This window comes from Tannerella forsythia (assembly GCF_003860135.1).
Classification (GTDB): domain Bacteria; phylum Bacteroidota; class Bacteroidia; order Bacteroidales; family Tannerellaceae; genus Tannerella; species Tannerella forsythia_A.
In genome coordinates this window covers 1-49,797 of the sequence record NZ_RQYN01000018.1, presented here as the reverse complement: position 1 = coordinate 49,797, position 49,797 = coordinate 1, and the positions used below count along the sequence as shown (strand labels likewise).

37 protein-coding genes and 1 pseudogene are annotated in these 49,797 nt (G+C 47.7%); 29 read left to right on the top strand and 9 right to left on the bottom strand.

Going from position 1 to position 49,797, the window contains the following annotated elements:
- A partial coding sequence (locus tag EII41_RS06335) for a hypothetical protein (protein WP_148091740.1) occupies positions 1-468 on the bottom strand: 468 nt, incomplete at its 3' end.
- An 846-nt stretch (positions 469-1,314) separates the two neighbouring features.
- Here EII41_RS06335 and EII41_RS06330 point away from each other — a divergent pair.
- From EII41_RS06330 to EII41_RS06285, 10 genes are all read left to right on the top strand, one after another.
- Complete coding sequence (locus EII41_RS06330) at positions 1,315-2,028, top strand: hypothetical protein (protein WP_124789891.1); 714 nt, start codon at positions 1,315-1,317, stop codon at positions 2,026-2,028.
- Between the two features lie 251 nt (positions 2,029-2,279).
- Entirely contained in the window at positions 2,280-2,756 is a 477-nt protein-coding gene (locus EII41_RS06325; RefSeq protein WP_260425504.1) for an RNA polymerase sigma-70 factor, read from the top strand.
- A 66-nt stretch (positions 2,757-2,822) separates the two neighbouring features.
- On the top strand, positions 2,823-3,800 hold the full coding sequence (locus tag EII41_RS06320) for a FecR family protein (protein WP_124789889.1): 978 nt from the start codon (positions 2,823-2,825) through the stop codon (positions 3,798-3,800).
- Positions 3,801-3,968: 168 nt separating this feature from the next.
- Positions 3,969-7,334, top strand: a complete 3,366-nt coding sequence (locus EII41_RS06315; RefSeq protein ID WP_185711851.1) for a SusC/RagA family TonB-linked outer membrane protein — start codon at positions 3,969-3,971, stop codon at positions 7,332-7,334.
- Between the two features lie 14 nt (positions 7,335-7,348).
- Entirely contained in the window at positions 7,349-8,881 is a 1,533-nt protein-coding gene (locus EII41_RS06310) for a SusD/RagB family nutrient-binding outer membrane lipoprotein (protein ID WP_185711850.1), read from the top strand.
- A gap of 83 nt (positions 8,882-8,964) precedes the next feature.
- Positions 8,965-9,840, top strand: a complete 876-nt coding sequence (locus EII41_RS06305; protein WP_317615867.1) for a glycoside hydrolase family 16 protein — start codon at positions 8,965-8,967, stop codon at positions 9,838-9,840.
- 305 nt (positions 9,841-10,145) lie between these two features.
- Positions 10,146-12,227, top strand: a complete 2,082-nt coding sequence (locus EII41_RS06300) for a TonB-dependent receptor plug domain-containing protein (RefSeq protein ID WP_185711849.1) — start codon at positions 10,146-10,148, stop codon at positions 12,225-12,227.
- A gap of 78 nt (positions 12,228-12,305) precedes the next feature.
- Positions 12,306-13,082 (top strand): class I SAM-dependent methyltransferase, encoded by a 777-nt coding sequence (locus tag EII41_RS06295; protein WP_124789885.1) that lies wholly within the window; start codon positions 12,306-12,308, stop codon positions 13,080-13,082.
- Positions 13,083-13,129: 47 nt separating this feature from the next.
- Positions 13,130-13,774: an HmuY family protein gene (locus EII41_RS06290; RefSeq protein ID WP_124789884.1), complete on the top strand. Its 645-nt coding sequence runs from the start codon at positions 13,130-13,132 to the stop codon at positions 13,772-13,774.
- A gap of 17 nt (positions 13,775-13,791) precedes the next feature.
- Positions 13,792-15,324 carry a PepSY-associated TM helix domain-containing protein gene (locus EII41_RS06285; RefSeq protein ID WP_124789883.1) on the top strand — a complete coding sequence of 511 codons (1,533 nt, stop codon included), beginning with the start codon at positions 13,792-13,794 and terminating at the stop codon, positions 15,322-15,324.
- Positions 15,325-15,343: 19 nt separating this feature from the next.
- Here the strand turns inward: EII41_RS06285 and EII41_RS06280 are convergent, their stop codons facing one another.
- On the bottom strand, positions 15,344-16,213 hold the full coding sequence (locus EII41_RS06280; protein WP_185711848.1) for a CPBP family intramembrane glutamic endopeptidase: 870 nt from the start codon (positions 16,211-16,213) through the stop codon (positions 15,344-15,346).
- Between the two features lie 240 nt (positions 16,214-16,453).
- Here EII41_RS06280 and EII41_RS06275 point away from each other — a divergent pair, with 240 nt between their 5' ends.
- The 12 genes and pseudogenes from EII41_RS06275 (at position 16,454) to EII41_RS06220 (ending at position 30,714) form a co-directional block, all read left to right on the top strand.
- Complete coding sequence (locus tag EII41_RS06275) at positions 16,454-17,494, top strand: asparaginase (RefSeq protein WP_124789881.1); 1,041 nt, start codon at positions 16,454-16,456, stop codon at positions 17,492-17,494.
- A gap of 82 nt (positions 17,495-17,576) precedes the next feature.
- The gene (locus EII41_RS06270) at positions 17,577-19,244 is read left to right on the top strand and encodes a formate--tetrahydrofolate ligase (RefSeq protein WP_124789880.1); all 1,668 of its coding nucleotides are present in this window, start codon (positions 17,577-17,579) and stop codon (positions 19,242-19,244) included.
- 190 nt (positions 19,245-19,434) lie between these two features.
- Positions 19,435-20,361, top strand: coding sequence for a transcription antitermination factor NusB (gene nusB, locus EII41_RS06265; protein ID WP_124789879.1), 927 nt, complete (start codon positions 19,435-19,437; stop codon positions 20,359-20,361).
- 78 nt (positions 20,362-20,439) lie between these two features.
- Positions 20,440-20,775 (top strand): preprotein translocase subunit YajC, encoded by a 336-nt coding sequence (gene yajC / locus EII41_RS06260; protein WP_124789878.1) that lies wholly within the window; start codon positions 20,440-20,442, stop codon positions 20,773-20,775.
- 10 nt (positions 20,776-20,785) lie between these two features.
- Positions 20,786-21,790, top strand: coding sequence for a CdaR family protein (locus EII41_RS06255; RefSeq protein WP_185711847.1), 1,005 nt, complete (start codon positions 20,786-20,788; stop codon positions 21,788-21,790).
- Positions 21,787-22,362 (top strand): dephospho-CoA kinase, encoded by a 576-nt coding sequence (gene coaE / locus EII41_RS06250; protein WP_124789876.1) that lies wholly within the window; start codon positions 21,787-21,789, stop codon positions 22,360-22,362. Before EII41_RS06255 ends, coaE begins: the two co-directional genes overlap by 4 nt.
- Positions 22,363-22,479: 117 nt before the next feature.
- Positions 22,480-22,914: pseudogene (locus EII41_RS06245) on the top strand (DUF5606 domain-containing protein); the annotation flags it as partial.
- Between the two features lie 304 nt (positions 22,915-23,218).
- On the top strand, positions 23,219-23,773 hold the full coding sequence (locus tag EII41_RS06240; protein WP_124789874.1) for a helix-turn-helix domain-containing protein: 555 nt from the start codon (positions 23,219-23,221) through the stop codon (positions 23,771-23,773).
- Between the two features lie 46 nt (positions 23,774-23,819).
- Positions 23,820-25,493 carry an AMP-binding protein gene (locus EII41_RS06235; protein ID WP_124789873.1) on the top strand — a complete coding sequence of 558 codons (1,674 nt, stop codon included), beginning with the start codon at positions 23,820-23,822 and terminating at the stop codon, positions 25,491-25,493.
- Between the two features lie 664 nt (positions 25,494-26,157).
- On the top strand, positions 26,158-28,092 hold the full coding sequence (locus EII41_RS06230) for a glycogen debranching enzyme N-terminal domain-containing protein (protein ID WP_124751361.1): 1,935 nt from the start codon (positions 26,158-26,160) through the stop codon (positions 28,090-28,092).
- Between the two features lie 17 nt (positions 28,093-28,109).
- Entirely contained in the window at positions 28,110-29,378 is a 1,269-nt protein-coding gene (locus EII41_RS06225) for a glycosyltransferase (protein ID WP_124751362.1), read from the top strand.
- A gap of 13 nt (positions 29,379-29,391) precedes the next feature.
- Entirely contained in the window at positions 29,392-30,714 is a 1,323-nt protein-coding gene (locus tag EII41_RS06220; protein WP_124751363.1) for a glycoside hydrolase family 57 protein, read from the top strand.
- A 98-nt stretch (positions 30,715-30,812) separates the two neighbouring features.
- Here the strand turns inward: EII41_RS06220 and EII41_RS06215 are convergent, their stop codons facing one another.
- The 7 genes from EII41_RS06215 to EII41_RS06185 all read right to left on the bottom strand — a co-directional run bounded on the left by EII41_RS06215 (position 30,813) and on the right by EII41_RS06185 (position 38,066).
- A complete protein-coding gene (locus EII41_RS06215; protein WP_124751364.1) occupies positions 30,813-31,100 on the bottom strand; it encodes a winged helix-turn-helix domain-containing protein in 288 nt (95 codons plus the stop codon).
- On the bottom strand, positions 31,085-31,696 hold the full coding sequence (locus tag EII41_RS06210) for a hypothetical protein (protein WP_260425502.1): 612 nt from the start codon (positions 31,694-31,696) through the stop codon (positions 31,085-31,087). Before EII41_RS06210 ends, EII41_RS06215 begins: the two co-directional genes overlap by 16 nt.
- 42 nt (positions 31,697-31,738) lie before the next feature.
- The gene (locus EII41_RS06205) at positions 31,739-34,126 is read right to left on the bottom strand and encodes an outer membrane beta-barrel family protein (protein WP_124789871.1); all 2,388 of its coding nucleotides are present in this window, start codon (positions 34,124-34,126) and stop codon (positions 31,739-31,741) included.
- A gap of 28 nt (positions 34,127-34,154) precedes the next feature.
- On the bottom strand, positions 34,155-34,556 hold the full coding sequence (locus EII41_RS06200) for a DUF2141 domain-containing protein (RefSeq protein WP_124789870.1): 402 nt from the start codon (positions 34,554-34,556) through the stop codon (positions 34,155-34,157).
- Positions 34,557-34,843: 287 nt separating this feature from the next.
- Positions 34,844-35,338 carry a methylated-DNA--[protein]-cysteine S-methyltransferase gene (locus EII41_RS06195; protein ID WP_124789869.1) on the bottom strand — a complete coding sequence of 165 codons (495 nt, stop codon included), beginning with the start codon at positions 35,336-35,338 and terminating at the stop codon, positions 34,844-34,846.
- A gap of 50 nt (positions 35,339-35,388) precedes the next feature.
- Entirely contained in the window at positions 35,389-36,705 is a 1,317-nt protein-coding gene (locus tag EII41_RS06190; protein ID WP_124789868.1) for a sensor histidine kinase, read from the bottom strand.
- Positions 36,706-36,710: 5 nt separating this feature from the next.
- On the bottom strand, positions 36,711-38,066 hold the full coding sequence (locus EII41_RS06185) for a sigma-54-dependent transcriptional regulator (protein ID WP_124751369.1): 1,356 nt from the start codon (positions 38,064-38,066) through the stop codon (positions 36,711-36,713).
- 261 nt (positions 38,067-38,327) lie between these two features.
- On the opposite strand from EII41_RS06185, the gene EII41_RS06180 reads away from it, so the two are divergent.
- The 7 genes from EII41_RS06180 to EII41_RS06150 form a co-directional block, all read left to right on the top strand.
- Positions 38,328-39,671: a TolC family protein gene (locus EII41_RS06180; protein WP_124789892.1), complete on the top strand. Its 1,344-nt coding sequence runs from the start codon at positions 38,328-38,330 to the stop codon at positions 39,669-39,671.
- Positions 39,672-39,779: 108 nt separating this feature from the next.
- Positions 39,780-39,962, top strand: coding sequence for a hypothetical protein (locus tag EII41_RS06175; protein WP_124789867.1), 183 nt, complete (start codon positions 39,780-39,782; stop codon positions 39,960-39,962).
- Positions 39,963-40,044: 82 nt separating this feature from the next.
- Positions 40,045-41,298: an efflux RND transporter periplasmic adaptor subunit gene (locus EII41_RS06170; RefSeq protein WP_124789866.1), complete on the top strand. Its 1,254-nt coding sequence runs from the start codon at positions 40,045-40,047 to the stop codon at positions 41,296-41,298.
- Positions 41,299-41,457: 159 nt separating this feature from the next.
- On the top strand, positions 41,458-43,833 hold the full coding sequence (locus EII41_RS06165; protein WP_124789865.1) for an ABC transporter permease: 2,376 nt from the start codon (positions 41,458-41,460) through the stop codon (positions 43,831-43,833).
- Positions 43,834-44,142: 309 nt separating this feature from the next.
- Positions 44,143-46,476, top strand: a complete 2,334-nt coding sequence (locus EII41_RS06160) for an ABC transporter permease (protein WP_124789864.1) — start codon at positions 44,143-44,145, stop codon at positions 46,474-46,476.
- A 472-nt stretch (positions 46,477-46,948) separates the two neighbouring features.
- A complete protein-coding gene (locus EII41_RS06155; RefSeq protein WP_124751374.1) occupies positions 46,949-47,623 on the top strand; it encodes an ABC transporter ATP-binding protein in 675 nt (224 codons plus the stop codon).
- A gap of 245 nt (positions 47,624-47,868) precedes the next feature.
- The coding region (locus EII41_RS06150) for an ABC transporter permease (RefSeq protein WP_148091739.1) at positions 47,869-49,797 on the top strand (1,929 nt) is incomplete at its 3' end.

Here is a 49,797-nt window from a genome sequence, read left to right as displayed (position 1 = left end):
ACCAAATATTGTTTTAAAATGTTCATAATCAAATTCTATTTTAATTTTTGTGTCACTAAGTTTTACTTCTATATCCACATTACCAAGTATTATATTGACATTTTTATATAGTTTGTGAGATGCTTCATTACTAGAATCTCTTATTGCACAAAGGATGATATCGCATTCTTTTTCTTTGAATTTTTCTAAACTGCTAAGAAGTTTTTCTTTATTATTATCATCAGGGTCTCCTTTACTTTCAATTCCAATTCTAATTCTATTATCACCAATATTAAGATGAATAATAAGACTGATATCATAAGGTTCTAAAGCCTTTTTTATATCAACTTTTTCTAATGAATTGTCTTCCTTGATTTTTTCAATTAAGGCTATATTATTCTTATTGTTAATTATTTCCACAACCTCTTTGATAGTTGAAGTTTTTCCTTTATTTGCTTTTCCTTCAAGTATAAATGCAATTTTTTCCATGTTTGTTTTATTTTTAAATTTATAACTTATCTCTGCAAAGATGGTGTGTTTTTTTGAAATAAAAAATATTTCTTTATTGAAATTTAAAAAGTACATTGCTTAATACTATACTTGTGCACAAACCAACCTCTTTTCCGGATAAAATACCCTTACTTTTTCTATCCTTGTTTTCTTTTCTCAAACGATAGATTGCTATTTTTATCTGTTTAGAGAGACTTTGAAGGAGATAAAGGAAGGAGGAGATTTGATTGAGAGCTATTTTCCTTTAATTAATTCGTGTATGGGCATGATTGAACAGATTATGGATAAGATAAAGTATATTGTTTATCTAATCAGAGAGATTGTTTGCTTCATAAAGTATATTGTTTGTATTCTTATTAACAAATTTCCTCTTATCATTTATTGTTTTTTACAAATCAGGGGCATTGTTTGCTTCATAAAGTGTATTGTTTGTATTCTTATTAACAAGTCTCCTCTTATCATTTATTGTTTTTTACAAATCAGAGGCATTGTTTGCTTCATAAAGTGTATTGTTGAATAATTTATTTACATTGTTCTGAAACTTGTTGAGCATATTTTAGAATTATACTTCTGTAAAGAGAAATAAAGCCGGTAGGAATAAATTCGTATATCGAAATATGACAAATAATTGAAAAGTATAGATAAACAATTGTTTAAAGGGGTAAAAAGGCAGATGTAGGCTCTCTTTATATAAATATAAATGGATATGAAATGGTTAAATATAATTAAATATTGGGGTTTGGTGATTTTTTCTGATAATAATGTATTATATTTGAAGCGGAAAAGATAATTCATTATTTGTTAAACATTTAAATTTAAGTGACGATGGCAAACTATTCAGAAGTAGGTTTTGGCGCAAAGTTGCGCAAGGCACAAGATTTAGTACATTACATCGGGCAATTCGACGGATATAATCCGCCCAGACCCGAGGAGTCAATCGGCGGAATGAATGATTTACTAAACCAGATCATCGCATCGAATGCTGAAGTCGTTCATATGCAGCAACTCTACAAAGGAGCAGTAACAAAACGGATACAAATGTATCATGATGCGGATTTGTCTATAATGAGACTTCTTCCGTCGATTAGCGGAGCAGTTGAAGCACAGTTCGGAAAAGATTCCCTCGAGTTAGAATCAATTAAGGCATATATAAAGAAAATGCGCAGTATCAGAGTTCCAAAAGCACCGAAAGATCCGACCATAGAGCCGGAGACGAAAACCATCAGCCGTTCGGAACAATCGTTCGGGTCATTGATTCAGAGTTTTAACAATATCATTACGATCTTGAATGAGTTAACCGGCTATAATCCGTCGAATACGAAACTTACAGTCGATTCATTGAAAACGCTTTCGCAAGAGGCTACGAATCTGAACAACTTGGTCGCGAAGTATATCAGCGATCTTAAAACCGTAAAGGCAAAACGTCTGGCGCTTTATGAGAATCTGCACGACCGTGTGCAGCGTATCAAAGCCTATGTAAAAGCACAATATGGTTATTCTTCGGAGCAGTATAAGATGATTAAAGGGCTATTGGTATAAAGCGAAGAGGATAGAAAGCTCCACCGAACTATTGTCAGAGGAGTGGGATATTAAATGATTTCATGTAAAACATTTACCCGAATATGATAGTAGGAATCGACTAAAAAACGGTTGTCATATTCGGGTTATTTTATCATATCTGTTCAATGGCTGGTGATACAGACAGATTGGAAGCTTTAAAAAATGGTTCGAAGGAGGCTTTCGAAGCTATTTATAAACAATACGCGGGAAAACTGTATCATTTTATTATCATGCTTTCGCATGGTAATTCATATATGGCGGAAGAGATTCTACAAGCTACTTTTGTGAAGCTATGGGAAATACATCCGCAGGTAAATCCGCAAAAATCGATTCTTTTCTATCTCTCTTCTATCGCAAAGAATATGCTTTTTAATCGATATCAACGGCAAACGATCGAATTTCTTTATCAAGAAAATTTAGCGCGTGAAAAATCTTTCTGCGACAGCGATATGGAAAAAGAAATCGATCGAAAATGGTTTGAGGAGTATTTACATCAAGTAGCGGAGAAATTACCTCCGGCACGAAAAAAGATTTTTATTCTGAGCCGGTTAAAAGATTTATCAACTAAACAAATTGCCGAGATGATGCAGATCTCGGTCAGTACGGTAGAGACGCAACTTACGTTAGCCACTAAGTTTGTACGGGAACAATGCGAAAAAGATTATGATAAACTGTTTTTCTTTTTCTCGATGTTGTCTTTTTTATAAGATGAGGCGAATCTCTTAGCGGAATATGGCTCTTAAACTGTACTATATAAAAGGAGAAAACGAAAAATGATCGATCGGCATTACATAGATATTTTTGAAAAATTTCTTCGTAACGAAATATCGGATGAAGAAATCGAAGAATTACAGGCTATTATGTATATCAATAAAGATATACAACGTTATTTTGAAGAGCGGCTTGCCGAAACCGAACATGCTATTCATCCTCATTTGCAACAAAAAGTATTTCGCGCGATTGTACAGGATATCGAACAAAAAACAAAACGTTCTTTTTTTCTGTCCTACCGTAAAAAAATACTACAATGGGCAGCTATTCTTTTACTGCCTTTGATTTCGGGAATCACAGTCTATTATTTCATGTCGGAAGACAGTCGGCATACGGCTCCCACCGTTTTTACGACGCAAAAAGGCGAGAAAGCGGAGGCGATACTCCCCGACGGAAGTAAAGTTTGGATCAATTCCGCCTCTACACTCCGTTACAATGATCGGTTCGACCGCAATGAACGGATCGTTTATTTGGAGGGCGAAGGGTATTTTGAGGTCAAATCCGATGCCCGCCGACCTTTTACGGTAAAAACTCCCTCCATTGCTATTCAAGCCTTAGGGACCTCGTTCAATGTGCGCTCATACGAGGCGGATCGAGAAGCTTCGGTCGTTCTGCTCGAAGGAAAAATAAAAGTACTGGCTTCGGGACAGGAAAAAACACTGCAAGTGAATCAGCGTATCCTTTTCGATAAAAAAACACAGCGTTTTGTTACGGACCGCGTGCAGGCATCTCATTTTATCGAATGGAAAAAAGGAAGCCTTTATTTTCATAATCAGACATATTACGACATCGCTGCAACGTTGTCGAGGATTTATAATGTGAACATCCGGGTGGCTTCGGAAGAGCTCCGTCCGATGCGTTTCACAGGAACACTCGGGAGTAACGGAATCAAAAACGCGCTCGATATATTGTCGCTAACTTCGCCGATGAGGTATGACGTAAGAGATTCCGTTATTATACTCTATCATAAAGACGGATAGTTAAATAATATTAAATACAACGATTCGATAGCGTAAAATTTTGAGCAAACTGTATTCTATATACATGTTTTTACAAAGTTTATACGTTTGAAGCGGTTTGTATCATATTAATTTAACTTTTTGTCTATGAATGAGAATCTATTACAAAAGAAAAACAAAACATGGAGTTTGAAAAGGCTTTTTGTTTTTCTTGTACCGTTGTTTTTGGTTTTGCCGGTCTATTCGCAGATTACTGTAAATGTACAGAACGTACCTTTGCGACAAGCGCTTGGCGAAATAGAAAAAGTCAGCGATTATCGTTTTTTCTACAGCGAATCATTAACCGTATTGAATCGCAAATGTTCCGTACAAGTTACGGACGCGAGCATCGACGCCGTAATGCGTGAATTACTTGCCGGTACGAATGTTACCTACGAAAAGAATAATCGGATTATCGCCCTCGTTGAAAAAGAAGTTAGAAATCAAACGAACAAAGTACTTGTACGTGGACATATTACTGACACGCAAGGCGAACCGGTTGTCGGGGCCAATATTATAGAAGAGGACGCATCGGGCAACGGAACGATCAGTAACGCGGACGGGTCGTTTACTTTGGAAGTCAATCAGGGAGCTATTCTGAAAATATCTTACCTCGGATATCGTGATGTGACGCTTCGTACGGCAGAAAAGACCTCATTCGAGGTTGTTTTGGAAGAAGACACCAAGGTGTTGGGCGAAGTGGTTGTAACAGCCTTAGGTATTAAACGCGAAGAGAAAGCCTTGGGATATGCCGTACAAAAGATCGACGGTGAAAGCTTACAAAAAGTATCGGGGGTAGACGTCAGTACTTCACTTACCGGAAAAATCGCGGGACTTCTGGTACAAAATCCGACGGATTTCAACGTCGTTCAGTCTATTACGATTCGTGGCGAAGAACCTCTGCTGGTTATCGACGGAGTGGCGTATGCCAATAAGACGTTGCGCGATATTTCGTCCGAAGATATCGAATCCATCAACGTGCTTAAAGGAGCCACGGCTTCGGCTCTTTACGGTTTCAGAGGCTCGAACGGAGCTATTTTAATTACGACGAAGAACGGAAGTTCGGGGAAGATCGGTGTGACGGTCGATTTCACGACCCATACCCTGTTTTCGGCCGGTTATCTGGCTGTTCCCGAAAAACAAAGCGTATACGGACGCGGAAAGGATAACGCGTACGATAAAAATTCGACCGAATCATGGGGTACGTTTATGGACGGATCGATTCAGAATCAATGGGACCCATTTCTGAAAGAATATCGCGATTATGAATATCTTCCCGTCGGAAAAAATAACTTTAAGAACTTTCTTGAAAAAGGATATATCACGAATAACAACGTAAACGTATCTTTTAAAGGAAAAGAAATCGCCTTGCGAAGCTCTGTTAACTGGACTCAGAATAAAGGCTTATATCCTAATTCCCGACTGAATAAGTATTCCTATACGTTAGGAGGAGATATTCAGCTCGGGAAGTTTCAATTATCTTCCAACATGTCGTATGCGAAAAGAGAATCGCCCAATATGGGCTTCAATTCGTATAAAGGATATGACCCGATGTATTCTTTGCTCATCAATTCTTCGGCCGATTTTAATATTCTGGATTATAAAAACAATTATTGGCTGAAAGAAGGAGAAATACAGAATTATACTTACAGAAATCAGGTCAATAATCCGTATTTCGACAGTTATGAAAAAACAAACGAGGTTTCCAGAGATATATTCAACGCCGATTTGTCCGCAAGCTATCAAATCGCGGAATGGCTCAAGGCTACCGTAAGATCGGGGCTGGATTTTTATATCGACCGCGGGAAACTTCGAGTATCGCGAGGGTCGTTCGTATCGACAGGCGACACCGGTATTCCGGGAAATCCGTACACATGGAACGGAACGAAAACCGGTGCTTATCTGACCGGACGAACACAAGGATTCAGTATGAACAATGATTTCCTGCTTACGGGAAATCGAACGCTTTTCGACCGACTTGAAGTCGATTATCTGGCCGGTGGAACGATATTCTACAGAAGAGACGATAACATCAACGCTCAAACGGATGGAGGAATCTTCGCTCCGGGCTTCTTCTCGCTCAAAGCGTCGGTAAAGCCGCCCAAAATAGGAGAGAGCATGCAGGAACAACAGGTAAACTCCCTCTTCGGCCGGCTTGCGCTAGCCTGGAATAAGATGATCTATGCCGAAGTAACCGGACGAAACGACTGGAGTTCGACATTGGCCGGTCCTCACGTACCGAAGTCCGATATGTCTTATTTCTATCCTTCGGTATCGGGAAGTTTCGTGGTTTCCGAATTGTTGCCCGAATCGGCCCGAACATGGTTGGATTTATTAAAAATCAGAAGTTCATGGACCCAGTCGAAAACTCCGGCCGCTATTTACGCCATCAATCAGGGATTTTCCGTAACCACGGGTACTTGGAACAATATGAACGGAGCTTCGGCGCCTCATACCATTTATCCGGCTTCCGTCCGTCCCAACGCGTCGCAAACGTATGAAGTCGGGATGCAGGGTATCTTCCTTAAAAACAGATTGTCGGTCGATGTCTCCTATTACGACAAAAATATGTATGACTTTTTGAAAAACGCGAGCATATCTCCGGCTTCGGGGATGACGAATATCTTCGTTAATCTGGAAGAACGAATCTCACGTCGGGGATGGGAAGTTTCCGTAACGGCTACTCCCGTAAAAACACCGGAATGGCAGTGGGATATGGCATTCAACTGGTCTACTTATAAGCGTGTCTATACTCAACTCGATTCGATCTACTCTACTAAAAAACCATGGATCAAGAAAGGAGAACGTGTTGATGCTTACGTAGCCAATGACTTTATGAAAGTTCCGGGAACGAATGAATATATTTATCACAACGGACGTCTTCAGAAAAGTAAATATCAATCCGTCATGGGATACTCCGATCCGGATTGGCTATGGGGCTTTCATACTACGTTGAGGTATAAAGATTTTTCGCTGTTCCTCTCGTTCGATGGAGTCGTCGGAGGATTAATGGGCACACGAACCGAGAGTTATATGTGGCAGATGGGCGTACATCCCGAATCCGTCACTCCCGAAAGAGCGAAAGACGTAGAAAATCCGGGATCATTGAACTATTTGGGACAAGGGGTGAAAGTCGTATCCGGTAAAGTTACGTTCGATACCGACGGAAACATTACAAGCGATACGCGGACGTATGCCCCGAACGATATTTATACGACTTATAAGCAGGCAATGCAGGATTTGCACGCCAGTAGCGCGTGGGGAGGCTCTGCAAGCCCTGCCGATATCTATTCAAAGACGTTTATTAAGCTGCGAGAGGTCTCTCTAACGTATCATGTGCCGCGATTATTCCTTGAGAAGTGGGGACCTGTAAAAAATGCGTCGATAAGTTTTATCGGACAGAACGTATTCTTATGGGCTAAAGATTTTAAATATTCGGATCCGGACGGTGGAAACGAAGATTTTGCCGATCCGTCCGTCCGATACCTGGGAGCAAACATAAAACTAACCTTTTAAACATGGATATGACAATGAAAAACTGGATTTCTATATGGGCTGTCGTTATCGCTTCATGCATGATTGCTTCGTGCGATAATTTTGAAGACATGAATCAAAATCCGGATCAGCCGAATAAAGTTTCGCCGGAGATGCTCGCAACGCAAATTCTGAAAAATACGTACCGTTTCTGGAATCCTGTTCCGGACGACTTCCAGCAGGGTACGAATCTGATGAATAAGCATATCGCGCTGTTGCGCACCAACCCGAACCCGGCGCAATATTTCTATTCTTACTGGCCTTACGGCAGTTTCGGGGCGTACGCGGGACTGACCGATCTGCGTTTGATGTCGGAATATTCGAAAGGTACGAAACAGGAGCCTTCATACAATGGATTAGAGCTGTTTCTCAAGGCTTCGTTTGGGTTTTCCGCCACATTAAACATGGGAGATGTTCCTTATTCCGAAGCGGGGAAAGCGCATGAAGGGATTACTAAACCCAAATACGACAAGCAGGAAGAGGTTTTTAAACAAGTGCTGGAAGATTTTCGGAAAGCCGAAGAGTTCTTTGCTAAAGGAGAGAAGTTTGAAGGCGATATGATGTTTAACGGCGATGCCGAGAAATGGAGAAGACTTTCCAACGCGATGCAGTTGAAAGTCTTGCAGACGTTGAGCCGAAAGATTACCGACGAGCAGAAAACACGCTTCGCCTCCATTGTCGCGGCGGGTCATCTGATGCAGGGTAATGACGATAATTTCAGACTTGTTTACAGCGATAACCCGAATGCCGGCTATCCGTTTTGGAATGGTGAGACGCATCGGTCGTATACGGCCGTCTCGAAGTTGTGTGTCGACGCTCTGAAACAATTGAAAGACCGGCGCCTCTTCTATTTTGCCGAGCCGGCCGAGAAATTGATTAAAGAAGGAAAGAAAGAATCGGAGTTCGACGCGTACGAAGGCGCGCCTACGGAGTTATCGGCCGAAAAATTGGCGGTCAATAACAGCGCGGGAATGTATTCGCTCATCAATAAACGTTATCCGCTTTATCTGGACGGAGAACCCATGCTGATCTTTACTTATTCGGAACAATGCTTTATCATTGCCGAGGCGATTGAAGAAGGATGGGTCAAAGGCGATGCCAAAGATTATTACGAGAAAGGGGTACGTGCCATGTTGGAATATTATATGAATCTTCCGCATACGAAAGAGCATGTCCATGGAATGGCTATCGACAAAGATTACATCCATAATTATTTTACGGGAGCGGCGGCGTATGCCGTATCCGGGGCGAAGCAAGAGCGTCTCCGACAAATTTGGACGCAACGATGGCTGATCGACTTCTTTCAGGGAAACGGCGGAAACTATGCGCAGTTTTTACGCACCAGTTATCCCGCTTATCCGCTTGATCCGTCGACTTGTATGAATCCGGACGACAAAACGACTTATCCCAAACGATGGATGTATCCGACCAGCGAACAAACGGCTAATCCCGAAAACTATCATAAGGCGATCGATGAGCAGTACGGAGGGTATGACGGAATTAATCAAGTGCCATGGTACTTAAAATAAAGATAGATTAGAGGTGTGGTCGTGTCGGAAGATGCTTTTCGAGACTTCCGAAAGCCTTCCGGCACGTCTTTTTATGCTTATTTCTGATGATGACTGATAAAATGTATCTGTTTACGATGGTCTTTCTCATTTTGTTTGCTTGTAACAAACAGAAAGAGGAAAAACAACCGGATGAAGACTTTCAGCGTATTACTACTCCGACGGGGACATGGAATCTGGTGTGGAATGAAGAGTTCGACTACGAAGGATTGCCTGATACGACGAAATGGAGCTACGATACGCAAGGCAACGCATGGGGTTGGGGAAACAACGAAGCGCAATATTATACGGCGGCCGACCCCGATAACGCTTATGTGAAGAATGGTGTCCTTATCCTTACCGCTCAATTGGAAACGATCGAGAACAAACGGTATACGTCGGCTCGTTTAATCACGAAAGGGAAAGGTGACTGGCTTTACGGACGTTTTGAAATATGTGCTAAGCTGCCTCGAGGAAAAGGTACGTGGTCTGCCATCTGGATGTTACCGACCGATTCGGAATATGGTACATGGCCTGCCAGTGGTGAAATCGATATTATGGAAAACGTAGGGTATGATCCGGATCATATCGTAGGTACGGCCCATACGCAACGTTATAATCATATCAAGGGAACACAGAAAAGCGCGACGCTCTTTATCCCGACAAATTCCACCGCTTTTCATGTGTATGCTCTTGAGTGGGAAGAAAAAGAATACCGACTTTATATAGATGACAAGCATTATTTTACCTTTACGAACGAAAATACCGGATTTGCGGAGTGGCCTTTCGACAAAAAGTTCCACCTTATCCTGAATTTGGCCATCGGAGGGAATTGGGGAGGACAGCAAGGAATTGATGACGCGTTATTTCCTCACCATTTCTATGTCGATTATGTGCGGGTCTATCAGAAGCAACCTCATGCCGGGTCTTCTTTGAAATAAACAGAAATATTTGGGACGAAAAACTAAACCAATCAACCGTCCGATCCTTAAATCAATACTCAACCCTATACTTTGGCCGCGAAGGGCGTAAAGTCTATATAAAGCTCGTAACTGTTGTAGCCATTTAATCATTAAACCTCTCAACACACCAACGTCCGAAGAAGATTCCTCCCTATTTTGGGGGATTGTTTTTATGGGCTGTATCCCTTTTTTTGGGGATTGTTCATTTTTTTTGCTCATTTTATTTTTGCACCGTCAAAATAAAATAAAACCGTAGGGTTATGTTTAGGTTATGTATATCATCTTTGAAATATATATTTCTTTTTTATCTGATTGCCTGTATAACCGGGCATGCATCGCAGGGCGTCGCCCGGCTTTCCGAAGAGCAACCGGTCTCATGGGGGAACGACGATGATTCGGTAGCGATCAATAAGTTCAATCTCGACGAGGTAGTCGTTACGGCCACGCGTACGCCTAAGCGTCTTTCGCAATCGCCTGTTATCACACAGGTTGTAACGGCTCGGCAGATCGAAGATCGCGGGTTGTCCGATATAAAGAGTTTGCTTACTCAAGAGATTCCGGGCCTTGTTTTCAACGAAGTGGGCTTCGGCACGAGCATCAATTTGCAGGGACTCGGCGGAAAACATATTCTTTTTCTCGTCGACGGCGAACGTATGGCCGGCGAAACAGGCGACAATATCGATTATCAACGTCTCGACCTGAACAATATAGAACGCATCGAGATTGTGCAGGGCGCCGCTTCGGCTCTTTACGGTTCGCAGGCTATGGGAGGAGTAATCAACATCATCACCCGCAAGCAGAAGAAGCCGTTTTCCGTATCCGTATCGGCTAAATGGGCGCAACCGTACGAACGAAACTTTACCGACGTGGAAAAGGATGACCGCCTGCGTGTCTACAAGCGCAACGCCGATCGCCCGAACCTTAATGCCGATATTACCGTAGGCGGTAAGTGGCGTAAGTGGACGGGGAAATCGGTTCTCTCGTACAAGAGCGCCGATGCATACCGTCTTTTCGATACCGATAGCGTGGTGAAATACTTTCCCGAATACGACTATACGCTCCGCCAGCCGCGGCGTACGATGCCTACGCTCGTCTCGGGCTACGGCGGACATAATTTCACGCAGACAATCACTTACGCGCCTACCGAGAAGCTGAGTTTCTCGGCCAAAGGCAACCTTTATGCCATGGATAAGTACGATCTTTCGCTCGATAACAAATACGAACAGAATACCGACGCTTCCGGATCGCTGAACGCCGTCTACCGCCTCGGCGATTTCTCCGACCTTCAAGTCTCTCTCTATGCCGACAATTATAATCGTTACCGTGCGTTGGAATTGCTTCCGGGACAGAAGGAACATATCTATCGTCATCGTCTTTTGCAGCCTCGTGCGCAATATACGTTCCGGGTCGGGAGCCAGCATGCTCTCAATACGGGCGTCGAATATCTGTACGAAAGCCTTTATGCCGACAAGTTCGAGGCCGAACGTTATCAGGAACGCAACCAACGTTCGGGTTCGCTCTATGTGCAGGATGACTGGAGCGTGACGCGACATTTCTCGGTCGTTGCAGGCATACGCGCCGACTATCATAACGCTTACGGATTCAATGTTTCGCCTAAGGTGGCGGCCATCGTTAAACGTTTTCCGTTTACGCTTCGCTTCAACTATGCCGCCGGATACCGGTCGCCCAATCTGAAGGAGCTTTATATGAACTGGGATCATTTGGGTATGTTTATGATTTACGGGAACGCGGCCTTGCGTCCCGAACGCAATCATTATTTTTCGCTTTCGGCCGAGTATGTTTCGGAATATCTCTATGCCGTGGCTACGGGATACGTGAATCTGTTTTCCGATAAAATCGAAGGCGTCTGGACGAACAACCAGACCGAACTGCATTACCGTAATATCAGCTCGACCACGTTAGCCGGCGCCAATGCGAATGTGCGGGTCAATCCACTGAAAAATCTTTTCGTATACGCAACTGTCAATTATCTCCATCCCGGACGAAGAGGCGGGGTGCGTCTGAATACGCAAAGCGTGCTTACCGCAACAACGCGTGCCGAATATGCTTTTCGTATAGGCAAGCAACATGTTGTCTTGAACGTATCCGGCACTCTGCTCGGCTCGAAAAAATACAGCGTGCTGGAAAAGATTCGGCCGAACCATACCGAAGTGGAAGCGTATTACACCGCGCGTGTGCCGGGCTACAGCTTATGGAATGCGTCGGCTACGTGGCGCTTTTCGGAGCGGGCGCGTCTGACGCTGGGCGTCGATAATCTGTTCGACTATCGCGCCGGAATCATTAACTTCAATACCTATACCGGCCCGGGACGAAACGCTTTTGCGGCCGTGTACTGGTCGTTGTAATGCGACGGCGTGGCAGATTAAAATTAAAACATAAACGAAAACAAAACGGATTGATTTACTCAAAATAAAAAGAACGACATGGATCATCATCATACGAATACTCAACAAGGTCACTGGATCTTAGCCCGGATGGGCAAGAAAGTACTCCGCCCGGGCGGAAAAGAATTGACCGCCAAACTGATTGAGGGATTGAATATCTCTCCTTCGGACGATGTAGTGGAGTTTGCTCCGGGATTGGGTTTTACGGCCGCTCTGGCGCTCAGGAAACAACCGAAATCATATACGGGCATCGAGCTGAATGAAGCGGCCGCTGCCCTGTTGCAAAAGAATATTTGCGGCGACAACCGGCGAATCATTGTAGGAAGCGCCGCCCATTCTGCTCTCGGCGCGGAATCGGCCGATAAGGTCTACGGCGAAGCCATGCTCACGATGCAGAACGACCGGCAAAAGGCCGAAATCATCGGCGAAGCCTACCGTATACTCCGCAAAGGCGGATATTACGGCATCCATGAGTTGGGACTTACGCCCGATTCCCTCGGCGAAGAGATGAAACGCGAAATTCAGAAAGCCTTGGCACAGGTAATTAACGTAAATGCCAGGCCGCTTACAGCCAACGAATGGGCTGCTTCGCTCGAAAAAGAAGGATTTGAAATCGTATGCGTCGAAACGAATCCGATGCACCTGCTGGAGAAGAAGCGAGTCATCGACGACGAAGGCTTTTGCAGCGCGTTAAAGATCGGATTCAACATTCTTACACATCCTCACGAGCGTCGACGTATCAAAGCCATGCGCGATACGTTTCGCTGTTACGAAAAGCATCTGAATGCCATCGCTATGATAGCCGTAAAAAAGTAAAAACAGATCGAACCTCTATATTTTATTATTCATAAACAGTAACAAAAATGAACAGATACATTCTATTATCAATTCAAGTGGCAGCCGTCGCGCTGTCTGCCTTCCTTTTCGCGAGTTGCGACAAAGATCAAAAAGAAACGCCATTATCGTTGGCTGTTAAACAACATACGCTGACCCGCAAAACCGGTTACGGCAACGACTGGGTCTATTACTCCTTCGAATCGGGCAAAGAAGTGCAGGGCGTCGACGAAGAAAATCGCGCCGGCCGGCTCGACTGGGACGTGGCTTTCAACCGTTATAACAATATCCGTACCAATAGCGGCACGTCGGGCAAAGGAAAAGGCGGCGCACGCGATATGGGAAAAGTGGCTTTCAAGAGTGTGAAGGTGGCTCCGACAGACGGCTATATCGTCGACCGGAAAGACAGCATCATGTACGGTCTGGGAACGTTGCTGCAAGGCGGACAGGCCGAAATGGGCCCTTCGACACTGAACGAAGTGCTGAAAGGAGCGATTGTCTTTTCCGGACCGCCGCCCACGTACACGATGAGCGAACATGTCTTCGTCATAAAGACGGCCAACGGGAAATATGTGAAGATGCAGGTCGAAGGATTTCACGACAAGGAAGGAAAATCGGGTTACGTAGCCTTCCGTTATGTGTATCAGCCCGACGGTTCCCCGAAGTTTGAATAAACCTGTCCGCTACTTTTATGCGTTTCTTTGCCAAGTATCATAAATGGATCGGGCTGTTTTTTACGTTCTTCGTCCTGATGTTCGCCGTTTCGGGGGTGTTTCTCAACCATCGACGCGCGATTGCCGCGTGGGACGTCGCGCGGTCGTGGCTGCCGGAACGGTACAGCTATAAGAACTGGAACAACGGCGCCGTCGGCGGAACGTTGCCGCTGAGCGGCGGACGGGTGTTGATGTACGGCGGTAGCGGCGCGTGGATGACCGATACGCTCGGCCGTTCTCCACAGCCGCTGACCGAGGGCATGCGTCGAGGCGCCGATAACCGCAACCTGCGTGCCGTGACACAGACTGCCGGCGGCGAACTTTTCGCCGTGTCGCCCTTCTGCCTTTATCGCTTGAAAGAAAATACGAACCGTTGGGAAGAGCAACCGGTAACGACGGCTCACGAAGCTTTTACCGACGTGCAAGTGAAAGACGATACGTTGTTCGTCGTCTCCCGTTCGCATATTTATGCAGCAGCGCCTCCCTACACCACGTTTGAGCGGATACAGTTGCAGCAGCCGGAAAACTATACGTCGAAAGTGTCGCTTTTCAGAACATTCTGGTTGCTGCATAGCGGCGAACTTTTCGGAACGGCCGGCAAGACGGTCGTCGATACGGTCGGTGTGCTTGTCATCGTGCTTTGTATCACGGGCCTGATCATTACGTTGTTTAAGATTCCGATCAAACGACGCCGGAAAAAGGGCGTCAACAGTCCGAAGCTAAAGCAGACATGGACTTTCTCGCTCAAGTGGCATGCCAAGCTCGGCTATCTCTTTTTTATCCTGCTGCTTATCATCACCGTGACGGGAATGTTTCTGCGTCCGCCGTTGCTGATACCGATCGCACGCGCACAGGTGAAGCCTCTTCCCGGCTCGACGCTCGAAAGCGATAACCCTTGGCACGACAAATTGCGCCGCCTCCGCTACGACGCTCGACAGCAGGGCTGGCTGCTCTCTTCGGGCGACGGCTTTTACGCGCTCTCGTCGCTTCGTTCCGTTCCGCAGAAGCTTACGAATACGCCGCCCGTGAGCGTGATGGGAGTAACGGTTTGGCAGAAGAACGGAGCGGACGAGTGGTTGATCGGTTCGTTCAGCGGATTGTATCGCTGGAATATCAGTGAGCAGGTCGTGTACGATTATCTTACGGGCGAAGCCGTCGCGCCTCGTCGTTCGTCCGGACGCCCGTCGTTTAAAAACGCCGTGAGCGGTTTCTCTTCTGATTTCTCGCAGGGAGAGGTCTGGTTCGAATACGCGAAGGGTGCGTGTATGAAAGAAGAAGTCGCCTTTGTTCCGATGCCGGATGCCTTGGCCGACGGACGCATGTCGTTCTGGAACGTCTGCCTCGAGTTGCATGTGGGACGCTTATACTCTTCCTTCCTGCGTGCTTTGACCGATTGGTATATCTTCCTTGCCGGATTGCTCATGCTCTTTATCGCGGTTTCCGGCTATATCGTTTATCGAAAGCGATATCGCAAGAAACGGACTACTGCCAAAAAGCCTTCGGCCGCTTGACAGTAGTCCGTTTTAGACTTTACGAAAGGACGGGTGAGGGAGGAGGAACGCGGCGTGTCAGGATGCCGAATTTCCATTTGTAGATGAACGCGAGGATGGCGATAAACATAGCGCTGGAAATAATACTGACCAACAAATCTTCGCCGGGATTGATGATCTTGGCTTTAAACAGCGCATCGGTTCGGAGCGCTGATCCCTCGTACGTCATCAGTATAGAGCCCAAAATGTTATTGATTGAATGAGCGCCCATGGCCAGTTCGATACCGTCGTCGAGCAGCGAGATCAGCCCGAATGTCAATCCGATCAGGAAATAATTCGCCATCATCACTCCAAAGCCGTATTTGGCTACTTCAGGATTGGCCGAATGCAGGAGCGCGAACAGTACGGAAGGGATCAGAAGCGCCCAAAGGCGGCTGCCTGTCCATGAAGCGACGCCTTGCGCCAGATATCCGCGGAATACAAACTCTTCGCACGACGATTGAATGGGGATCATCGTCAGACTGATGATCGTTAGAAGGATAAACCGTACGGGTTCGAAGCGAAATTCGAAGTTGTCGGGGTCTGTCATGTAACTGATAACAAACGATACGATCAGCAGAGTTCCCCATACGGCGAGACCGACGAAGAAACGCGACCAGCGGACACGCTTCGTGCCGTTAATGACCTCTGTCCATGACCGTCCGTGAAACGTTTTGATGATCCATATCACGGTAGCCAAAAGTACGACAAATGCGAACGCCATAGAAGCCAAAAAAAGGTTCGAATCCACACCGGACATCATACCTCCTTGCGAGATGCTGTTCATATCCGTGAGTTGTTTCGGGTTTTGTATCCAGCTGGCTATTAAAACGAAGAACAGAGGGATGGCACCAACGGTGTTTGCTGCCATAAAACCAATAAATATCACGAGTAAATACCAGTACCACTGGTTTTTTTGTGTAGTGACGCATTCTAAATGATTAGTCATGTAATATAAAGTTAAGTTGTTCAACATCGATGCGTTTTTTTCGGCGGATATCCGCAATGCTTCGGCCGATCAATCGCAGTCCGGGGACAAATATAAATCATATTTCAGAACAACAGCGTGTTTTGTCCGGTTTTTTTCTACTTTTGCAATCTAATTTTTTGAATGATGACACAACTTGATAAAGCATCTGTTTTGCTGATTTATACGGGAGGAACCATCGGTATGGTAGAGAATCCTGAAACCGGCTCGCTTGAAGCATTCGATTTTCGCCATATCCGTGAAAATATTCCGGAGCTTAAAAAGCTCGGACATGCGGTATCGTTTATTCCTTTCGATCCGCCGTTGGATTCGTCGGATATTGGGCCGGAATCGTGGGCAAAGATGGTGCGGACGATTGTCGAAAACTACGATAAATACGACGGTTTCGTAATTCTGCACGGTACGGATACGATGGCATTCACTGCGTCGGCACTTAGTTTTATGCTCGAGAACCTGAATAAACCCGTTATTCTGACCGGCTCACAGTTGCCCATCAACATGCTGCGTACCGACGGGAAAGAGAATTTAATCACGGCTGTAGAGATTGCTGCTGCAAAGGTGAACGGAAAACCGGTCGTGCCGGAAGTCTGTATCTTCTTTGAGAATCTGTTGATGCGGGGCAATCGTACGACAAAAATCGATGCCGACGATTTTAATGCTTTTCATTCCTCCAACTACCCGGCACTCGCTCGCGCCGGCGTGACGATCCGCTACGAGACGAACCTGATCTATCGCCCGCAACTTGTTAAACCGCTTAAACCGCATTACGAGATGGACAAGCATGTGGTGATCCTGAAACTTTTCTCGGGAATATCGGAAGATGTCGTTCGTTCCATCCTGCATATTCCGAACTTGAAAGGCGTCGTGCTCGAAACGTTCGGAAGCGGTAATGCTCCGACCGACGAGTGGTTTCTCAAGCAGTTGCGCGAAGCCGTAGAGCGTGGTATTACGATCGTGAATGTGACGCAATGTGCGGGCGGACGTGTGGAGATGCATCGTTACGAGGCGGGTCGTACCTTGCTCGAATGCGGTGTGCTGAGTGGTTATGACAGCACGACGGAAAGCGCCGTCACCAAGCTGATGTTCCTTTTGGGACAAGGGTTGACTCCCAAAGAAGTACGTGACTATATGCAGTACTCGCTCATTGGCGAAGTGACGATTTGAACAAGACATAAAACAGAAACAGGAGGTATCTCGTGTTATTGATTATCTTTGTCGTTTATTTCATCAATTATAGTCATAAAATATGAAAACAGATATTCAAATAGCGAGAGAAACTCCGCTGAAGAAGATAAAAGATGTAGCCGAAAGTTTCGGCATCGACCGCAGTTCGATTCACCATTATGGGAGCTACATGGCCAAAGTTCCTTCCGATCTGCTCGATCAGGAGAAGATCGCCAAGAGTAACCTGATTCTGGTTACGGCTATCACGCCAACGAAAACGGGCGTGGGCAAGACTACTGTCTCGATCGGGCTGGCTTTGGGGCTGAACCGTATCGGTAAAAAAGCCATTGTGGCGTTACGTGAGCCGTCGCTCGGACCGGTGTTCGGAATGAAGGGCGGCGCTGCCGGCGGAGGATACTCGCAGGTGCTGCCGATGGAGAATATCAACCTGCACTTTACCGGCGATTTCCATGCGATCACTTCGGCGCATAATACGATTTCCGCTTTGCTCGATAATTATATTTACCAAAATAAAGGGAAGAATAAAGTTATCAAAGAGGTGGTCTGGAAAAGGGTGCTCGACGTGAACGACCGTAACCTGCGTAATATCGTGACCGGATTGGTAGGTCTGACGAACGGCGTGACACAGGAGTCGGGCTTCGATATTACGGCCGCTTCGGAGTTGATGGCGATCTTATGTCTGGCCGAAAACCTGGAAGACCTTCAAAGACGTATCGAGGATATTTTGCTTGCATATACCGTCGAGGGGGAACCTTTTACGGTGAAAGATCTGGGTGTGGCGGGAGCGATTACGGTCTTGCTTAAAGATGCGCTGAGTCCGAACCTTGTGCAGACAACGGAGAACACGCCTGCATTTGTACACGGAGGGCCGTTTGCCAATATTGCGCATGGTTGCAACTCCATACTGGCTACGAAGATGGCGATGACCTACGGCGAGTATGTGATTACCGAAGCCGGCTTTGGCGCTGATCTCGGAGCCGAAAAGTTCTTCAATATAAAATGCCGTAAAAGCGGTTTGCAACCGAAAGCGACTGTGCTCGTCGTGACGGCTCAGGGACTTAAAATGCACGGGGGTACTCCAATTGAGAAAATCAAGGAGGAAGATCTGAACGGACTGACCAAAGGGTTCGAGAACTTACAGAAGCATCTGGATAATCTGGCTGCTTTTGGTCAAACGGTTGTAGTCGCATTCAATCAATTCCCCACCGATACCGAGGCGGAGATCGAAGCTACCAGAGCATATTGCGAAAAGCGCGGCGTACGTTTTGCGGTCAATAAAGCCTTTGTCGAAGGAGGCAGCGGTGCCGAAGACCTCTCTCGGAAGCTCGTGGATGCGGTAGAAAATGAACCTTCGAAACCGCTGAAGTTTACGTACGACGATGACGATTCGATAGAGAAAAAGGTCGAGAAGATAGCCTTGAATACGTATGGGGCTGCCGATGTCGTGTTCGGCGAAAAGGCGATAAAGAAACTCAAGAAGATAAAAGATACACCGCTCGAAAAAATGCCGGTGTGCATGGCAAAGACCCAATATTCGTTTTCGGCCGATCCCAAGGCGTATGGCGTAGCCAAAGGATTCCGGTTTAAGGTCAATGATTTGGTCATCAACAGGGGGGCTGAATTTATTGTGGTTATAGCCGGTGAGATGATGCGTATGCCGGGACTGCCGGCCGAGCCTCAGGCCAAACATATACACATCGTAAACGGCGAAATCGAAGGATTGAGCTAATACAACAAATTGCCCGGATAACCATTGACCATGAGAGAGGTTATCCGGGTATCGATTACAAACAACGCGTCCGACGAGACAAACAACGAAACAATAAACAATAAGCCGCTCGCATTTCTTTTGTTTCTGATGAAAGAATGCCTATCTTTGCGGTCTGAAAAAAAAGAATGTTTAGAAGATCTTTCATACAATGATAAACAGGGTTTTGATCCGCATAAAAGTGTTGCAAATCGTGTTTGCTTACTATCAGAATGGGAGCAATGATTTGAGAGTAGCTGAGAACGAACTCCTTTTGAGTCTGCGCAGATCGTACGATTTATACTATTATTTCCTGTTGCTGATCGTAGAAGTGACCCGTCTGCATGAACGACGGCTGGATACGCGAAAGCATAAATATCTCCCCACCGAAGAGGAATTGAATCCGAATATGCGGCTGGTCAACAATCGGTTGGCCCGGCAGATCGAAGTCAACGAAAAGTTGCAGGCATACGTTAAGGAGCACGGTGTTTCATGGGTTAACGAAACGGACTTCGTGAAAAATGTGCTGGATCTGATCTTGAATTCCGAGCTATATGCCGAATATAAGGACAGTGAGGAAGACTCGTATGAAAACGATCGCGAGTTCTGGCGTGCCGTATTCCGGAAATTGATTTGCCGGAATGAGGAGTTGGAAAATGCGCTCGAAGATATCAGCATCTACTGGAACGATGACATCGAGATCATCCAGACGTTCGTGATAAAGACCATCAAACGCTTCGAGGAAGCCGAGGGGAGCAAACAGGAGCTGTTGCCGATGTTTAAGGACGAGGAAGATGAGGCTTTTGCCGTTCAGCTTTTCCGCAAGACGTTGTTGCATGGCGAGGAATACCGCGAGCGTATCGACCGGCATTTGAGGAATTGGGAATCTGAGCGTGTGGCAAACATGGATTTGTATATCATGCAGATGGCCATGGCCGAGTTGCTGCATTTTCCGAATATCCCTGTGAATGTAACTCTTAACGAATACATCGATGCGGCCAAGGCATACAGTACGCCGAAGAGCGGAACGTTTATCAATGGTATTCTCGATTCGATCGTGCAAGAATTGACGGAGGAGAAGCTGCTGTTCAAAGCCTGATTTTTGATACTCCGTTTGCTTTTCTGTCCGACTTGCTTTATCTTTGTCCGAAACAATTATTTTAATGTATAAAGGGATATGAATTTGTTCAACGTATTGTTACAGGCGCCGGCCGGCGCATCGCCTGCAGGGGGAAATGCGGGTTATATGAATATTTTGTTATTGGTCGCTCTGGTGGCGATCTTCTATTTTATGATGATTCGTCCGCAGCAGAAACGCCAGAAAGATATTCAGAAAGCGCGTGAAGCGATGAAGGTGGGAGACAAGGTCATCACCTCCGGAGGCATTCACGGCAGGATTAAGGAAGTGGGCGAAACGTCCATGCTGCTCGAAGTGTCGGATGGCGTGCGGATTCGGGTCGAGAAGAACTCGGTGTTCGCGTCGTCGGAAGACGTGCAGCAGCAAACCAAATAAAAAACATGGTATGTCGCAGCTTGGAAAATCACCCTCGTTCAAGTCTGAGACCCGAAAGATAAAGACCTTCATCCGTCGACGGAAATGGCAGGAGGTCTTTACTTTTATGATCTTCTTGTTACTATCTCTGGGGTTCTGGTACTTGCAAACTTTGCAGGACGAATACGAGATAGAGATCGTCATCCCGGTGAAGTATAAAAACATACCGGCCGATAAAGTCTTGACGGGAGACAATCCGCAGGAAGTTATCGCGAGGGTGAGAGATCGCGGAACGGTACTGATCAATTATTCGTGGTTGCGTACGTTCGCGCCGCTCGAGATCGATGTCAAAGCCCTTCAGAAGGCCGGAGGGCGCAGAAGTACGGTAAGCCGTCGCGTGATTGAAACAAGTATATCGAAGCAACTGATCTCGTCTACTTCACTGCTGAGCTTCGAGCCTTCGTCCATACCAATCGAATACAATGACCTGTTGAAAAAAACGGTGCCGGTAACGCCTGATTTACTCGTTACACTCGAACCCGGTTTTCAGATTTCCGATACGATCACGGTCACACCGTCGAAGGTAAAGGTATATGCTGCTCGTGCTATGCTGGATACCCTCCTCGTGGTGAAGACTGTTGCCCTGAAAGCTGAAAACCTCCATAAAACGAAAGAATTTACCGTCGGCTTGCAACCGGTCGAAGGAGTGCGTTATGAACCGGAGGAGGTGAAAATCAGTATTCCGGTCGAGGAATATACCGAGAAACGGCTTACTCTGCCCATACAGTGTGACAGTGTGCCGGACAACTACATCCTACGTATGTTTCCTTCTACGGTCGAATTGCTTTTCAAACTTCCGCTTTCGCGCTTCAAAGAAGTTTCTGAGGCGGATTTTGAGATACGGATTCCTTTTCATGAATTTGAAGCTCATCGTGAGGCCGGCGAATTACCCATTCGCTTGACCAAACAACCTGAACGGTTGTCGAATCCGATACTGACACCCGAAAAGATCGAATTTATTCTGGAGCAAAAATGACGGTGATCGGAATCACGGGAGGGATCGGGAGCGGTAAGTCCGTCGTTTCCCGTCTGCTGGAAACATACGGCGTACCTGTATACGATGCAGACCGGGAGAGCAAACGTTTGACGGTCTCGTCGCCCGTCATTCGGGAGCGTCTGACCGCGTTGCTGGGTGCCGACATCTACTTTCCCGAAGGCCTGAATCGCGCGTTAATGGCCGAACGAATCTTTCGTGACGCGCCCCTGCTCGAACAAGTGAATGCGATTATTCATCCCGAAGTGTCGAGAGATTTCGACTGCTGGAAGGCCGGTGTGCAGACGGACGTTTGCGCGCTCGAATCGGCCATTCTGTTCGAATCGGGTTTTAACAGGAAGGTTCATTTGACGCTTATGGTGGATGCGCCGGAAGCGATGCGTATCGGTCGTGTCATGGCTCGCGACGGCATGTCGGAGGCCGATGTGCGGCAGCGTATGAGACGGCAATGGCCGGACGAACGCAAGAAAGCTCTGGCCGATAAAATCGTACTGAACGATGAACGCACGCCTCTGATTCCCCAAATCGAGGCGCTTATGACTGAACTCGGGTGAAAAAGAAGAAGAGTTGTCGACGTCGTACACACGCTAAAAATATGTTTATTTTTGTCGGATTCGGAAGAGTTGCATTATCTTTGTCCGTCATAAATAAAAACGTAAAAAGAAAGAGTTATGCTGAAAAAAATTCTGTCGGTATCGGGTAAACCCGGTTTGTATCAGATGGTTTCTCAAGGGAAGAATATGTTGATTATTGAGTCTCTGACGGATAAAAAGCGAATTCCGGCTTATGCGAGAGACAAAGTCATTTCGCTGGGCGATATTGCGATTTATACGAACGAGAAAGAAGTACCGCTCTATGAAGTGTTGAACAGCGTGAAGCAAAAAGAAGGCGGCCAAAAAGTGTCGCTTGAGTTGACGAAGGCTTCGCCGGACGAACTTCGTGCTTATCTGGCCGAAGTACTTCCCGATTTCGACCGCGAGCGTGTCTATCCGACGGATATTAAGCGCCTGCTGACTTGGTACAATATCTTGTTGGCTGCCGGTATTACGGAGTATGAGCCGCAGGAAGAAAAACAGGAGAAAGAAGAGGTAGAAGAGACGAGCGAGTCTGCTGTCGAAGAGCCGAAGAAAGCGGCACCCAAAAAGACTACGCGTGCGAAATCGACCGCTTCGACTTCGACGGCCGCGAAAAAGCAGGCAGCGCCGAAAAAGACGACTACCACCGCGACGGCTAAAGCGCCTGCGGCGAAAGCCACTCAGCGTACGCGGCAGAAATAATCCGCCTGCCGGTTGCTCTTTTTGACGAGGTACAGAACCTCATCTTGGCAGGCTCGATAAAATATACAGGGTCTCCCGGCAGTCGCGGACTGAAGGGCGGCCCTTTTCACAAACAGATAGAATACATGGCGTGATGAACGAAGAAATCAAACAAATTGCCGAGCGTCTCAAAGGGCTTCGGGACGCGTTGGAGATTCCGGTGGAAGAGATGGCGAAGGTCTGTAACATGTCGCCCGATGAATACCTGCGTCTCGAAAGCGGGACGGTGGATATCTCCGTCAGCGTGTTACACAGCATCGCAGGTGCCTGCGGGGTGGAACTGACGACACTCATGTTTGGCGATGAGCCGAAGATGAGCACGTATTTCGTGACGCGCAACGGCAAAGGCGTATCCGTCGAACGTACGAAGGCCTATAAATACCAGTCGCTTGCCGCGGGATTTTCGAAGCGCAGAGCTTATCCGTTCATGGTCACCGTACATCCCAAGCCCGACGGCGAACCGCTCTACCTCAATACGCATCCCGGGCAGGAGTTCAACTACGTGATCAGTGGACGCATGCTGTTGCAGATTAATGGAAAAGACTTGATACTCGGCGCGGGAGACAGTATCTACTTCAACTCCGAACTGCCGCACGGTATGAAGGCGCTCGATGGTGAAATCGTTCAGTTTCTGGCGGTGATCGTGTAATGTACTTTTTTTTGAAAACTCAAACAGCTTGGCAACTATATTATAAATGTTAGAACGTTTTGTAACGCAGACGACGTTTTCGTCACAGGAAGATTTTAAGGAGAATTTCCACATCAAGATACCGGAACATTTTAATTACGGCTACGATGTAGTCGACGCATGGGCGGACGAGGCGCCGCAAAAGAGAGCCTTGTGCTGGACGAACGACCGGGGCGAACAGATCGACTTCACGTTTGCCGACATGAAGCGGTACAGCGACCAAACGGCCTCTTATTTCCAGTCGCTCGGTATCGGGCGTGGCGATAAGGTGATGCTGATCCTTAAACGTCGTTATGAGTTCTGGTTCTCGATCATCGCCCTTCATAAACTCGGCGCCGTAGTGATTCCCGCCACTCATCTGTTGACGAAGAAAGACATTGTTTATCGCGCTAACGCGGCCGATATAAAAATGATCGTCTGTGCCGGCGAAGGTGAAATCCTGACCCATATTCGCGAGGCCATGCCCGATTCGCCGACTGTGCGGACGCTCGTTTCCGTGGGACCCGAAATCCCCGAAGGGTTCGAAGATTTCGGTCGAGGCCTCGAGCAGGCGAAACCGTTCGTACGTCCCGCGAAAGTCAATACGAACAACGATATGTCGCTGATGTATTTTACCTCAGGCACGTCGGGCGAGCCGAAAATGGTTGCGCACGATTTTCTCTATCCGCTCGGGCATATCGCTACGGCCTGCTATTGGCATAATCTGCACGAAGACAGCTTACATCTTACGATTGCCGATACGGGCTGGGGGAAAGCCGTATGGGGCAAACTCTACGGCCAGTGGATTGCCGGCGCGACCGTCTTCGTCTATGATCATGAAAAGTTTACGCCTGCCGATATGTTGCAGATGATTCAGACGTATAAAATCACCTCCCTCTGTGCGCCGCCCACGATTTTTCGTTTTCTGATTCGTGAAGACCTGACGAAATACGACCTTTCGTCGCTGCAATACTGCACCATCGCCGGCGAAGCGCTGAACCCCGCCGTGTTCGATACGTTTCACAAACTCACGGGCATCAAACTGATGGAAGGATTCGGTCAGACGGAAACGACGCTGACCCTTTGTACGTTCCCGTGGACAGCACCCAAGCCCGGTTCCATGGGGCTGCCTAATCCGCAGTACGACGTCGATTTGCTACGCCCCGACGGGACAAAGGCCGAAGATGGCGAACAGGGACAAATCGTTGTGCGAACAGGCGATACAAAACCCGTCGGGCTTTTTCAAGAATATTATCGCGACCCCGAGCGTACGCGCGAAGCGTGGCACGACGGCATTTACTATACCGGCGATGTGGCTTGGCGCGATGAAGACGGTTACTATTGGTTCGTCGGGCGTTCGGACGATGTGATCAAGAGTTCGGGCTACCGTATCGGGCCGTTCGAAGTCGAAAGTGCCCTGATGACACACCCTTCCGTCGTGGAATGTGCCATTACGGGCGTACCGGACGAGATACGCGGTCAGGTCGTCAAGGCCACCATCGTGCTCTCGAAAGAATATAAAGACAGGGCAGGAGAGGAGCTGGTGAAGGAGATCCAGCAGCATGTGAAACAGGTGACGGCTCCGTATAAATATCCGCGCATCGTCGAATTCGTTGATGAATTGCCCAAAACCATCAGCGGCAAAATCAGGCGCGTCGAAATCCGTGCCAACGACCGTGAGAAATCTCCTGCGAAATCATAAATGGTGTCGTATCACCTCTCTTGACCGATCCTTTTATTTCAATTCTATATTCGGAATCTCCCCGATGGCCAAAACCATTTGGTTTTTGCTTTCGGGGTTTTCCCGACGGTCAAATCCAATTGATTTTGCCTTTCGGGGTTTTCCCGATGGTCAAATCCATTTGATTTTACCTTTCGGGGTTTTCCCGACGGTCAAATCCGGTTGATTTTGCCTTTCGGGGTTTTCCCGACGGTCAAATCCAATTGATTTTGCCTTTCGGGGTTTTCCCGACGGTCAAATCCGGTTGGTTTTACCTTTCGGGGTTTTCCCGATGATCAAATTCAGTTGATTTTGCCTTTCGGGGTTTTTCCGATGGTGTAAATTGATTGATTCCGGATTTCGTGATAAAGATTTTTTGTAAAATAAAAATCATCCTCACATCCGTCGGTGATTGGTTGGCTGTATAGGCTTTGATGGAGGGGGCAGACTAGTCTTACTCTGGGAAAGAAACTTGTTCCGGAGGTGTAACTACATCTCTTATTTCCTTTTCCTGTTTGGCGAAGTTGAAAAAATCGGCCTGCCGTCAAGTTTTTCGCTAAAAAAATTGTTTATGTTGAAAATAGTTTCTAATTTTGAGAATTCAACAAAGTAAGTGAGATTAGAAATGGTTTAAAAGAAGAAAAACATGAATTACCTTAAATTCGACAAAACATTAATAATTAACCTCGAAGAATCCTTATCACGAGAGGTGCTACGTACCAACCGGAAAGGCGCATATCATTGCACGACCATCGTTGACTGCAACACGCGGAAATATCACGGTTTGCTCGTTATGCCCGTGCCGGGACTGGATGACGATAACCATGTCCTGCTCTCTTCGTTCGACGAGACAGTGATTCAACACGGTGCCGAGTTCAATCTGGGGCTGCACAAGTACGAAGGCGGGAGTTTCAGCCCGAACGGTCACAAATACATTCGCGAATATACGATGGAGACGGTGCCGCGCACGGTTTACCGAGTAGGAGGAGTAGTCCTTTCGAAAGAAATCATTTTCTCTCGGAAGCACAACCGGATTATGATCAAATATACTTTGATAGACGCCCATTCGGCTACTCTGCTGCGTTTTCGTCCGTTTATGGCGTTTCGCAGCGTCAAGGAACTTACGCGTGTCAACGGGAATGCCGATCAATCGTATCAAGAGGTACCGAACGGTATCAAAGCTTGTATGTATCCCGGTTATCCGGAACTTTTCATGCAGTTCAACAAAAAACCGGAGTTCGTGTATGAGCCGTATTGGTATCACGGTATCGAGTATCAGAAAGAGCAGGAGCGAGGTTACCCGTACAAGGAAGATCTGTTCGTCCCCGGATATTTTGAACTGTCGATTGAGAAAGGAGAATCGATCGTATTCTGTGCCGGCGATATGTTGCGTGACGAACTGGCCGGTCTCCCCGATTATTTCAATGAGGAAGTAGAGGCGCGAACTCCGCGATCCAATTTTTATAACTGTCTGAAGAATTCGGCCCATCAATTATTCTACAACCCGAAAGGCGAAGACGTCTATCTGCTGGCAGGTTATCCGTGGTTCAAGGTGCGTGCGCGAGACATGTTCATCTCGATGGCCGCTTGTACGCTTTATCTCGATGAACGAGATCGGTACGAACGACTGATGAATACGGCCATTCCCGCTCTGCGTACATTTATGCGCGAGGGAAAAACCGATCCGATCATTCATGAAATGGAGCAACCCGATGTGCTGCTATGGGTTATCTGGTGCGTACAAAGTTTCAGTTTGAAAGAAGGAAGTGACGATGCGAAACAACTGTATGGCGATCTGGTGCGTGAGATCATTGAGTACATCATCGCGCAGAAGCACCCCAATTTGAAAGTTACGGACAACGGATTGCTCTATTCCGACGGACGGCAGAAGCCGGTAACGTGGATGAATTCCGTGGTCAACGGGCGTCCTGTCGTGCCGCGTACGGGATACATCGTCGAGTTCAACGCGCTTTGGTATAATGCGCTTTGTTTTTATAAAGAACTGAACGAAAGCGTATCGCCCGAGGTCGATCGACTGATCACGGCCTTAGAGCTGTCTTTTCCCGCCACGTTCGTGAATCAGCACAATTACTTGTTCGACTACGTAGACAGCAGTCCGAATCAGGATTGGAGTGTGCGACCGAATATGGTTATTGCGCTGGCTTGTCCTTACTCGCCGCTGACGCGCGTACAGAAACGCGGCGTGCTCGATATTGTAACGAAAGAATTATTGACGCCCAAAGGGCTGCGCTCGCTGAGTCCTAAAAGCGAAGGCTATCGCCCGAACTACATCGGGCCGCAGTACGAACGTGACTTGGCGTATCATCAAGGCCCCGTATGGCCGTGGCTGACGGGAATGTATCTGATGGCTTACCTGAATCTGTTCGGCCGTGGAGGCGTTTCGTTCGCCGAGCGTACGCTCATCAGTATGGAAGAAGAAATATCGCTGCATTGCATCGGAACAATCTCCGAACTGTTCGACGGTAATCCGCCGTTTGCGGGGCGCGGAGCCATATCGTTCCTGATGAGTATCGCTTCGATCCTTGCGGTGATTGAGAAATTGAAAGAATATGACGAATAAATAAAAGATTGCAAGATATGAAAGCTTTAATGTTTGGATGGGAATTTCCGCCGCATATCCTCGGAGGATTGGGAACGGCGAGTTTCGGTTTGATTAAGGGCATGTCGCTGCAATCCGATATGGATATCACCTTCGTGATGCCTAAACCGTGGGGCGATGAAGATCAGAGCTTCCTGAAGATTATCGGGGCGTGCAATACTCCGATTGTATGGAAGGAGGTCAATTACGATCATGTAGCCGGACGGTTGTCGAAATTTATGGATCCGCAGGAATATTTCAAGTTGCGCGACCATATCTATGCCGATTTCAGTTACCGGCATGTCAACGATCTGGGATGTTTTGAGTTTTCCGGTCGTTATCCCGACAACCTGTTGGAAGAAATTAATAATTATTCGATCGTGGCGGGAGTCATTGCGCGTGCCGAAGGATACGACGTGATTCATGCGCACGACTGGCTGACGTATCCGGCCGGAATTCATGCCAAGACGGTCAGCGGTAAACCGCTCGTGATTCATGTACATGCCACGGACTACGACCGTAGTCGCGGCAACGTGAACCCCGACGTGTACGGCATCGAGAAGAACGGGATGGATCACGCCGATCATATCATTACGGTCAGTAACCTGACGCGTCGGACGGTGATCGAAAAGTATCATCAGGATCCGGCTAAGGTCACGACCGTACATAATGCCGTAGAGCCTCTCAGTCCCGATATCCTTTCCATCTCCGACAAGCGCGGCGTGAAGGATAAGATCGTGACGTTCCTCGGGCGTATCACCATGCAGAAAGGGCCGGAATATTTTGTCGAAGCCGCGGCACGCGTGTTGTCGAAGACGGATAACGTGCGCTTCGTCATGGCCGGTAGCGGCGATATGATGGATAAGATGATACGTCTGGCCGCATCGCGTAATTTGTCCGACCGTTTCCATTTCACGGGTTTTATGAAAGGGAAACAGGTATATGAAATCTTTAAAGCCAGCGATGTGTACGTGATGCCTTCCGTTTCGGAGCCTTTCGGTATCTCGCCGCTCGAGGCGATGCAGTGCGGAGTGCCTTCCATCATCTCGAAACAGTCGGGATGCGCCGAGATTCTCGACTATGCCATCAAGGTCGACTACTGGGATATCGAAGCGCTGGCCGATGCCATCTACGGGCTTATCGCTTATCCGAAACTGCACGCTTTCTTGAAAGAAGAAGGATTGAAAGAGGTGAATAACATCAAATGGGAATATGCCGGGCAGAAAGTGCGCCGGATTTATGATCAGGTTTTGTATGGAAAAAATTAAAACAACAGAAGATATGAAAACGATTTGCTTTTACTTTCAGATACATCAGCCTTTTCGTTTGAGAAGGTATCGTTTTTTCGACATCGGGAACAATCATTATTATTATGACGATTTCCAAAATGAAGAAATCTTTCGCCGGATTTCCGAAAAGTGCTACTTGCCGGCTAACCGTACCATCATGGAAATGATACGTAAAAGTGGCGGCAAATTTAAGGTGGCCTTTTCGATTTCGGGGACTGCGCTTGAACAGATGGAAATTTATGCACCCGAAGTGATTGACAGTTTTCGCGAACTCGCGCAGCTCGGTTGTGTGGAGTTCTTGGCCGAAACGTATGCCCACTCGCTCTCTTCGCTCGGCGATGCTGAGGAGTTCAAGGCGCAGGTTAAGATGCACAAGGAAAAAATACAGTCGCTCTTCGGCGTTCGTCCCAAAGTGTTCCGGAATACGGAACTGATCTATTCGGACGAAATCTCCGAACTCGTCTACAACCTCGGCTTCGAGGGCATGCTGACCGAAGGAGCCAAGCATGTATTGGGATGGAAAAGTCCGAACTACGTTTATGCGTCGGCTGTTCGTCCGCAATTGAAATTGCTGCTGAAGAACGACCGTTTCAGCGAAGACCTCTCGCTCCGCTTCAACGATTATACTTGGAAAGAATATCCGCTGACGGCCGACAAATATATTTCGGCAATAGCCTCGACGGCCGATCCGGAAAAGGTGATCAACGCTTTTATGAACTACGAAGTGCTGGGCTCGATGCATGCCGCCGATACCGGAATCTTCGAGTTCTTCAAAGCGTTGCCGCAGTATGCCGAAAAGTACAACCTCTCCTTCTCGTTGCCTTCCGAAGTGTTTGCGCGGATGAAGCCCGTCGATGCCGTCTCGGTACCTTATCCGATGTCGTGGGTCGATGAAGAGAAAGATTGCAGTTCGTGGTTAGGGAATGTGTTGCAGCATGAGGCGTTCCAGAAGATCAACGAGATCGGTGAACGGGTACGCTTGTCGGGCAACCGCCGCATCAAGCAGGATTGGATTTATTTGCAGAGCAGCGACCATTTTTATTACATGAACACGAAGCATTATAACTTGTTCAGTCCGTATGATAACCCGTACGATGCGTTTAATAACTATATGAACGTACTGGCCGATTTCATACAGCGTGTCGAAGCGGAGTTCCCTGCTTCGATCGAAAACGAGGAACTGAATTCGTTGCTTACGACCATCCGCAATCAGGCGAATGAAATCAACCGGCTTGAGAAAAAGCTGGAAACGATTCAGAAATCATCGGAAACGAAGAAGAAAAGCGCTACCGCGAAGAAAACTGTCGGTAAATGACGACACGATACAGAGCATGATAAGCCGGAAGTTTTTCGAGAAAACATATCGATAAAAACTTCCGGCTTGTCTTTTTTACCCCGAAACTTCGGCGCGTTTTACTTGATGTTGATATACGTTTGCAACGCTTCGACGTATTCGCGGAAGGCCGTAATTCCGGCTTCTGTGATGCGGCATGTCGTGCAGGGAACTTTTCCGCGGTATCCTTTTTTTATGGTTATATAACCGGCTTGTGACAATTTATCGAGCTGTACGCTCAAGTTGCCTGCCGTCGCTCCGGTCTGCTCGCGGATATATTTGAATTCCGCGCTTTCGACACTGAGCAGGATCGACATAATACCCAGTCTCAGCTCGCTGTGCAATAGCGGATTCAGCTCTTTGAACATATTTTTTTAGCTCGACGGTTTAAGATATGTCCCGGGATAATCATCATGACGATAAAAGCTAATGCAAACGTCAGCATCTTTATATCCCAGCCCGGTAACAGGTAATGGGCTACCCCGATTCCCATCGCCACCACGCCTCCGATGACCATTGGCCTGAACTGTACAACCAATCCGGTCAGAATCGTTCCTATCCCCATGATCAGTATGATGATAAACAGAATCGGCAATTTCCACATCACGCTGAGTATCGACAGGCACGACAGCAGAAAACCGGTCAAGCCCAAGACTAACCAGATGTATCCAACGACTCGGTCTACATACGTGCGGACTCCTGCGGGCTTTTTCTTCAAGAGTAACATCCCGATGCCTCCCGTGAGCGGAATGAGGAACCACAGGAATTGCATCCGGTAGTCGCCGGTATAGCTTACTGCCCACCATACCAGTAAGGTTGTGATAGCCGTGGCATAGCCCCAGATCAACATCGGTATGCCGGTATGGCGCTCCAGCCGATGCTGTGTGTTTTGGATCATTCGTGTGATGAGCTCCAAGCTTTCCTTTTCGTTGAGCGATTTGTCCTTTAATTCTTTTTCTTCCATAGTTGTAAAAAAATGAGTGTAAAAATATGAATTTATCATGAATTATCTTGTGTCGGAAGTTCGTTTTAAACGGTTTTTTTCCGTTTGCGAACCACTTTCGAGTGCTCGACTTTTAAAATGCTTCCCTGCGCTGAAAGTATAGTTCAGACTGAATTTGAGGGAACGGGCATCTTGCGGATCATGCACTTCCGTGCGAGTCGTAAAGCGTGCCATCTCCGAAAAATAAACGATCTTACGGTCCAATACATTGTTTATACCCAACGAAGCCGTGAGGCGATCGTTCAGCAGTTGTTTCTTCACGGATAGATGAAACAAATGGCGAGGTTCGATACCGGAATTGGCCGAATATAGACGGCTTGTGCCGCTGTACGTCAGTTCGAAGTGAAATTTCGCCGGCAACGAGAAACCCGTTGTTACATTGGCGAAATAAAGGTAATGCGACACGCGGCGGTCGTTTTCCGTGCCGCGAATATCTTGCTTTACTCCTACCAGATTGACATTTAGGTTCCACCATTTCGTCGGACGGAGAGGGACGCTCAGCACGACATAATAATGATTCTCCGTATGATGATTTTCGGGGATGATGTACGTAACGTTCGGGTCGGATGTCTCCGTTTTCCGCACCTCCCTCACCAGATCGCGGTGCAGGTTGGCGCCGACCGAAAGCACATAACGATAGCGGTAAACGGCCGTCAAACCGATCTTGTGGATATACGTCGGACGTAATGCCGGATTGCCGATGTAATACGAATACTCCGAATATTGTATCCGGTTCGGGTGGAGACGCCTGAAATTAGGCCGTTCGATATTCCGTGAATACTGCCCGATCAGCATAAACGTCCGCATCGGATCGAATGAATACGTTACGTTCAGGTTCGGAAACAGATCGAAGTACGATTGACGGATACGACGATGATGCCCGTTCGCATGCGTATATTCGCCACGCAGACCGACCACGAGACTGAGACGATTGTATTCGGCCGAAAAGGTGCCGTAGACCGCTCCGATATTTTCCGTGTAACCGAGTGAATAATGATATGCCGGCAGCGGTTGCCAGCCTGAAGGAAGAAGACCTTCGTACCGTACCGTGTCCGACATATCGTTGTGTGTGTATTTCATCCCCGCCACCAGCTTTGTACGTGTCGAAAGTCGCTTGCTCAACACTCCGTCGGCCGTATAAATTCTGTAATGCGACGATGTGTTGTTCCGGTATACCGAGTCCGACATTTTTCCGTTTCGTGCAAACAAGGTATGATAGTCGTTGTCGCCCTCCACATATTTGTTCGTGTAGTCGGCAATCATTTTGAAAGTCGATCCGAGCGTATCGAGCGCATGTACATAGTTCAAAGTCATCGAGTAGGTACGGTCTGCCTCTTTTTGTCGGTAGTCGCTTTCGGTGCGGACGAGAATACCGTTGGGTTTCGTTCGCGTCGAGACGGTCGACGGGCTGCGGGTGCTTACGGCCGAATATTCCGCTTCGACTCCGAAACTGTTTCGTTTGTCCGGCTCATACACGATACCCAGTCTTCCCAACCCCGAATGCTGTGTGCGATTGACCTGCGAAACCGAATGGTAATCATGATAGGTACTTGTCCGAAAAGTACGAGTTTCCATCGAGTTTGTCTTTCCTTTAGGCATCATATCTCCCGATGCGAACGCGTTGAATGTCCAAGGTCCCGCATGGGCGTTGAGGGAGGCGGACGGCTGATAATCGGCTAACTTTTCGCTCTGTGCTGTGCCGACTTTCACATGTCCGCTGATACCGTTCTCCAATTGTCTGCGAAGCGTCAGCTTAATCACTCCGCCGAATGAATCGGCACTGTATTCTGCTCCGGTCTGAGGAATAATCTCGATGCGCACGATGTCGGCCGAGCGGAAATTACGCAGATAACTCATCAATTCTTTGCCTTTCAGTCTCAGCTCGCGTTCGTTGATAAAGACTTTGGCCCCCCTCGTCCCGTTGATGGAAATACCGTTGTCATCGACCCATACGCCCGGTGCCAGTTGCAAGACTTCGGTCGCGTCTTTATTCAGAGTCAAAGGCGTGTTCATCCTCATTACGAAGCGATCGGCCTCGCGTGTGATTGCCGAAGCCGTGATGGTTACTTCGTCCAGATTCGTCTGGAGATCCTTTAGGCGAAAATCGCCCACCTTCGATTCCGTGTCCGAAAGATAAATGTTCTGCTCCAACGGCTGATAAGCAAGGTGCCGGATGTTGATCCGATACTTGCCCCCGACGGCAGTCAGCGAGAAGCGTCCGAGCGTATCGGTGACTGTCACGGCCGCTTGCCCGTCTTCCGTCAGCAAGGCAACCGTCGCAAATTCGACGGGCCGGCCGCTGTTGTCCGTCACCTTGCCGCTTCGCTCCTGCGCCGAAGCGAAGCCGGCAAAGATGACACTTGCAATAGATATAATAAGGAACCGCTTCATGGTTGTCTGTTTTTCGATACAATGAAAATCAGCGTTTTTCCATCATTTCCTTTACGTTGATCAGTTTGATCTCGAACTTGTTTTCTCCGTCTTTGATCGTTACCTTCTCTTTCGTATTGCACGGTTCGATCGGGATATGTTGCTCATCCATATCGAGCCGGAAATTCTCATTCAAATCCTGATATACGTAAATATTCGTTTTTCCGACCGGTACGTTTTTCAGAACGCAGACTACATCGCCTGTCGAAGTAACTGCTACCATTTCTCCGATCATCTCTTGCGATTTCGCTTTATCTCCCGCCGCAACCATTACTTTGCCTTTCGCTTCCTTGATGCCTTTTACCACTACCGTTACATCCGCCGACTGTCCATAAAGAGATATACTCAGTCCTAAAGCAGCGAAGATTCCAATCATTTTCATCGTTTTCATACCTGTTTTTCTTTACCTGTTACTAAATAATTTTTTTTTTGAATCGATTTACATCGCAAAAATAATGTAGTTTATTTTATAAACCAAATTATTTAATGAATTATTCTGTGTGAAAAGATGGTGTTATGATAGATGGATTTGTAAATGTTTTGAAATAAATGATTTGAATGAAATGTTGCTCGGAGGATTCCTAAAAAATCTTCCGAGCAACGGAGGCCGTTTTCTCCTTACGGACTGTGATACGCCGTAGGTTGGAATATGTATGAGATGGGTTGAGGAGAGGATCTTTATCCTTGGTTGTCCTTTTGTACAAGAGTTGAAGCTTCAAGCTCCAGCAATTTCTTTTTGATGTCGAGCCCGCCGCCGTAACCGGTAAGCGTGCCGTCCGCGCCGATGACACGATGGCATGGTGTAATAATTGATATGGGGTTACGGTTATTAGCCATTCCTGTGGCACGATAGCCATGCGGTGATCCGGCCGCTTCGGCAATCTGTTTGTACGAACGCGTCTGTCCGTATGGAATTTCACGGAGTGCTGCCCAGACGCGCTTTTGAAAATCCGTGCCTTGTTCGTCGAGCGGAAGATCAAAATGCTTGCGTTGCCCTGCAAAATATGCTTTCAATTCCGTGATGGCCTGTCTCAGCAGCGGCGTTTCTTTTTCGCGTGCATCGGCAGGCAAAACACGAAAGTTTTTAAGGTACTTGATAGCTGTAATTCCTCGACCGTTTTCAACGATGCGTAACGTGCCGACCGGCGATGCGTAGTCTGTAAAATAATTCATAACGAGTTGTTTTGATGGGAGCAAAGATACATTAAAAGACGGAATGAAGTTTATGGAAACAATAGGACGAAGGTGGTCCGGTGATTGGGAGCGTTCGATTTCAGCGAGATGGAACCTCCCGAAAGACGCATGATTTGGCGCGCGACGGACAGGCCGATACCACTGCCTCCTTCTTTAGTCGTAAAGAAAGGCGTGAAAATATGTTCGGCCTCTTCGGGTGGGATAGTGGGTCCGTTGTTGCTGATCTCGATTACGATAGATTCATTGCGGTTGCACGAAGCCTGCACCGTGATCTGTCCGTCGGGATGGTCGGGACCGATGGCCTGTATCGCGTTTTTCAGCAGGTTCAACACGACTTGTCCGATCAAGTTTTCGTCGGCATACAGAATCAGGTCGTCCGGATGGACATCGGTCTGTATCGTGATATGGGAAGCGTTGTGATGGTGACTGGCCAGCTGTGTCATCCGTTCAATAAACTTGCCGACGTAGAAGAGGGTCGGTTGCGGAGTCGGGATATGGGTGAATCGGCGATACGACTCGACGAAGGAGATCAGTCCTTTGCCGGTATCACTGATCAGTTCGAGGCCGTTGCGGAGCTCCTCCTTCATTTCGTCATGCCGTGAGAGGAGCGTGCTGCTGATCGACGTAATGGGGGTGACGGAGTTCATGATCTCGTGTGTCAATACGCGCGTCAGACGGATCCATGTATCGACTTCCTTATCTTCCATTTCGCTGTTGATGTCGTTCATGGCGATAAGTTTCACGCATTTTCCTTTCAAAACGGTTTCGGACACGCGGAGGGAGAGGTTGACCGCTCCGCGTTCGTTATTGAACGAGAGGTGATACTTCTCCCCGGGCTGGAGATCGGTAAAACGTTCGGCAAGTTTGTTATCGATACGTTCGAGTTGTCTGATGTGCGTAAATACCGGTAGTCCGAGCAGTCGGAGCGACTCGCTGTTTTGCTGGAGCACGAATCCTTTCTCGTCGATGACGATGATACCCGTGTTGACCGAGTTGATAATCATTTCATAATATTTCTCCCGTTCTTTCGCGTCAGCTTTTGCCTGCAAGAGAATTTGGAGGATGCGGTTCAGCGACTCGTTGATGATTCGTTCTTCGGCAGCGTGCCGCGTCGTTGCGTAATGAAAAGCGTAATCGTTGTTATCGACGGCGTCGAACATGAAGGACACCTTGCGGAGGTTGCGACGATAGAGTTGTACGACCCATCCGAAGGCGAAAGCGACGAACAGCAGGCTTACGGTTGCTACGATCCAACGCTGCTGTACCACGAATACCGTGGTTACGGCAACGAGTGTCGCAAGTACGATCAGGCGAAACGTCAGACTGTTATATAATCGCTTGTCCATCGGGATCAGAGTCCGTAGCGTTTGATTTTATTGTAGAGCGTCTGTCGCGAGATGCCGAGTTCGGAAGCTACGAGCGAGAGATTGCCTTGGTGTTTGTCTATGGTGCGGCGGATCATGCGGCATTCCATCTCTTCGAGAGTGGTAGCGTCATTCAGCGGGGATTCGGAAGGAGAGACGGACGGGAAGTCGAAGTCGTCCGCGTCGAGCGTTTTCCCGTCGCTGATGATAACGGCTTTCTCGATGGCATGTTCAAGTTCGCGGATATTGCCGTACCAAGGTTGTGCTTTCAGTTTGTCGCAGGCTGCGGGCGTGAGGATCAGTTCAGGCTTGCCATACGACTGTACCTGTTTGTTGAGTAGGATATGTGCCAGCGGTACGATGTCATCCGCTCGTTCACGCAGCGGCGGGATATGCAGGTGAATGGTGTTGATGCGATAGAGTAGGTCTTCCCGAAAAAGTTCTTTTCTGACCATGGCGTCGAGGTCTCGGTTCGTGGCGCAAAGGAGACGGATATTGACCGGTATGGGGGTGTTGCTCCCCACGCGTACGATGCTGCGCTGTTGCAGAGCGGTGAGCAGCTTAGCCTGCAAATGATAGGAGAGGTTGCCGATCTCGTCGAGGAAGAGCGTACCGTTATCGGCTGCTTCGAACTTTCCGGGACGGTCGGAATGGGCGCCGGTGAATGCGCCTTTGACGTGGCCGAAAAGCTCGCTCTCGAAGAGGGTTTCGGTAACGGCACCCATATCGACGGCCACCATCGGGTGACGATGACGGGCCGACAGCCGGTGAATCTCGCGCGCAATCATTTCTTTTCCTGTCCCGTTCTCGCCGGTGATCAGGATATTGGCATCGGTACACGCCACTTTCTCGACGAGCATGCGCAGTTGCTGCATCGCTTCGCAGTCACCCCAGAACATACGGCTTTTCTCGGGCGTAGCGGGGCTGGCATGCCGTTTACTTTGCTGTGTACGGGCTCGGAGAGCCGTTTGCAGAGCTTCGGTCAGTTTGTCATTGTCCCAAGGTTTGACGACAAAGTCCGAAGCACCTTCTTTGATGCCTCGTACAGCCAGTTCGATATCGGCGTATGCCGTGAAGAGTACCACTTGTATCGAGGTGTCGATCTTCTTGATTTCGGAGAGCCAGAAAAGGCCTTCATTCCCGCTGTTGATACCTGCGCTGAAGTTCATGTCGAGCAATACCACATCGACCGGCTCGTCGTGCAGGATCGTTCGGATGCGATCGGGCACGGAGGTCGTGATGACTTGGGCAAACTGTGGTCGTAGCAGCAATTCCACGGCCGCAAGGATGCCTTTGTTGTCGTCGACTACGAGAATGGTTCCTTGTCGTTTCGTCTTGTTCATGCGTTTTCTTCTTTTGTTTCAGTCCGGACGGGGATTGATATCATATATATTATATAATGTATAGGCGTATGCTTGTCCAATACGTGGACAAAATTAAGAAAAAAAGCGATGTGAGGGGACAGTGTCTAATTTTTGGACGCCAGTGTCTAATTTTTGGACACTGGAAGTTTCTTGATGAATTTATAAATAATTGAATTGTAGTTCTTTGTTTGTTTTGGCATGGTTTTGGCATAGTATTTAGCGTGAATTAATATTGAAATGATGAAGAAGATTTTTTGGAATATGTTTTTAGGGATCGCGATTACGTCGGGGGCGATGGCCCAAGAGCGATACTGGACGATGGATGACTGCATGCGTTATGCGGTGGAAAATAGTCCGAAGGTGAAGCAGAAGCAGCATCTGAACGACTCGTATAAGATGGCGCACCGTTCGGCGGTGGCAAGTTTCTTTCCTTCGATCGGTGCGAGTGTAGGCGGCCAGTTCAGCTTCGGCCGATCCATCGACCCGAAAACGAATACGTATAACAATATCTCGACGTTTAATAATTCTTACGGAATCAGTGCTTCACTGCCTCTGTTTGACGGCGGACAGCTAATCAACAATCAGAAGATGACGCGTATCCGCCGTTTATACGGTATGCAGGAAGAGCAACGCGCCAAAGACGATGTGGCACTGGCCGTGATGGAGGCGTTTATCAACACCGTTTACTACCGAGGCACGGTGAAACTCGCTGCCGACAAGTTGAATGAGAGTCGGCGCACCCTTCACAAGACGCGTCGGATGGAAGAGTTGGGCATGAAGGGTAAGGCTGATGTGGCGCAATTCGAGGCTCAAGTGGCAGCCGACGATTATAACCTGATTCGTCAACAGAACCTCTATGCTTCGGCCTTTTTGAAACTCCGGGAGAACATGAATTACTGCGGTGCCGACTCGTTACGTATCGATACGGCCGTTTACGTGTCCGCAAGGCTCTCTTCTCCCGAATCCGTCAGCGATATTTACGCCTACGCCAGTACGCATAACCCCGTGGCGCTCTCGGCCGAGTACAAATCCAAAGCCGCCCGCTACGAATATCGCATGGCAAAGGGAGCCATGTTTCCCAGACTCTCGTTCGAAGCCGGCGTATCGACCAACTATTTCAAGAATTTGTCGAGCGGAGAAACCGTTTCGTTCGGCAAGCAGTTTTTCGACAATAACCGCGGCGAATACCTTGCCATGGTGCTTCGTATCCCCTTGTTCGACGGACTGGGACGGTATAGCGAGGCACGTCGCGCGCGCAACAACATGCGCATGGCCAACGAACAGCGCGAAGAAATCATGCGACAGTTGCAGACAGCCGTCGAACAAGCCGTTTTAGATCGCGATGGATTCGCAAAAGAAACCGTGCAGATGGAAAAGAAAGTGGAAGCGGACGAAATCTCCTATCATCTCACCTTGCGCAAATACGAAGAAGGCTTAATGAGTCCGCTCGATCTGCAAACGGCAGCGAACACACTGATTGAGGCACGTGCGAATCTCTTGCAGAAGCGATTGTCCTATCTTCTTAAAAGCAGATTAGTGGCCTATTATAAAGGAGAAGGAATCATCGGGAAATTTGAAGAATAATCATAACGTGTCCGAAGCGTATAATTAATGTCAGAACGAAAAAATGCAATGTCAGAAGAGAAAAATACACTGTCAGAACGAAAAAATAGATGGTAAGAAGAGTAAAATATGATGTCAGATCGAAAAAATATATTGTCAGAAGAGAAAAATGTACCGTCAGATCGAAAAAATACAATGTCAGAAGAAAAAAATGCACCGTTAGAACGAAAAAACGTGCTGTCAGAAGAGAAAAATGCACCGTCAGATCGAAAAAATAGATGGTCAGAAGAGGAAAATGCACTGTTAGATTAAAAAAAGCTTTGTCAGATCGAAAAAATAAATTGTCAGACACCTGTTTTTATAACATAGATATAGAATATAAACACTTACTACAATGGATATACAATTAGAAAAAAAGAAAGGGATACGGAAAAAACATCTTCCGTATATTGCCGGAGGAGTTGTTTTTTTATTGCTTATCGGATGGATGATTTTCGGTAACCATGCGTCGACGCTGAAAGTCGATGCGCGAAGCATCAGCATCGGCCATGTGACCCACGAGCAGTTTAATGATTTTGTGCGTGTCGATGGTCAGGTGCAGCCGATCACGGTCGTGCAGCTTAGTCCCGAAGAAGGCGGCATCGTACAGGAGAGGGTCGTGGAAGAAGGCGCTCAGGTACGCAGAGGAGACATCATCATCCGGCTGAGTAACTCGAACCTCGACCTGCAAATCCTGAATGCCGAGGCCGAACTGGCCGAGAAACAGAATCTGCTGCGCAACACACAGGTGACGATGGAGCAAGACCGACTGAATAATAAAACGGAAAAGCTCCAACTCGATCTCGATATTACGCGCAAGTTACGGGCTTACCGCCAGCAGGAAAAGCTGTATGAAGAAAAGCTGATTGCCCGCGAAGATTTTCTTCAGGCGAAGGAAGATTACGAACTCGCCCGACAAAAACATACGCTCATCACCGAACGATTGCATCAGGACTCGATTTATCGTTCCATTCAGATGGATCAAATGGAAGATAACCTCGCGAACATGCGTCGCAATGTATTGCTTATCCGCGAACGCAAGGAAAACCTGAATGTACGCTCCCAAATCGACGGCGAGCTGGGATTGTTGGACGTCGTACTCGGGCAGAATGTTTCACCGGGACAGAAAATCGGGCAGATCAACAATCTCTCGGACTATAAAATCGAAGCCTTGATCGACGAACATTACATAGACCGTGTAAAAGCCGGGCTGGCGGCCACGTTCGAGCGTCAAGGCGGGAATTTCGAACTGTCCGTCCGCAAAGTCTATCCCGAAGTGCGAGACGGTAAATTCCGCACGGACTTTGTCTTTACCGGCGAACGCCCCGACAATATCCGAAGCGGGCAAACGTATTACATCAATCTTCAGCTCGGACAACCCACCGAAAGCATCATCATCCCGAAAGGAACCTTCTTTCAGAGTACGGGCGGAAACTGGATTTTTGTGCTCGATAAGGACGGGAAAAAGGCTTACCGCCGCAAAATAAAAATCGGCCGACAGAACCCGCAATATTACGAAGTGCTCGAAGGCCTCGAAGCCGGCGAACGCGTCGTGATCTCAAGCTACGAAAGCTATAAAAACAGTGAAGTACTCGTCTTGTCAAAGTGAATCGTTTAATTGTTGAGTTGTTTGACTGTTGAGTTGTTTGACTGTTGAGTTGTTTGACTGTTGAGTTGTTGAATTGTTTAAGCAACTAAACATCTAAACGAATAAACAACTAAACATCTAAACAACTCAACATCCGAAGGACTGAAAACTGATAAAAAAATGAAACAGGGAATAATCATTGCGCTTCGTTCGTTGACCAAACGCGGACGGAACAACGGAATTAAAATTATCTCGCTGGCCGCGGGGCTTGCGATGGGATTGGTGTTGATTGCCAAAGTCTACTTTGAGCAGTCGTACGATGCGTTCTATCCCGATTCGGAACGTATTTACCGGCTGAACCAAAAAATCATTCAGAATAATGAGCTGAAAGAATATCCTCAAGTGAGCGGCGGCGTGGCTGTCGGGATGAGGGAAGAGGTGCCGGGTGTGGAAATGGCTACGCGATGCACCGGAATTTACGACGGTGAAGCGTATACCGACGATGGAAAAGCATATACGGTCTCCATGATTGCCGCCGACGAATACTTCTTCGATGTGTTTCCTCGCAAGATATTGCAGGGAGATGCGAAAGCCGTCTTATCGAAGAAAGGCGCCATTTTGATTTCGGAAGAGCTGGCTCGGAAGATTGGGGGCGACGTCATGGGAAAAACACTTTGCCTCGGAAGCAAGAATAAGAATAAAATCCCTGTCGGCGGTGTCTTCGAAACCGTACCGGAGAATGCTCATCAGCGTTACGATGCAGTCATAACCCTTCAGGTGATGGTCGCACCCGATTATGACGGCACCATGAACTGGTTAGGGAATGACCGTTATCGCGGCTATGTGAAGCTGTATCCCGGTGTCGAGCCCGATAGCCTGGCCGAACCGATGCGGGCGATGCAGAGGAAATATCAGGATTTTGAGGCCTTGAAAAAGGCCGGTGTCGATCTGAGTTATACGCTTACCCGGCTGACCGACCTGCATCGAAAGACGCCTGAAGTAAAATCGATGACCTCGCTGCTGATCATGCTCGCTTTCGTGCTCATCTTCGCGGCGGTGATGAATTATGTGTTAGTCGTTATTTCGTCGTTTGTCAGCCGTACGAAAGAAGTAGCCGTACATAAATGTTACGGGGCATCGGGCAGAAACATCGGCGGGATGATCGTTTCCGAAACGTTTCTTCATCTGTTGATTTCGATTGCGCTGGCGCTGTTGCTTATCTTTGCGTTTCGCGGCACGGTAGAAGAGTTGCTGGCCGCGTCGCTTCAGGCGCTTTTCTCGTCGCAGAGCATTACAATCCTTGTGGCTGTGTGTATGGTCGTGTTTCTCGTGACGGGGCTGCTCCCCGGTCATCTTTTCGCGCGTATCCCCGTCGGGGCGGCTTTCCGGAACTATCGCGAATCGCGCCGTTACTGGAAACTTGCGTTGCTGTTCGTACAATTTGTCGGTGTAGGCTTCCTGTTCTCTTTCCTTGTGATCATTACTCTTCAGCATAGACGCATGACGAACGACAACCCCGGATATAACTGTGAGCAGCTCGCCTATTTCAATATGGGGGGCACAGATTCTACGCTACGCTCCAAAATCGTCGACGAGGTGGGACGTCTTCCCGAGGTGGCGGCGGTTACCACGTTCTCGGAGCTTCCTTTCGAAAAACAGTCCGGAAATAACGTCTACCTTCCGGGCAATGATCGTGAACTATTTAATATTGCAGACCTGTACTGGGTGGGTAACCGTTATCTGGAGACGATGGAAATCCCGGTAGTGGAAGGGCGTTCGTTTACGGAAAACGTGCCATCGTCGCGCGAAGTAATGGTCAGCCGCCGGTTTGTGGAGAAAATGAAGAACTTTGTCGACTGGAGCGACGGCGCGATAGGCAAAGAAATTTTGATTACGGAACACAGTCAGGGTATGAAACAGCCTTTTACCATTTGCGGCGTATACGAAGATATCCGCATCAACAGCATCGAGAACGAAGATACGCGCCCTTCGGTGATGTTCTATGCTTCCAATCTGCAATGGACGCGCAAGCTGCTGGTTAAGTTTCATACTTTGACGCCGGAAGGCATGACGCATGTGCGGGAAACTATACAGGCGTTGCTGCCCGATCAGAACGTGGCGATCAACGACTGGCGCGCGGACATGACGAATTTATACCGTTCTTCGCGACTGTTTCGCGATTCGGTGATGATCGGATGTATCATTACGTTAATTATTGCGTTGACGGGATTGATCGGATATACGCGCGATGAGATCAACCGTCGCCGGAAAGAAATAGCGATCCGTAAAATCAACGGAGCGACTTTTAAAGAAGTCTTGTTGCTCTTCGAGCGTGACATTATCCGTATAGCCGTTCCCGCATTGATCGGTGGCTGTGCTCTCGCGGCGTATTCGGCCACCGGATGGCTTTCGGGCTTCTCCGAAAAGGTTTCGCTGGCATGGTACCTCTTCGCGATGTGTGGCTTGATGATGCTGGGAGTCATCATAACTGTCGTGGCGTTTAATGTACGGAGCGCGGCGAACGATAACCCCGTGAAAAGTTTAAGGAGTGAATAGGTGAAAGTGAAAAAAGTAGTAAAGTAGTAAAGATAGTTAAAGTAGTAGTGAAAAGTGAAAAGTGAAAAGTGAAAAATGAAGCCCTTCGGGCGTTTAGGTGTTGAGTTGTTTAGTTGTTGATTTGTTTGTTGGCTGAATGCTGAAAATTGACTACTGAACGCTTATTAAAATATACGAATGACAAATTACGAATTACGATGTCAGATAAACGGCGCAAATAAACGCAAATTAAAATTTGTGTTCCTTGTCATAACTTGTGAAACTTGTGGTTAATCTGACTGCTGATTGCTAATAAATAAAATAAAAAATATGAACTTGAAATCTTTTTTGAAGTTTCTTTCCAGAAACAAATTGTATACGGCAATTAATGTCGTTGGTCTTTCCGTATCGCTGATGTTTGTGATTTTGATCGGTATTTATGTCGTGCAAGAACTGTCGGTCGATCGGTTTCAGGAGGATGGCGACCGCATCTACATTTTGGGAGATATGAATAAAGACGGCAGCAGGGATTATCTGAATGCCTTGCCTGTGGCTTGGCGCGTGCAGGAACGTTATCCGGAGGTAGAGGTTGCCTGTCCGGTCATCGTGGCCACCCCGAACGGCCATAACGTGAGATTGCAGAAGGGAGCGGACGAAAGTCTGAAAGCCACTCTGCTCATGGCGGATTCTTCGTTCTTCTCCTTCTTTTCGTTCGGCTTGAAAGAAGGGCAGAAGCGTAGTGTCTTGGAGTCGATGCAGTCGGCCGTCGTATCGGAATCGTTTGCGCGGCGTGCGTTCGGCAGTGACAGCCCGATGGGCAAGAGTATCTGGCTGAACGATACGCTGTCGGTGATCGTCAGTGGCGTGATGGAAGATATGAAACCGTCCGTCATCCCCTCGTCCGACATCGTCATTCGTGTCGAGCATGTTACGACATTCAACAGCTCGGTCGGTTTGACAAATTATAACAACGCAGGCAGTACGGTGGCTTTTCTGAAATTGAAAGCCGGTGCCGATCTGTCGGCCAAGCTCGACGATATGCGCGACTGGTTCAAAACGTTCTATTGGATGTATGCGAAAGGCTATTCCGAACAACCGACTTTGACGAAGCTGCCCGATGTGTATTTCTCGCAGGCCGGTTGGCCTTTGAAAAGCGGTGATAAACGGTTTGTTCTGATTCTGACATCGGTCGGATTAGTGATTCTTATTTTCTCCATTATCAATTACATCAACCTGACAATGGCGCAATCGGGCTTCCGTGCCAAGGAGATGGCGTTGCGGCGGCTGCTCGGTTCGGAACGTACGATGCTTTTCATGCGGTTGTTGTTCGAATCGTTCGTGATGGTGCTGGTGTCGTTGGGTGTGGGGATATTGCTTGCGGGCGGTTTCGTGCCTTTCGTGAATGACCTTCTGCAAACCGAAATCTCCTTGCGCATCTTGCTTACTCCGGGGGGCATCGGAGCCGTGGTAGCTGTGATTGCCGTGCTGAGCGTCTTGTCCGGATTGCTTCCGGCCGTCATGATATCGAACACGAAACCGATCGAGGTGGTGCGCGGCACCTTCCGTCGCCGTACGAAAATGACCTTCAGCAAGGTCTTTATCACGCTGCAAAACGTCGTAACGATCGTGATGATTGCGTGCGCCTTGACGATGTATCTGCAAATACGCCATCTCATCGATGCGCCTTTAGGATACCGGACGGAGAATATCCTTGACTTGTGGAATAATTTCGACAATCCGGAGCAGTCGAGCGTGTTCCGGAACGAGGTGCGGCAACTGGCATGCGTGCGTCGTGTGGCGGTGTCGCAGGGTACGCCTTTCAACCGGGGTAATAATTACAGCGGCAACTACGAAGGGAACAATATCAGTTCGCAAAATATCAATGGCGATTCGACATTTTTCAATATGCTTGGTTTGGAAATCATCCGCAACAACCGCCTTGCACCGGGGGAAGGCGTTTTCGTGAACGAAGAATTTCTGCGCCAGACCGGTCTTTCGGAAGAGGCACCGTGTTTTCATTATTATGACCGCGAGATCAAAATTGCCGGTGTGATCAAGGATTTCCAGATGGCGAACATCACGCATATCAAAGAACCTGTTTTTATGATGGTAAAAAAAGAAGCGGATATCGATGCGTGGAATATCCTGATCGAGGTGCAGGGGGATCCTTATGAGGGTTATCGTGAAATTGCGGCGGTCTATCGACGTATTACCGGCCGCGAGTTCGAAGGAAAATATATCGATCAGCAGGTGATGGATTCGTTCGATTCGCAGCGACGGACGGCGAAGATCGTTACGCTTTTTGCGGGGATTGCCGTGCTGATTTCGCTGCTCGGATTGTTGGCCATGTCGACGTATTTTATTCGTCAGCGACTGAAAGAAGTAGCGGTGCGCAAAGTGTTCGGTTCGACAACGAACGAAGTGATGAGAAGGTTAGTGCGAACGTTCCTCTCGTATGTCGGGATTGCATTCGTGATTGCCGTGCCGTTGATTTGGTATTTTATGAGCGGGTGGCTGTCGGATTATGCGTATCGCATATCGCTCTCGGTGTGGATTTATCTTACGGCCTTTGTATTTTGCCTGACCATATCGTTTTTTACGGTCTTTTGGCAGGCGTTCCGTGCAGCACGTACGAACCCGGTGAAAAGTTTGAGAAGTGAATAGGTGAAAAGTGAAAAACGAAAAGTGGAAAGTGGAGCCCTTCGGGCGTTGAGGTGTTGAGTTGTTTGGGCTGATGGCTGAATGCTTATTAAATTACGAATTACGAGGTCCGAACGCGAATGAACACAAATAGCGCAAATCAACGCAAATTAAAATTTGTGTTCCTTGTCATAGACTTGTGCAACTTGTGGTTAATTTGAATGCTGAAAACGGATCGCTGACTAATTCAGGCTTACAGCCCTCAAAAAAACAAGACGGGGGAATAATTTCCCCCCCCCTTTGCGGGATGGGTCTGAAATAGAACGGGCTTTCAGCCCTGCGAGTGCTGAAATGTTGATTGGTTGGTTTGCTGACCGCTGAATGCTGAAAGAAACCTTGTGAAACTTGTAAGAGAACTTGTGAAACTTGTGGTTCATCTGAATGCTGAAAACTGAAAACTAAATAATAAATATATAAACATAAAAAAATAACAATCATGATTAAAGTAGAAAATTTGACGAAGTATTTTGAAACGGAAGAAGTACAGACGATCGCGCTGGACAAAGTATCGATGGAAGTGAAGGATGGCGAGTTTGTCGCGATTATGGGCCCTTCGGGCTGTGGCAAATCGACGCTGCTGAATATCCTCGGACTGTTGGACAATCCGACCGAAGGGAATTATTACCTCGGCGAACATGAAGTCGGCCATCTGAAAGAGAAAGAACGTACGCAGGTGCGCAAAGGCAATATCGGGTTCGTGTTCCAGAGTTTTAACCTGATCGACGAGCTGAATGTATTCGAGAATGTGGAACTGCCGCTGACGTATCTCGGCATCAAAGCCTCGGAGCGGAAGGAGCGGGTGGCGGCCATCCTCAAGCGTATGAGCATCGGTCATCGGGCGAAGCATTTCCCGCAACAGCTTTCGGGCGGTCAGCAGCAACGTGTGGCCATCGCTCGTGCGGTCGTCTCGAACCCGAAACTGATTCTTGCCGATGAGCCGACCGGAAACCTCGACTCGAAGAACGGTCTCGAAGTGATTCAACTGTTGACCGAGCTGCACAACGAGGGCACAACGATCGTTATGGTGACTCACTCGCAGCACGACGCAGGCTTTGCCGACCGGATCATCAACCTCTTCGACGGACGGATCGTAGATTCGACAAGATTGTAGGAGATAGTTTTTAAGTAGTCAGGGTAGTGAAAAGTGAAAAGTGAAAAATGGAGCAAAGTAGTCAGAGGTAGTGAAAAGTGAAAAACGAAAAGTGAAAAGTGAAGCCCTTCGGGCGTTTGGATGTTGATTTGTTGAATTGTTTGCTGGCTGAACGTTGACGAACCATTAAACTCGTGCAACTTGTCATAACTTGTGAAACTTGTGGTTAAATCTGAACGCTGATTGCTAACGAATAAAAAACAGAAATGAAAACGATATACAGAAATCTATTGATTGTGATTCGCCGTTTTAAGATGGCGACGCTGCTAAACGTGGCGGGGTTGTCGGTCGCCTTCGCCGCGTTTATGGTGATTATGATGCAGGTCGATTACGACCGGACATTCGATACTTCCGACCCTAACCATCCCAATATTTTCAGGGTCGAATTTATCTATCAGGAAGGTGCGCAGGTGGTCATCAATCGACCGTTGGCCGAGGCTTTTTTTGCTTCTTCACCGCATATTGTTGCCGGTGCGCTGTCTTTTCCTCATAGTACCGATCTGTTTTTCTCCGTTGAAAATAACGGTGTCAAACAGTTTTATGAAGAAAAAAGCGTGCAGGTTTCTCCCGAATATACGGATGTGTTCACGTTCGATTTTGTGGAAGGTACAAAAGATGTCTTAAAGCAGCCGGATCATGTGATGATACCGCTTAGTATGGCGCGGAAACTGTTTGGTGATCAACCGGCCGCAGGCAGACAGTTGACCGGTCGGTACAGTCATATGACCGTCGGTGCGGTGTATCGCGATTTTCCGGCGAACACCCTTGTACAGAATATCGTGTACACTACGATTCCTGAGAACGAGAACAAAACGAATTGGGGAAATTGGAACTATCAGATGTTCGTTCGGATGGATGATGCAGACAATATGTCTTCTGTCTATGAAAATTTTAAAAAGAATAACAAAGCCAACCCGCAGATGATCGGACAAACGGACGAAGTCGATTGGGAAAAACTAAATGCAGGCCTGCGTTTTACTCCTTTGACCGAGGTGCATTATGTAACCGATGCGATCTTTGATTTTACCCCCAAAGCCAGTCGCCAGACCTTGCGGGTCTTGTTCGCGATAGCCATTGTCGTGATTGTGATTGCGGGGATTAATTTTACGAATTTCAGCACGGCGCTGACGCCCATGCGCATCAAAAGCATCAATACGCAAAAAGTACTGGGAGGGAGTCAGGGCACTATCCGGCGGTCGTTGGTCTTGGAGGCGATGCTGATCAGTTTGTTCTCGTATGTGATGGCGATCGGATTCGTGATGTTGTTTGCCCGTACGGAGCTGTCGTTGCTTGTCGATGCGGACTTGTCGGTCGCTTCGCAGCCGCTGATCGTGGGAGGAACAGCGCTTATCGCGTTGCTGACGGGGCTACTGGCCGGACTTTATCCGTCGTTCTATATGACTTCGTTCCCGCCCGCGCTGGTCTTGAAAGGGAGCTTCGGATTGTCGCCGAAAGGCCGGGTGTTGCGTAACGTGCTTATCAGCGTGCAGTTTATCGCTTCGTTTGCGTTGCTGATCGGTGCGTCGTTTATGTATCTGCAAAATCATTTTATGCAGCACACATCGTTGGGATACGAAAAAGATGCGCTGATCGTCACGAATATCAATGAGCAGATTAATAAAAGTCTGGACGCTTTTACGAACCGTATGAAAGAGTTTGCGGGAGTGGAAGGCGTTACGTATGCCGATCAGTTGATCTCCAGCACCGACTTTTATATGAGTTGGGGACGGGATTACCATGATAAGAGTATTCAATATCAAGTGCTTCCTGTCGATTATTCCTTTTTGGACGTGATGGGGATATCGGTTACGGAGGGACGCGAATTTCGTATCGAGGACGCGAATACGCGTCACGGTGTTTATATCTTTAATGAGAAAGCGCGCGACCAGTTTCAGTTAGAAGTGGGTACGATGATCGACAGCACGGAGATTATCGGCATTATGCCCGACGTGAAGTTTGCTTCGTTCCGTACCGAAGTGGCTCCGATGGCTTTCTTCGTCTGGGGCACTCAAAACTGGGGCCGTTGGAAGAATTATGCCTATGTCCGGGTGAAAGCGGGCTCGGATATGCGTGCGGCGATGGAACATGTGCGCGCGACACTGGCCGAGTTTGATCCTGAATATCCGTTCAACGTG

Excerpts from the sequence above, each read along its gene's own strand:
- EII41_RS06330 (WP_124789891.1), top strand. The coding sequence starts at position 1,315 with ATGGCAAACTATTCAGAAGTAGGTTTTGGCGCAAAGTTGCGCAAGGCA.
- EII41_RS06325 (WP_260425504.1), top strand. The coding sequence starts at position 2,280 with ATGCTTTCGCATGGTAATTCATATATGGCGGAAGAGATTCTACAAGCT.
- EII41_RS06320 (WP_124789889.1), top strand. The coding sequence starts at position 2,823 with ATGATCGATCGGCATTACATAGATATTTTTGAAAAATTTCTTCGTAAC.
- EII41_RS06310 (WP_185711850.1), top strand. The coding sequence starts at position 7,349 with ATGAAAAACTGGATTTCTATATGGGCTGTCGTTATCGCTTCATGCATG.
- EII41_RS06295 (WP_124789885.1), top strand. The coding sequence starts at position 12,306 with ATGGATCATCATCATACGAATACTCAACAAGGTCACTGGATCTTAGCC.
- EII41_RS06290 (WP_124789884.1), top strand. The coding sequence starts at position 13,130 with ATGAACAGATACATTCTATTATCAATTCAAGTGGCAGCCGTCGCGCTG.
- EII41_RS06285 (WP_124789883.1), top strand. The coding sequence starts at position 13,792 with ATGCGTTTCTTTGCCAAGTATCATAAATGGATCGGGCTGTTTTTTACG.
- EII41_RS06280 (WP_185711848.1), bottom strand. The coding sequence starts at position 16,213 with ATGGCAGCAAACACCGTTGGTGCCATCCCTCTGTTCTTCGTTTTAATA.
- EII41_RS06275 (WP_124789881.1), top strand. The coding sequence starts at position 16,454 with ATGATGACACAACTTGATAAAGCATCTGTTTTGCTGATTTATACGGGA.
- EII41_RS06270 (WP_124789880.1), top strand. The coding sequence starts at position 17,577 with ATGAAAACAGATATTCAAATAGCGAGAGAAACTCCGCTGAAGAAGATA.
- nusB (WP_124789879.1), top strand. The coding sequence starts at position 19,435 with ATGATAAACAGGGTTTTGATCCGCATAAAAGTGTTGCAAATCGTGTTT.
- yajC (WP_124789878.1), top strand. The coding sequence starts at position 20,440 with ATGAATTTGTTCAACGTATTGTTACAGGCGCCGGCCGGCGCATCGCCT.
- EII41_RS06255 (WP_185711847.1), top strand. The coding sequence starts at position 20,786 with ATGTCGCAGCTTGGAAAATCACCCTCGTTCAAGTCTGAGACCCGAAAG.
- coaE (WP_124789876.1), top strand. The coding sequence starts at position 21,787 with ATGACGGTGATCGGAATCACGGGAGGGATCGGGAGCGGTAAGTCCGTC.
- EII41_RS06240 (WP_124789874.1), top strand. The coding sequence starts at position 23,219 with ATGAACGAAGAAATCAAACAAATTGCCGAGCGTCTCAAAGGGCTTCGG.
- EII41_RS06235 (WP_124789873.1), top strand. The coding sequence starts at position 23,820 with ATGTTAGAACGTTTTGTAACGCAGACGACGTTTTCGTCACAGGAAGAT.
- EII41_RS06230 (WP_124751361.1), top strand. The coding sequence starts at position 26,158 with ATGAATTACCTTAAATTCGACAAAACATTAATAATTAACCTCGAAGAA.
- EII41_RS06225 (WP_124751362.1), top strand. The coding sequence starts at position 28,110 with ATGAAAGCTTTAATGTTTGGATGGGAATTTCCGCCGCATATCCTCGGA.
- EII41_RS06220 (WP_124751363.1), top strand. The coding sequence starts at position 29,392 with ATGAAAACGATTTGCTTTTACTTTCAGATACATCAGCCTTTTCGTTTG.
- EII41_RS06215 (WP_124751364.1), bottom strand. The coding sequence starts at position 31,100 with ATGTTCAAAGAGCTGAATCCGCTATTGCACAGCGAGCTGAGACTGGGT.
- EII41_RS06210 (WP_260425502.1), bottom strand. The coding sequence starts at position 31,696 with ATGGAAGAAAAAGAATTAAAGGACAAATCGCTCAACGAAAAGGAAAGC.
- EII41_RS06205 (WP_124789871.1), bottom strand. The coding sequence starts at position 34,126 with ATGAAGCGGTTCCTTATTATATCTATTGCAAGTGTCATCTTTGCCGGC.
- EII41_RS06200 (WP_124789870.1), bottom strand. The coding sequence starts at position 34,556 with ATGAAAACGATGAAAATGATTGGAATCTTCGCTGCTTTAGGACTGAGT.
- EII41_RS06195 (WP_124789869.1), bottom strand. The coding sequence starts at position 35,338 with ATGAATTATTTTACAGACTACGCATCGCCGGTCGGCACGTTACGCATC.
- EII41_RS06190 (WP_124789868.1), bottom strand. The coding sequence starts at position 36,705 with ATGGACAAGCGATTATATAACAGTCTGACGTTTCGCCTGATCGTACTT.
- EII41_RS06185 (WP_124751369.1), bottom strand. The coding sequence starts at position 38,066 with ATGAACAAGACGAAACGACAAGGAACCATTCTCGTAGTCGACGACAAC.
- EII41_RS06180 (WP_124789892.1), top strand. The coding sequence starts at position 38,328 with ATGAAGAAGATTTTTTGGAATATGTTTTTAGGGATCGCGATTACGTCG.
- EII41_RS06175 (WP_124789867.1), top strand. The coding sequence starts at position 39,780 with ATGATGTCAGATCGAAAAAATATATTGTCAGAAGAGAAAAATGTACCG.
- EII41_RS06170 (WP_124789866.1), top strand. The coding sequence starts at position 40,045 with ATGGATATACAATTAGAAAAAAAGAAAGGGATACGGAAAAAACATCTT.
- EII41_RS06165 (WP_124789865.1), top strand. The coding sequence starts at position 41,458 with ATGAAACAGGGAATAATCATTGCGCTTCGTTCGTTGACCAAACGCGGA.
- EII41_RS06160 (WP_124789864.1), top strand. The coding sequence starts at position 44,143 with ATGAACTTGAAATCTTTTTTGAAGTTTCTTTCCAGAAACAAATTGTAT.
- EII41_RS06155 (WP_124751374.1), top strand. The coding sequence starts at position 46,949 with ATGATTAAAGTAGAAAATTTGACGAAGTATTTTGAAACGGAAGAAGTA.